The organism is Pararhizobium sp. DWP3-4 (assembly GCF_049898205.1).
Classification (GTDB): domain Bacteria; phylum Pseudomonadota; class Alphaproteobacteria; order Rhizobiales; family Rhizobiaceae; genus Pararhizobium.
The window spans coordinates 169,054-224,259 of sequence record NZ_JAFCXF010000007.1 but is presented as its reverse complement, the minus strand read 5'-3'; the positions used below and the strand labels follow the sequence as shown (position 1 = coordinate 224,259).

51 protein-coding genes, 1 tRNA gene and 2 pseudogenes (2 of these 54 cut by a window edge) are annotated in these 55,206 nt (G+C 61.2%); 22 read left to right on the top strand and 32 right to left on the bottom strand.

Annotation, left to right across the window (positions count from 1 at the left end; translation table 11 throughout):
* Positions 1-64: transfer RNA gene (locus tag ACP7E6_RS19495), tRNA-Ser, on the top strand (it extends 26 nt beyond the left edge of the window).
* 257 nt (positions 65-321) lie between these two features.
* On the opposite strand, the pseudogene ACP7E6_RS19490 reads toward ACP7E6_RS19495, so the two are convergent.
* Positions 322-1,345: pseudogene (locus tag ACP7E6_RS19490) on the bottom strand (porin).
* 392 nt (positions 1,346-1,737) lie between these two features.
* Between ACP7E6_RS19490 and osmF the strand changes: the two are divergent.
* From osmF to ACP7E6_RS19470, 4 genes are all read left to right on the top strand, one after another.
* On the top strand, positions 1,738-2,649 hold the full coding sequence (gene osmF / locus ACP7E6_RS19485) for a glycine betaine ABC transporter substrate-binding protein OsmF (protein WP_426231369.1): 912 nt from the start codon (positions 1,738-1,740) through the stop codon (positions 2,647-2,649).
* Between the two features lie 74 nt (positions 2,650-2,723).
* A complete protein-coding gene (locus tag ACP7E6_RS19480) occupies positions 2,724-3,890 on the top strand; it encodes an ABC transporter permease (protein WP_426231368.1) in 1,167 nt (388 codons plus the stop codon).
* The gene (locus tag ACP7E6_RS19475) at positions 3,887-4,825 is read left to right on the top strand and encodes an ABC transporter ATP-binding protein (protein WP_426231367.1); all 939 of its coding nucleotides are present in this window, start codon (positions 3,887-3,889) and stop codon (positions 4,823-4,825) included. The genes ACP7E6_RS19480 and ACP7E6_RS19475 overlap by 4 nt, the downstream gene beginning before the upstream one ends.
* Positions 4,822-5,574, top strand: coding sequence for an ABC transporter permease (locus ACP7E6_RS19470; protein WP_426231366.1), 753 nt, complete (start codon positions 4,822-4,824; stop codon positions 5,572-5,574). The genes ACP7E6_RS19475 and ACP7E6_RS19470 overlap by 4 nt, the downstream gene beginning before the upstream one ends.
* A gap of 19 nt (positions 5,575-5,593) precedes the next feature.
* Here ACP7E6_RS19470 and ACP7E6_RS19465 read toward each other — a convergent pair whose 3' ends face one another.
* Entirely contained in the window at positions 5,594-5,914 is a 321-nt protein-coding gene (locus tag ACP7E6_RS19465) for a mannonate dehydratase (RefSeq protein ID WP_426231365.1), read from the bottom strand.
* A gap of 3 nt (positions 5,915-5,917) precedes the next feature.
* On the opposite strand from ACP7E6_RS19465, the pseudogene ACP7E6_RS19460 reads away from it, so the two are divergent.
* Positions 5,918-6,064: pseudogene (locus ACP7E6_RS19460) on the top strand (D-lyxose/D-mannose family sugar isomerase); the annotation flags it as partial.
* 782 nt (positions 6,065-6,846) lie between these two features.
* Here ACP7E6_RS19460 and ACP7E6_RS19455 read toward each other — a convergent pair.
* The 10 genes from ACP7E6_RS19455 to ACP7E6_RS19410 all read right to left on the bottom strand — a co-directional run bounded on the left by ACP7E6_RS19455 (position 6,847) and on the right by ACP7E6_RS19410 (position 18,256).
* The gene (locus ACP7E6_RS19455) at positions 6,847-7,455 is read right to left on the bottom strand and encodes a glutathione S-transferase family protein (protein WP_426231496.1); all 609 of its coding nucleotides are present in this window, start codon (positions 7,453-7,455) and stop codon (positions 6,847-6,849) included.
* Positions 7,456-7,493: 38 nt separating this feature from the next.
* Entirely contained in the window at positions 7,494-7,934 is a 441-nt protein-coding gene (locus tag ACP7E6_RS19450) for an SRPBCC family protein (RefSeq protein WP_426231364.1), read from the bottom strand.
* Positions 7,931-8,245 carry an ArsR/SmtB family transcription factor gene (locus ACP7E6_RS19445; RefSeq protein WP_426231363.1) on the bottom strand — a complete coding sequence of 105 codons (315 nt, stop codon included), beginning with the start codon at positions 8,243-8,245 and terminating at the stop codon, positions 7,931-7,933. The genes ACP7E6_RS19450 and ACP7E6_RS19445 overlap by 4 nt, the downstream gene beginning before the upstream one ends.
* A gap of 120 nt (positions 8,246-8,365) precedes the next feature.
* Entirely contained in the window at positions 8,366-9,127 is a 762-nt protein-coding gene (locus tag ACP7E6_RS19440) for a hypothetical protein (protein ID WP_426231362.1), read from the bottom strand.
* Between the two features lie 114 nt (positions 9,128-9,241).
* Positions 9,242-10,612, bottom strand: a complete 1,371-nt coding sequence (locus tag ACP7E6_RS19435; protein ID WP_426231361.1) for an alpha-glucosidase/alpha-galactosidase — start codon at positions 10,610-10,612, stop codon at positions 9,242-9,244.
* 17 nt (positions 10,613-10,629) lie between these two features.
* Positions 10,630-12,300, bottom strand: a complete 1,671-nt coding sequence (locus ACP7E6_RS19430; protein ID WP_426231360.1) for an ABC transporter ATP-binding protein — start codon at positions 12,298-12,300, stop codon at positions 10,630-10,632.
* A gap of 10 nt (positions 12,301-12,310) precedes the next feature.
* Positions 12,311-13,432: an ABC transporter permease gene (locus ACP7E6_RS19425; RefSeq protein WP_426231359.1), complete on the bottom strand. Its 1,122-nt coding sequence runs from the start codon at positions 13,430-13,432 to the stop codon at positions 12,311-12,313.
* On the bottom strand, positions 13,429-14,442 hold the full coding sequence (locus tag ACP7E6_RS19420) for an ABC transporter permease (RefSeq protein WP_426231358.1): 1,014 nt from the start codon (positions 14,440-14,442) through the stop codon (positions 13,429-13,431). Before ACP7E6_RS19420 ends, ACP7E6_RS19425 begins: the two co-directional genes overlap by 4 nt.
* Positions 14,443-14,520: 78 nt before the next feature.
* Positions 14,521-16,608 carry an ABC transporter substrate-binding protein gene (locus tag ACP7E6_RS19415; protein ID WP_426231357.1) on the bottom strand — a complete coding sequence of 696 codons (2,088 nt, stop codon included), beginning with the start codon at positions 16,606-16,608 and terminating at the stop codon, positions 14,521-14,523.
* Between the two features lie 175 nt (positions 16,609-16,783).
* A complete protein-coding gene (locus tag ACP7E6_RS19410; protein ID WP_426231356.1) occupies positions 16,784-18,256 on the bottom strand; it encodes an alpha-glucosidase/alpha-galactosidase in 1,473 nt (490 codons plus the stop codon).
* 212 nt (positions 18,257-18,468) lie between these two features.
* On the opposite strand from ACP7E6_RS19410, the gene ACP7E6_RS19405 reads away from it, so the two are divergent.
* Positions 18,469-19,383, top strand: a complete 915-nt coding sequence (locus ACP7E6_RS19405) for a helix-turn-helix domain-containing protein (protein WP_426231355.1) — start codon at positions 18,469-18,471, stop codon at positions 19,381-19,383.
* Between the two features lie 18 nt (positions 19,384-19,401).
* On the opposite strand, the gene ACP7E6_RS19400 is transcribed toward ACP7E6_RS19405, so the two are convergent.
* Positions 19,402-19,578: a hypothetical protein gene (locus tag ACP7E6_RS19400; protein ID WP_197065601.1), complete on the bottom strand. Its 177-nt coding sequence runs from the start codon at positions 19,576-19,578 to the stop codon at positions 19,402-19,404.
* Positions 19,579-19,877: 299 nt separating this feature from the next.
* On the opposite strand from ACP7E6_RS19400, the gene ACP7E6_RS19395 reads away from it, so the two are divergent.
* Positions 19,878-20,429 (top strand): flavin reductase family protein, encoded by a 552-nt coding sequence (locus ACP7E6_RS19395; protein WP_426231495.1) that lies wholly within the window; start codon positions 19,878-19,880, stop codon positions 20,427-20,429.
* Between the two features lie 69 nt (positions 20,430-20,498).
* Here the strand turns inward: ACP7E6_RS19395 and ACP7E6_RS19390 are convergent, their stop codons facing one another.
* Together ACP7E6_RS19390 and ACP7E6_RS19385 are read right to left on the bottom strand one after the other, a co-directional pair.
* The gene (locus ACP7E6_RS19390) at positions 20,499-21,002 is read right to left on the bottom strand and encodes a pyridoxamine 5'-phosphate oxidase family protein (protein WP_426231354.1); all 504 of its coding nucleotides are present in this window, start codon (positions 21,000-21,002) and stop codon (positions 20,499-20,501) included.
* A 24-nt stretch (positions 21,003-21,026) separates the two neighbouring features.
* Positions 21,027-21,587 (bottom strand): type 1 glutamine amidotransferase domain-containing protein, encoded by a 561-nt coding sequence (locus ACP7E6_RS19385; protein WP_426231353.1) that lies wholly within the window; start codon positions 21,585-21,587, stop codon positions 21,027-21,029.
* A gap of 127 nt (positions 21,588-21,714) precedes the next feature.
* On the opposite strand from ACP7E6_RS19385, the gene ACP7E6_RS19380 reads away from it, so the two are divergent.
* A complete protein-coding gene (locus tag ACP7E6_RS19380; RefSeq protein WP_426231352.1) occupies positions 21,715-22,947 on the top strand; it encodes a putative DNA modification/repair radical SAM protein in 1,233 nt (410 codons plus the stop codon).
* The gene (locus ACP7E6_RS19375; RefSeq protein WP_426231351.1) at positions 22,947-24,446 is read left to right on the top strand and encodes a UdgX family uracil-DNA binding protein; all 1,500 of its coding nucleotides are present in this window, start codon (positions 22,947-22,949) and stop codon (positions 24,444-24,446) included. Before ACP7E6_RS19380 ends, ACP7E6_RS19375 begins: the two co-directional genes overlap by 1 nt.
* A 2-nt stretch (positions 24,447-24,448) precedes the next feature.
* Here the strand turns inward: ACP7E6_RS19375 and ACP7E6_RS19370 are convergent, their stop codons facing one another.
* The 3 genes from ACP7E6_RS19370 to ACP7E6_RS19360 all read right to left on the bottom strand — a co-directional run bounded on the left by ACP7E6_RS19370 (position 24,449) and on the right by ACP7E6_RS19360 (position 27,923).
* Entirely contained in the window at positions 24,449-25,576 is a 1,128-nt protein-coding gene (locus ACP7E6_RS19370; RefSeq protein ID WP_426231350.1) for an NAD(P)/FAD-dependent oxidoreductase, read from the bottom strand.
* 100 nt (positions 25,577-25,676) lie between these two features.
* Entirely contained in the window at positions 25,677-26,633 is a 957-nt protein-coding gene (locus ACP7E6_RS19365) for a LysR family transcriptional regulator (RefSeq protein ID WP_426231349.1), read from the bottom strand.
* A 12-nt stretch (positions 26,634-26,645) separates the two neighbouring features.
* Positions 26,646-27,923: a M24 family metallopeptidase gene (locus ACP7E6_RS19360; RefSeq protein WP_426231348.1), complete on the bottom strand. Its 1,278-nt coding sequence runs from the start codon at positions 27,921-27,923 to the stop codon at positions 26,646-26,648.
* Positions 27,924-28,026: 103 nt separating this feature from the next.
* Between ACP7E6_RS19360 and ACP7E6_RS19355 the strand changes: the two genes are divergently transcribed.
* Complete coding sequence (locus ACP7E6_RS19355) at positions 28,027-29,214, top strand: acyl-CoA dehydrogenase (RefSeq protein WP_426231347.1); 1,188 nt, start codon at positions 28,027-28,029, stop codon at positions 29,212-29,214.
* An 8-nt stretch (positions 29,215-29,222) separates the two neighbouring features.
* Positions 29,223-30,410, top strand: coding sequence for a CaiB/BaiF CoA transferase family protein (locus ACP7E6_RS19350; protein WP_426231346.1), 1,188 nt, complete (start codon positions 29,223-29,225; stop codon positions 30,408-30,410).
* A gap of 56 nt (positions 30,411-30,466) precedes the next feature.
* Here the strand turns inward: ACP7E6_RS19350 and ACP7E6_RS19345 are convergent, their stop codons facing one another.
* Complete coding sequence (locus ACP7E6_RS19345) at positions 30,467-31,924, bottom strand: NAD-dependent succinate-semialdehyde dehydrogenase (protein WP_426231345.1); 1,458 nt, start codon at positions 31,922-31,924, stop codon at positions 30,467-30,469.
* Between the two features lie 147 nt (positions 31,925-32,071).
* Positions 32,072-33,340: a 4-aminobutyrate--2-oxoglutarate transaminase gene (locus ACP7E6_RS19340; protein ID WP_426231344.1), complete on the bottom strand. Its 1,269-nt coding sequence runs from the start codon at positions 33,338-33,340 to the stop codon at positions 32,072-32,074.
* Positions 33,341-33,572: 232 nt separating this feature from the next.
* Between ACP7E6_RS19340 and ACP7E6_RS19335 the strand changes: the two genes are divergently transcribed.
* Both ACP7E6_RS19335 and ACP7E6_RS19330 read left to right on the top strand, forming a co-directional pair.
* Positions 33,573-34,400, top strand: coding sequence for a cupin domain-containing protein (locus ACP7E6_RS19335; protein WP_426231343.1), 828 nt, complete (start codon positions 33,573-33,575; stop codon positions 34,398-34,400).
* A 142-nt stretch (positions 34,401-34,542) separates the two neighbouring features.
* Entirely contained in the window at positions 34,543-35,322 is a 780-nt protein-coding gene (locus tag ACP7E6_RS19330) for an ABC transporter substrate-binding protein (protein WP_426231342.1), read from the top strand.
* A gap of 64 nt (positions 35,323-35,386) precedes the next feature.
* Here the strand turns inward: ACP7E6_RS19330 and ACP7E6_RS19325 are convergent, their stop codons facing one another.
* Together ACP7E6_RS19325 and ACP7E6_RS19320 are read right to left on the bottom strand one after the other, a co-directional pair.
* On the bottom strand, positions 35,387-35,821 hold the full coding sequence (locus ACP7E6_RS19325) for a DUF1801 domain-containing protein (RefSeq protein ID WP_426231341.1): 435 nt from the start codon (positions 35,819-35,821) through the stop codon (positions 35,387-35,389).
* Positions 35,822-35,865: 44 nt separating this feature from the next.
* Positions 35,866-36,861 (bottom strand): MDR family oxidoreductase, encoded by a 996-nt coding sequence (locus ACP7E6_RS19320; RefSeq protein WP_426231340.1) that lies wholly within the window; start codon positions 36,859-36,861, stop codon positions 35,866-35,868.
* A 28-nt stretch (positions 36,862-36,889) separates the two neighbouring features.
* On the opposite strand from ACP7E6_RS19320, the gene ACP7E6_RS19315 reads away from it, so the two are divergent.
* A complete protein-coding gene (locus tag ACP7E6_RS19315) occupies positions 36,890-37,087 on the top strand; it encodes a hypothetical protein (RefSeq protein WP_426231339.1) in 198 nt (65 codons plus the stop codon).
* A gap of 151 nt (positions 37,088-37,238) precedes the next feature.
* Positions 37,239-37,361, top strand: a complete 123-nt coding sequence (locus ACP7E6_RS19310; protein WP_274534236.1) for a hypothetical protein — start codon at positions 37,239-37,241, stop codon at positions 37,359-37,361.
* Here the strand turns inward: ACP7E6_RS19310 and ACP7E6_RS19305 are convergent.
* Positions 37,358-38,767 carry a sensor histidine kinase gene (locus tag ACP7E6_RS19305; protein WP_426231338.1) on the bottom strand — a complete coding sequence of 470 codons (1,410 nt, stop codon included), beginning with the start codon at positions 38,765-38,767 and terminating at the stop codon, positions 37,358-37,360. The genes ACP7E6_RS19310 and ACP7E6_RS19305 overlap by 4 nt on opposite strands.
* Positions 38,767-39,441, bottom strand: coding sequence for a response regulator (locus ACP7E6_RS19300; RefSeq protein WP_426231337.1), 675 nt, complete (start codon positions 39,439-39,441; stop codon positions 38,767-38,769). Before ACP7E6_RS19300 ends, ACP7E6_RS19305 begins: the two co-directional genes overlap by 1 nt.
* Before the next feature lie 78 nt (positions 39,442-39,519).
* On the opposite strand from ACP7E6_RS19300, the gene ACP7E6_RS19295 reads away from it, so the two are divergent.
* The 5 genes from ACP7E6_RS19295 (at position 39,520) to ACP7E6_RS19275 (ending at position 44,196) form a co-directional block, all read left to right on the top strand.
* Positions 39,520-40,587: an ABC transporter substrate-binding protein gene (locus tag ACP7E6_RS19295; protein WP_426231336.1), complete on the top strand. Its 1,068-nt coding sequence runs from the start codon at positions 39,520-39,522 to the stop codon at positions 40,585-40,587.
* A 261-nt stretch (positions 40,588-40,848) separates the two neighbouring features.
* Positions 40,849-41,793: a Bug family tripartite tricarboxylate transporter substrate binding protein gene (locus tag ACP7E6_RS19290; protein ID WP_426231335.1), complete on the top strand. Its 945-nt coding sequence runs from the start codon at positions 40,849-40,851 to the stop codon at positions 41,791-41,793.
* Positions 41,790-42,281 carry a tripartite tricarboxylate transporter TctB family protein gene (locus ACP7E6_RS19285; protein WP_426231334.1) on the top strand — a complete coding sequence of 164 codons (492 nt, stop codon included), beginning with the start codon at positions 41,790-41,792 and terminating at the stop codon, positions 42,279-42,281. Before ACP7E6_RS19290 ends, ACP7E6_RS19285 begins: the two co-directional genes overlap by 4 nt.
* Before the next feature lie 9 nt (positions 42,282-42,290).
* Positions 42,291-43,808 (top strand): tripartite tricarboxylate transporter permease, encoded by a 1,518-nt coding sequence (locus tag ACP7E6_RS19280; RefSeq protein WP_426231333.1) that lies wholly within the window; start codon positions 42,291-42,293, stop codon positions 43,806-43,808.
* A gap of 220 nt (positions 43,809-44,028) precedes the next feature.
* Positions 44,029-44,196 carry a hypothetical protein gene (locus ACP7E6_RS19275; RefSeq protein ID WP_318414815.1) on the top strand — a complete coding sequence of 56 codons (168 nt, stop codon included), beginning with the start codon at positions 44,029-44,031 and terminating at the stop codon, positions 44,194-44,196.
* 276 nt (positions 44,197-44,472) lie between these two features.
* On the opposite strand, the gene ACP7E6_RS19270 is transcribed toward ACP7E6_RS19275, so the two are convergent.
* The 3 genes from ACP7E6_RS19270 to ACP7E6_RS19260 form a co-directional block, all read right to left on the bottom strand.
* Positions 44,473-45,537: a DUF475 domain-containing protein gene (locus ACP7E6_RS19270; RefSeq protein ID WP_426231332.1), complete on the bottom strand. Its 1,065-nt coding sequence runs from the start codon at positions 45,535-45,537 to the stop codon at positions 44,473-44,475.
* 258 nt (positions 45,538-45,795) lie between these two features.
* On the bottom strand, positions 45,796-46,095 hold the full coding sequence (locus ACP7E6_RS19265; RefSeq protein ID WP_426231331.1) for a hypothetical protein: 300 nt from the start codon (positions 46,093-46,095) through the stop codon (positions 45,796-45,798).
* Positions 46,095-48,404 (bottom strand): FdhF/YdeP family oxidoreductase, encoded by a 2,310-nt coding sequence (locus ACP7E6_RS19260; RefSeq protein ID WP_426231330.1) that lies wholly within the window; start codon positions 48,402-48,404, stop codon positions 46,095-46,097. Before ACP7E6_RS19260 ends, ACP7E6_RS19265 begins: the two co-directional genes overlap by 1 nt.
* Before the next feature lie 270 nt (positions 48,405-48,674).
* Here ACP7E6_RS19260 and ACP7E6_RS19255 point away from each other — a divergent pair, with 270 nt between their 5' ends.
* Positions 48,675-49,589, top strand: coding sequence for a DMT family transporter (locus ACP7E6_RS19255; protein ID WP_426231329.1), 915 nt, complete (start codon positions 48,675-48,677; stop codon positions 49,587-49,589).
* 5 nt (positions 49,590-49,594) lie between these two features.
* Here the strand turns inward: ACP7E6_RS19255 and ACP7E6_RS19250 are convergent, their stop codons facing one another.
* The 5 genes from ACP7E6_RS19250 to ACP7E6_RS19230 all read right to left on the bottom strand — a co-directional run.
* A complete protein-coding gene (locus tag ACP7E6_RS19250; protein ID WP_426231328.1) occupies positions 49,595-50,506 on the bottom strand; it encodes an SMP-30/gluconolactonase/LRE family protein in 912 nt (303 codons plus the stop codon).
* 246 nt (positions 50,507-50,752) lie between these two features.
* Positions 50,753-52,354: an ABC transporter ATP-binding protein gene (locus tag ACP7E6_RS19245; RefSeq protein ID WP_426231327.1), complete on the bottom strand. Its 1,602-nt coding sequence runs from the start codon at positions 52,352-52,354 to the stop codon at positions 50,753-50,755.
* A 1-nt stretch (position 52,355) separates the two neighbouring features.
* Positions 52,356-53,483: an ABC transporter permease gene (locus tag ACP7E6_RS19240; RefSeq protein ID WP_426231326.1), complete on the bottom strand. Its 1,128-nt coding sequence runs from the start codon at positions 53,481-53,483 to the stop codon at positions 52,356-52,358.
* Positions 53,476-54,399 carry an oligopeptide ABC transporter permease OppB gene (gene oppB / locus ACP7E6_RS19235; protein ID WP_426125794.1) on the bottom strand — a complete coding sequence of 308 codons (924 nt, stop codon included), beginning with the start codon at positions 54,397-54,399 and terminating at the stop codon, positions 53,476-53,478. The genes ACP7E6_RS19240 and oppB overlap by 8 nt, the downstream gene beginning before the upstream one ends.
* Positions 54,400-54,457: 58 nt before the next feature.
* Positions 54,458-55,206, bottom strand: the end of a protein-coding gene (locus ACP7E6_RS19230; protein WP_426231325.1) for a peptide ABC transporter substrate-binding protein. 850 nt of this gene lie beyond the right edge of the window; 749 of the gene's 1,599 nt are visible here — the last part of the coding sequence; its start codon lies beyond the right edge, outside the window — the gene reads right to left on this strand; it ends in the stop codon at positions 54,458-54,460.

Here is a 55,206-nt window from a genome sequence, read left to right as displayed (position 1 = left end):
ACCGCACTCGAAATGCGGCATACCTGCAAGGGTATCGTGGGTTCAAATCCCACCCTCTCCGCCATTCTTCCCTAGGTTTAAATAGGCTTTCGCTGTTCAGTGCTGAACAGCCTTGGCGCAGCCCGGCGAGGCGTCTCGATGATCCCGCCGTGGTGATACGCGTCCTTTGGACGATCGTTGGAGCAGGATCAGCTACGGATGCCCTGCGCAAAAGAATAGGGCAACTTCCTTCGCCCCAATGCTCCGAGCGATCGGAAAACGTGGGGATGGTGGTGGGGATCAGAAAGCCCGGTCTTTGCAAAGCTCCCGGCCCTTTGGGGATCAGAAGTTGCGCTGCAGGCGAACGAAGCCCTGGACCTGTTCCTGCGCATTGTCAGGATCGATATATTGAACGCTGATCTTGGTCGCAAGATTGGTGATGATCTTGTAGTCGACAGTCAGGCCGGCGCGCCAAGTGTCTCCGCCGGTAAAATCGCCATTGGCGTCGAGATCAATGTTGCTCAGATACTGAACGCCCGGTGTCAACGAAAGCTTGTCATTGACCTTGATGACGTATTGGGCGCCAAGGCTCCATTCCGCCTCTTCGAAATAGTAGTTGGCACCGCTTGCCCAGATGCCGTAAACGCCAAGCTGGGTTGATCCGATATCCAGATAGCCGATTGCGCGAACAGCGCCCTCTTCGGTATCGGTGTCGTAGCTGCCCAACAGGTATCCGCTGATGGCACCGGCCGCTCCAAAGATTTGGCCCTCGATACCGACATTGTTTGGGCCTTCGCCAGGCTTGGTGCGGTAGCGTTCCTCGAGTTCGTCCACGGCTACGCTAGCGCTGAAAGTCTTTGTGTCGGCAAACATATAGCGGATCGAATTGTGAACGGTCTGGTTGCTGGAGACCACGTCCGTCTCGCCGCTCATGCTGCGATCATTGTCCCACCAGCTGTATTGCATGCCGGCGCGCAGGTTGGCGATATCGATATAGGCTTCCTGCAGGAAGGTCGACGAGGAATCGCTTCTCTCGATATTGCCGCGCAACGTGATGACGCCGGCCAGCGTGCCAAACTCGGTATCATTCTTGGTCGAAAACGTCATCTGGCCGCGGTTCCAGAAGGACCAGTCCGACGTGCCGGCCCGGTTACGGCCAAACCGTCCCTCGAAGCGGATATAGCCGCCGATGGACAGACAGGTCTCGGTGCCAGGAATGTAGAAAATAGCCGTTGCCATAGGCGTCGCAGACGCGGACATATTCCAGGGATTCCGGTTCGGCGGTCATAATCGCGTCGGCGGCTTGCGTATTCGCAAATGCGGTCAGTAGGATTGCCGACGACAAAACAATGGTTTTCTTCACGATAAATCCCCAGCTTTTGTAACAGTGAAGCCGCTGATCGCAATTTTTGCCAATAAACCATCGGCGCCATCAGACGATGACCGTCTTTGCATACAAAGCAGCATTAACACTTTGATGACAGCGTAGACCTGCCTTGGGTTGAAGGCTTCAATCCGTGCTCCGATCGGGGTTAGAATCGAGGGCGAAATGTTGCGCGGCGGCACGACCCGATCGCAGTACACCGCATCTCGTCATGCCGCCGTGATATCCTCACGATCCCCCCAATCCATCGACTGCGCAAATTCCCTTTCTCACGCTCTATTTTTCTCCGATCCTCGCCACATATGGCAGTTTATGCCCCGACGAATGCGGGCGGGCGTGGGAGAAATTGTGAACAGTTTCAAGGGAGAATTATCGTGCGTCTGAAAACAACATTGATCGGGACCGCCTTGGCGGTACTCGTTTCCACGGCTGCGGCCAATGCTCAGGTCGTCGTATCCTCGAAGATCGACACCGAGGGTGGCGTACTGGGCAATATCATCCTCGCCGTTCTCAAGGCCAACAATATCGAGACGACCGATCGGGTCCAACTTGGCGCGACGCCGGTCGTGCGCAAGGCGATCGCTGCGGGCGAGATCGATATCTATCCGGAATATACCGGCAATGCCGCCTTCTTCTTCGAGAAGGCCGACGATCCGCTCTGGAAGGATGCCGCCAAGGGGTATGCCGAAGCCAAGAAGCTGGACTACGATGCCAACAAGATCGTCTGGCTGACGCCGTCGCTGGCCAACAATACCTGGGCCGTGGCGGTGCGCAAGGATCTGGCCGATGCCAGCAGCATCAAGACTTTCAGCGATTTCGGCAAATATGTTGCCGGCGGCGGCACGGTGGTGCTGGCAGCCTCCTCCGAATTCGTCAATTCGGCTGCAGCTTTGCCGGCATTCCAGACGACCTACGGCTTCACGTTGAAATCGGACCAGCTGATCACGCTTTCGGGCGGCGATACCGCAGCGACGATTTCGGCTGCGGCCAACCAGACAAACGGGGCCAATGCCGCCATGGTCTACGGCACGGATGGCGGCATCGCGCCATCGGGCCTCGTCGTCCTGGAAGACGACAAGTCGGTGCAGCCCGTCTACCAGCCGGCGCCGATCATCCGCGAGGCGGTTCTGAAGGACCATCCGGAAATCGAAACCTTGCTGAAGCCGGTGTTCGAGAAGCTTGATCTGGTGACCCTGCAGGATCTCAACGGCCGCGTTCAGGTTGGCGGCGAACCGGCAAAGGCGGTCGCGGAAGACTTTTTGAAGAAGAACGGTTTCCTGAAATAAGCCGTTTGAATAGGCTGCCGTGAAACGGCCGGCTCTTGAAAAGGAGCCGGCCTGAATGGGATGGGGATGGCAGTTTGAACATTCGCTTCGACAAGCTCGGCGTGGTCATTGCGCTACTGATCGCTTATGCGGCGCTGGCCGCGCCGTTTGCGACCTTTCGTGCCAACCGCATCGTACCTGGCGATGCAAAGGGCATTCTCGATGCCTTGCCCGATGGAGCAAGTTTGCTCCTTTTGGGGCTGATGGCCGGCGCTGCGCTGATCGTTCTTTTAAAGACGCCGACACGTCTTCGGCTGTTTGCCGCGGCAGCGGGTCTCGCTGCTATTGCCGTGTTCATCGGGATGGCTGCGACGTTTCTGACGCCGCCATCCAACACCTACGCCCGGGTTTCTCCGGCTTCCGGCTTCTGGATCCTGCTATTTTCCTTCGCCCTGCTTGCTGCCGATTCGATCACACGGCTGCGGCCGCTGCCACTGGTCAGGGTCCTGCTTCTGGCGATCACGCTGGGTGGTGCAGCAGTGGTCCTGATGTCGGGGCTGTGGGACGGGCTGTCGATTCTCAAGGAATATTCGGGCCGGGCCGATGTGTTCTGGCTGGAGGCCGGGAGACATGTGACGCTGGCGCTTGGATCGCTGTTTGCCTCGGTTCTGGTCGGGCTGCCGCTCGGCATCCTCTGCCACCGGGTGGCGCCTTTGCGGGCTGGCGTGCTCAACACGCTGAATCTGATCCAGACGATACCGTCGATTGCGCTGTTCGGCATTCTCATCGCACCGCTTGGCTGGATCGCCGTCAATGTGCCGGGGGCCGCCGCCATCGGCATTCGCGGTATCGGTGCCGCCCCCGCCTTCGTCGCGCTGTTTCTCTATTCACTGCTGCCGGTGGTCGCCAATACCGTGGTTGGCCTTGCGGGCGTGCCGCGCGAGACCAACGAGGCTGCGCGCGGCATCGGCATGACGGATCGGCAGCGGCTGTTCGGGATCGAGTTTCCGCTGGCAATGCCGGTCATTCTCACCGGTATCCGCATCGTGCTGGTGCAGAATATCGGCCTTGCGACGATTGCAGCGCTGATCGGCGGCGGCGGTTTCGGCGTCTTCGTGTTCCAGGGTATCGGCCAGACGGCGATGGACCTGGTGCTGCTTGGGGCAGTGCCGACGGTCGTGCTGGCCTTCGCAGCGGCAATCGTGCTCGATGCGCTGATTGAAATGAACGCTCCTCAGCGAGAAACAAGCAGGGCCGCATGATCGAAATCAACGGGATCACCAAGCGCTATGACGACAGCACGGTCGTCAACAATGTGTCGATGATGATCGAGCCACGCACGGTGACGGTCATTGTCGGCACGTCCGGCTCAGGCAAGACGACGCTGCTGCGGATGATCAACCGGCTGGTCGAGCCGACGGCCGGAACGATCCGTCTGGATGGTGAGGATAATCGCTCGATGCCGGGTTTCGAACTGCGCCGCCGGATCGGCTACGCTATCCAGGGACACGGGCTGTTTCCGCATCGCACCGTCGCGCAGAACATCGCCACCGTGCCGGTGCTGCTCGGCTGGGACAAGGCGCGGATCGATGCCAAGGTGGCAGAACTGCTGACGCTGTTTCAGCTTGATCCTGCCGCGTTTTCGGCGCGGTTTCCGCATGAACTTTCCGGCGGCCAGCAGCAACGCGTCGGCGTCGCGCGGGCCTTGGCGGCCGAACCGAACGTGCTTTTGATGGACGAGCCCTTCGGTGCGCTCGATCCGATCATCCGGGCAAAGGCACAGGCGGACCTGCTGGCTATCCAGCGGCTGTTGGGCACGACGATCGTACTGGTCACGCATGACATGGACGAGGCGTTTCACCTCGCCCACAAGATCGCCGTGATGGATAAGGGCGCGCTTGTTCAATATGGTAAGCCCGCCGAACTGGTGAAAGATCCGGCAACCGAGTTCGTCCAGACGCTGATCGGTACCAGCGAGCGGCCGTTCCGGCTGCTGTCGATCGAAACCGCAGGCGACGCCGTCGAGCCGGGAACGGCGGATGGAAAACCATTGGTGGAAACGGTGAGCCAGCGCGATGCGCTCTCCGAACTGCTGTGGACCGGCCGGGCAGCCTTGCCGGTCGCCGCTGCCGACGGCACGATTGTCGGTAAGGTAACCTTGGAGGGGCTGACCAGGCGTGCAGCGAAACCGCAATGAAGGCCTGGATCCCGCATCTCCTGCGCGCGGCGCTGCTGGTTGTCCTGATCGCCTTTCTCCTGGCGCCCGGCTGGTTTGATCCGCTGTTGAAACCGTTGGTGCAGGAGAATGCGCCGGCGATCTACAATCAGGGCAGCCTGCTGACGCTGACGCTGCTGCATCTGCGCACCGTCGCCATTGCCACGACCGGTGCCATCATCGTCGCGGTGACGCTGGCCATTCTGGTCACGCGGTCTTTCGGGGCGGAATTCCTGCCTTTGTCGCGTAGCCTGGTCAATGTCGGGCAGACATTTCCGCCGGTCGCCGTATTGGCGCTGGCAGTACCGATCCTCGGATTCGGCGAGAAGCCGACGCTGGTGGCGCTGTTTCTCTATGGCTTGCTGCCGATCTTCGAAAACACGCTGACGGGACTGACGACCTTGCCGCCCTCGGTGATGGAGGCGGCCCGTGGCTCCGGCATGACGGATCGCCAGCGCCTCTTCAAGGTGGAATTGCCGCTGGCCATGCCGGTGATCCTGGCCGGCATCCGGCTGTCGGTGGTGATCAGTCTCGCCACGGCGACGATCGGCTCGACGGTGGCCGCCAAGACGCTGGGTGAAGTCATCATTGCCGGGCTGCAGTCCAACAACATTGCCTTCGTTCTGCAGGGCGGCCTGATCGTCGGGGCTCTTGCCGTGCTGATCTATGATGGCTTTTCGGCAATCGAGCGTTTGCTGGCGCGGCGCGCAGGCCTGTCGGCGCGAGGCTGAACTCGCGCCCCCACTCTCGCTAAATCAATTGATCGACAGCGGCGATGACGCCGCGCGGTTCGGCAAGGCCCTTGAGGCGGCCGATGCAGGAATAGCCGGGATTGACCGTCTTTTTCTGGTCGTCGATCAACAGGTGTCCGTGGTCGGGGCGCATCGGGATGACGCTATCGCTGTGGCCTTCCTTCTCGCGCCGACGCTCCTCTGCGCGCAAAACCGAGATCAGCGAGACCATGTTGACGTCGCCGGCCAGATGCTCGGATTCGATGAAGGAGCCGTCCGGTTCCTTGGTGACATTGCGCAGATGGGCGAAATGGATGCGACCGGCGAAGCGTTTTGCCATTCCGACGTCTTCGTCGCCGAGGTCTCCACCGTCAACGACAATACCGACAATATCTTCGAGGATCCGGCGGTGACGCGGTTTTCCGGCATCGAGGAGGACGACCCGCCGCTGCATCTGCTGGTGCCGGATTATGCGGAATGGTTGCGGTAGGCGGCGAGCATCTGCCGGATGTTTTTAGTCGGAGTGGCGCTCCCAGTTTCCCCGCCATCCCGGACGTGTTCCGGGATCCAGCGCGCCGCGTCTGCGGCGCAAGGGATTCTTTATCCGTGTGGCTGGTGAGTTCTTTCACCGCGCGACGCGCGGTGGCTGGATGCCCGCCACAAGGGCAAGCATGACGGAGTGCGAGGGAACCACCGGGTCAAACAATGGCCTCAATGAGGCTTCACCAAAATATCAAAGAACACGCAACAGCGGCCGCCCCCGGGAAACCGGGGCGGTTGATCGCGTCAGTCGGAGGGCGCACGCAAATGCGGAACCTCGGGGTAGTTTAATAAAATGGCTCCGCATCTGCGTGGCCTTCGGCGTTTTTCGAGGCTTCCGGCCCCTTCAAATGCGGCACTGTCTCGCTGCACAGGAGAGAATTCTCCTGCTTGCATGGCTCAACCAAACCGGACCTGGCAGCCCGGGGGAGACATCTGAGGAGGCTCATTGACGAACCACCCGGCACGCATCACCCTGACCTTGACCGCACGTTACGGCTTTGGCACAGGGCGCCGGCTCCCACCTGCCCGCGACCGTCTCGCGAAACACTCCGGCGGTGGAGACAAGGATCATCATACGCCAGGATTTCAGAGCGGGGATAAACGGGGATAATTTTTTTGAGACTGATGCTGATTGTGGGTGGTGGCGTAACAGCACAGAAACGCGCGGCAGTTGGGACGTGAAGCAAGTTTTAGATGATAGCCAAGCCATGCTACCTGCGCCGAAGGGTTTTATCGCGTTGAATCCGCCGCCGCAAAGTGCGCCATCTGGTCTGCATGTGCCTTTTTAAACGACGGGCGGGCTATGGCGCGGGCAACATAATCGCGACAGGCGGGATATTTCACCAGTCCATCGAACCGATCGACGAGGCGTAGCACATCTGCCATCAGGATGTCGGCCACGGAAAAGCTTCCGGCCAGCCATTCGCATCCCGCCAGCACCGGCTCCAGGTGCATGAGCCGGTGCTGGTGAAGGAAGCCGTCAAATAGCTTCCATACGGGCGTGTCACCGGTGTTGCCGGAAAAGATAAACAGGGACCATGGCAGACTTGCCGCCTCGACGGAATTCAGACCCGCAAACAGCCATTCCTTAGCCTTGCTGCGACCGTGCGGATCGGCAGGCATCAGCGCGTCACTCCGCTCGCCGAGATGAAGGAGGATCGCGCCGCTCTCGAAGATCGAGATGTCTCCATCGGTCAGCCACGGTACCTGACCGAACGGTTGGTAGGCGAAATGTTCGGCAGTCCGATCGTCAAATGGAACGCTTTCGACCCGATAGGCCAACCCGGCCTCTTCCAGGGCCCAGCGCACTCTTATGTCACGCATATAGCCGCGCGGCATTTCGGGAACCCAGTCGAAGGTGGTGAGGATCAACTAGCTCATTTGGCATCTCCAAGAAAAACTGGCAGTTTATCGAGGAGGCCGCTCCAACCTGCCTCATGACTTTTGCGCGCTTCTTCGTCGGGGAGCTGCTCGTGGATCAGGGTTAGCTCGGTGCCGCCGTCAAATGGCTCAAGCAGAAACGTGACCAGCGACTCGCGCTCTGGCATCCCAGGCCATTCCCAGGTGAAAACAAGCTTCCTGTCTGGAATAACATCCTGATAGACCCCGGTGGGGTTATGCTCATCGCCGTTCAGCAGCCGGAATACCACGCTAAAGCGGCCTCCCGGTCGCACGTCCGCCTCAGCGCCAATCGTTGGCCCTGCATCCGGACCCCACCACTGCAACATGAGTTCGGGCTGTGTGATCGCCGCGTAAACCTTGGCAGGCGGGGCCTTAATTCTGCGTACAATTGTTACACTTGGAAGATTTTTGGTCATTGCCCGCCTTCCTCTTCCACAAGCGCAGCAAGCCGATCGATGCTCACCGTCCACAAGCGTTCATATCGATTGAGCCATTCCATTGCCGCTTGCATCGGCTCGACGGAAAGGTTCACCGAGACCGTGCGACCGGTTTTCGCCCGTGTGATCAACCCCGCCTCAGCCAAAACATCCAGATGCTTCATCATGCCTGGAAGCTTTTGCGAAAACGGCTTGGCCAGCTCGCTTATCGAAAGCCCGGGTTCATCGTTCAGCCGCAGCAGAATGGCTCGACGGGTGGGGTCGGCGAGCGCTGAGAATGTGCGGTCCATCTGTGAGGTCTGATAGTTCACCATGTGGTGAACTATTGCTGATTGCACCGTTGGAGTCAACTGGTCTGAGGGTTTCCGCCCAGAGCCATTAGGGTTTTGGTGTCGTCAGATAAAGCCGCATCACCCCTCGCGCGTCGATGCGGCCGTGACCGTCAGGGTCGTAAATCCGCTGATGGCGATGGCGGCGCGGGCGGGGGTCGGGATGGCGCCGCAGAGGCTGCCGGTGGTGATGATACGGCCCTTGGCGACGGGTTCGGTCAGGGCGTTGGCGAACAGCAGGAAGGCGGCGACGGGGTCGTCGTTGGGGTGTTTGCCGGGGCCGGTAAAGACGGTGTCGCCGTTGATGGTGATCGTCAGTGGATAGGCCTGGCCGGGTTCGATCATTGTCGCAGGCAGTTCTTCGCCCAAGACATAGCCGGCATTGCCGAGACGGTCGGCGAGGAATAGCAGGGCAGGCGACTTGCCGCCGTCGTCCAGGCGGTGGCCGAGGAACTCGACGCCGGAAGAGATGGTGGCGACATGATCGAGCAAGGTTTCGCGGGTGTAGGGGGTACCGCCGGGGACGGCGAGATCCTTGCCGAGCACGAAGCAGATTTCCACCTCCAAGGCATCGACTGCGGGGCGCTCAAAGCCTGCGGTGCCAGATTCGCTGGCATGGGTGATATGCGCCATCGGCGCCGACACCGAGCTGCCATCCGGGCGGATCGCCACCTTGTAGCCGGCGGTCAACCAATTGTTCAGGGAGAGCGTTTCGCGCTGCACGGCAAAGGCTTCCGCTGAGGTGCGGGGTTCGGTCAGCGATGCGGAAGACAGCCGGATTCCCTGGCTATCGGCGTCCAACAACTGGCGGGCAAGCGTTTCGATGGCGGAACTGACGGGCATCTCTGTCTCCTGCTGATGTCGGCGGTGCGTCATCCTTTCGATCACACCCGGCGCAAAAGGAAAACCCCGGAATTGTTGTTCCGGGGCCTCCTTGCCGTGCAACGGGGAGAGACGTTACGCGGCCTGGACCTTCTTCGACACGCGGGCCCATTCCGGGATCCAGGTGCCGTGGGCGGCGAGCAGGTCGTCGGTGAGCGACCAGATCTGGTCGAGATCAAGTTCGGCGGCCGTATGCGGATCCATCATGGCGGCATGATAGAGATGCTCACGGTTTTCGGTCATCATGGCTGCAACCGTCAGTTCCTGCACGTTGATATTGGTGCGGATCAGCGCCGTCAGCTGCGGCGGCAGGGCGCCGATATAGGTCGGCTGGATGCCGTTTTCATCGACCAGGCAGGGCACTTCGACGGCGCAATTGTCCGGCAGCGAGGTGATGCAGCCGTTGTTGCGCTGGTTGCCGTAGATCACCGAGGGTTCGCCGGTCCACACCGAGTTCATGATCGAGGAGGCGTATTCCTTGGATTGCTTGACCTCGATCTTGTCGGCGGAGCGATAGGCGGCGGCCTGACCCTTCCATTTTTCCACCTGCTCGATGCAGCGCTTGGGATATTCATCCAGTGGGATACCGAATTTCTCGATTAGGTCGGGACGGCCTTCCTTGATGAAATACGGCGTGTATTCGGCAAAATGCTCCGAGCTTTCGGTGACGAAATAGCCAAGCCGGGTCAGCATCTCGTAGCGCACCTTGTTGGGGCAGCGCGGGTTCCAGGTCGGTTTTGGCGCCCGGCCTTCGCGGTAGCCGCGCAGCAGATCGGGATAGAGATCGCGATAGGAGCCGTCCGGCTGGCGATGCTCGAACTTCAGGAAGAAGGCCATGTGGTTGATGCCGGCCGAGCGATAGCGGATTTCCTCATATGGAATGTCGAGATCAAGCGCCAGTTCCATTGCCGTGCCCTGGACCGAATGGCACAAGCCGACCTGCCTGATCTTCGGATATTTCTCCGCGATCGCCCAGGTGTTGATCGCCATCGGGTTGACGTATTGCAACAGGATCGCCTCGGGGCAGACCTGCATCATATCCTCGCAGATCGACCAGAGATGCGGCACGGTGCGCAGGCCGCGCATGATGCCGCCGACGCCGAGCGTATCGGCAATGGTTTGCCGCAGGCCGTATTTCTTCGGCACTTCGAAATCGGTGACCGTGCAGGGCTCGTAGCCGCCGATCTGGAAGGCAACGACGACGAAATCTGCGCCTTCGAGAGCCTTCCTTTGATTGGAATGCTGCTCGATGGTGGCCTTGGCGCTGAGCGTCGAAACCAGCTTGCGGACGACGATTTCGCTTTCCTCCAGCCGCTGCGGATTGATGTCCATCAGGGCGATCCTGGCGCCCGACAGCGCCGGGCGCTGCAGCACGTCGCCGATGATGTTTTTCATGAACACGGTCGAGCCCGCGCCGATAAAGGTGATCTTGGGTTGTCTCGTCATGGATAGGCCTCTTTGCTTTAAGCGGCTACTTCGAAGGCGGCGCGGACGAGCCGTTCGGTGTAGGCGGTCTTGGGATGGGTAAGCACGTCTGCGACCGGACCCTCTTCGACGATCCTGCCATGCTGCATCACCACCACCCGGTGGCAGAGCGCGCGCACGACTTTCAGATCGTGGGAGATGAAGAGGTAGCTCAGTCCTTTGTCGTCCTGCAGCTTGCGCAGCAGCTCGATGATCTGGGCCTGCACCGAGAGATCGAGCGCCGAGGTGGGCTCGTCGAGCAGGATGAATTCCGGTTCGAGCGCGATCGCACGGGCAATGGCGATACGCTGGCGCTGGCCGCCGGAGAATTCGTGCGGGAAGCGTGACAGGATGTTGTTCGGCAGGCCGGCGCTGTTCAGCGCTTCCTTCACCCGCTCCAGACGCTCGTTGCGGGTTGCGCCGAGCCTGTTGACGATCAGGCCTTCCTCGATGATCTGGCCGACCGACATGCGCGGATTGAGCGAGGAGAACGGGTCCTGGAAAACGATCTGCATGCGCGAGCGCAAGGGACGCATTTCGTTGCGGGTCTTCTTTTCGATCGATTGGCCATCGAACAGGATTTCGCCGCCGTCTGCGGTGAGCAATTTTACCAGCGCCTGGCCGAAGGTGGTCTTTCCTGAGCCGGATTCGCCGACAATGCCGAGCGTCTCGTGGCGGTGAAGCTTGATCGACAGGCTGTCGACCGCGACCAGCTCCTTCAGCTGCGGCTTGAAGAAGCCACCGTGCTTGAGCATGAAGGAGACGCGCACATTGCGGCCTTCGAGGATGGCGGCGGAATCGACCGGCATCGGGTTGGCCATGCCCTTCGGCTCGGAATTGAGCAGGTGGCGGGTATAGGGATGCTGCGGGTTCTGGAAGAGCGCAGATGTGGTGTTGTGTTCCTTCACCTCGCCGTTCTGCATGACATAGACGTAGTCGGAGAACTGCCGCACGACGGTGAGGTCATGCGTGATCAGGATCACCGCCATGCCGAGCGTCTTCTGCAGGTCGCGGATGAGGTTGAGGATCTGCGCCTGCACGGTGACGTCGAGTGCGGTGGTCGGCTCGTCGGCGATCAGAACGTCGGGGCTGTTGGCGAGCGCCATGGCGATCATGATGCGCTGGCGCTGGCCGCCGGACAGCTGGTGCGGATACTGGTTGAGACGGGCTTCCGGATCCGGGATCTGCACCTGGCGCAACAGTTCCAGCGTGCGTTCCATCGCCTGTTTGCGGCTCATCTTCTGGTGCACGCGGATCGCTTCGATGATCTGGGCGCCGATCGTGTAGACGGGGTTGAGCGAGCTCATCGGCTCCTGGAAGATCATCGAGATGCGGTTGCCGCGCAGTGCACGGCGCTGGCGGTCGGAGAATTTCAGCACGTTCTTGCCGTCATAGGCGATGCTCGATTTGTCTGAGACCGAGGCGCGCTTGGTGAGCAGGCCCATGACGGTGCGGGCGGTTACCGATTTTCCCGAGCCGGATTCGCCGACAACCGCGATGGTCTCGCCGCGATAGAGCTGGAAGGAGACGTTCTTCACCGCATCGACCGATCCGCCCTCGACCTTGAAGGTGACGGCGACGTGGCGGGCGTCGATGATCGGTGCACCGACGGATGCGGCATGGTCGTGCCGTTGTTCGGGGGCGAGCGTGCTGATGTCCACGAGAGCCATGGTCGTCTCCTCAGTATGGGTCGACGGCGTCGCGCAGGCCGTCGCCCAGCGCATTGAACGCAAAGACGGTGATCAGCACGAAGGCCACGGGGGAAAGGATCCACGGATAGGACCCGATGACGGAATAGGTGGCGGTATCCTGCAGCATCAGCCCCCAGGACATCAGCGGCGGTTTGACCGCAAAGCCGAGGAAGCCGAGGAAGGATTCGAGCAGAACGACGCTCGGGATTGCCAGCGTCACCGAGACGATCACGTGGCTCATCACATTGGGGAAAATGTGCTGGAAGATGATGCGCCTATCGGTGGCGCCGATCGCCATGGCGGCCCGTACATATTCGATCCGGGCGAGCGCCAGCGTCTTGCCGCGCACCTCGCGCGACATCTGCGCCCAGCCGAGCGCCGACATGACGAAGATGACGAAGGCAAGGAAGACGTGGGTCGGCGCCGTCACCGGGATCAGCGAGGTCAGCGCCAGATAAAGCGGCAATTGCGGGAAGGCGAGAACCAGCTCGACGAAACGCTGCATCCAGATATCGAAGCGGCCGCCGAAATAGCCCGAGACCATGCCGACCGTGGTGCCGACGACGGTGACGATGAACACCACGGTCAGCGCGATCATCAGCGAGACGCGGGAGCCGTAGAAGATGCGCGACAGGACATCGCGGCCGAACTTGTCGGTGCCGAGGAAATTGACCGGCGTACCGTCTGTGGCGCCGAAGAAATGGCGGTCGGTCGGGATCAGGCCGAGCAGCCGGTAGCCAAAACCCTTGACGAAGAAACCGAGATTTTTCGGGTTGGCATAATCCGGACCGACGATCGGCTGGAAGGTGATCGGGTCAAGCTCGGTGCCTTCGCCGATCTGATAGGCGCGCGGCCAGACGAGGTTGCCCTCCTGATCGGTGATTGCGATCGTCTGCGGCGGGGCGAAGGCAACGCCGGTGAGTTTTGGATCGACGGGAGAAAAGAACTCGGCAAAGATCGTCATCAGCATCAAGAGGCAGACGAGGACGAGGCCTGCCATGCCGGTCCAGGAGCGTTTCAGGCGGCGCCAGACCAGCGCCGAATAGGTCTCGTTGCCATGGCTGGCCGGAGGTGCCGGGACGACGATGGTTGTTTGGACATCGGCTTTCATGCGTGCGCTCCTCCGCCCAGACGGACGCGCGGATCGAGCAGCGCCAAAAGCATGTCGGCGATGATGTTGCCGACGATCAGGGTTGCGGACAGAACCAGCATGAAGGTCGCGGTGACGTAGACGTCGCCGACCCACATGGAGCCGACAATGGCCGGGCCGACGGTCGGCAGAGCGAAGATGATCGCGGTCTCGATCTCGCCGGTCAGCATGTAAGGAAGCACGACGCCCTGATACATGACCAGCGGATGCAGCGCGTTCGGTACCGCGTGGCGCATGATGACGGCGCGTTCGGAGAGGCCCTTGGCGCGCGCGGTCTCGACATATTGGGCGTTCAGCGTATCGAGCAGATTGCCGCGCATGACGCGCATATTGTAGGCGAGGCCGCCGAATGTGGCGATGGCGATGACCGGCCAGACATGTTTCAAAAGATCGACGAATTTGTCCCATGACCAGGGCGCGCCGCCATATTTGGCGGAGTGGAAGCTGTTGATCTCGGTGACGTTGAAATGGAACACCATGATGTAGACGATGATCAGCGCCATCAGAAAGCGCGGCACCGTCATGCCGAGGAAGGATATGCCGGAGAGCAGGCTGTCGACCCAGGTATATTGCCGGGTGGCTGCAAGGATACCGAAGGTGATGCCGATGATGGAGGCGAGGATATGGCAGACCAGCGCCAAGGTCAGCGTGCGCGGCAGGCGTTCGCCGACGACCTCGGAAACGGGCTTGTTGTAGAACAGGCTATGGCCGAAATCGCCGCGGGTGACGATGCCGGTGATCCAGTTGACGTACTGGACGACCATCGGCTTATCCAGACCGTTGGCGATCTTGTAGGCCTGCGCCTGGGCGTCGGCTTCCTCGAAGGATGCGCCGCCCTGGTTGATCATCTGCGACCGGATGTAGTCGCTATAGTCGCCCGGCGGTGCCTGGATGATCGCGAAGGTGACGACGCTAAGCACGAAAAGAACGGGTATGGCTGACGCGATGCGCACAAGCAGAAATCGGAACATGGCTGTTAGGTTCTCTTGTGTGTTTCGGGATTTCTCCAGGCCGGGCTTTTGGCGCGGCCTGGGGAGCGAGTTTGCAGATCAGTTCATCGGGCCTTTTTCGCCGGGTTTGCCGGGCAGCTGCTGCGGGAACAGTTCGTAGTCTCCCTGCTTGTCGGCGGCGACGAACACTCGCTCGCGGATGATCGTGTCTTCCGCCCAGTTGAACATGAAGATCGGCGCGCCGACCGGAATGTTCGAGAAGCGCTTGTTGACGATCAGCGCGCCCGGATATTCGGTAAGCCCGACCGAGTTGACATTGGTGGTGGCGACCTTCTGGTACTGTTTCATCAGCTCCGTCCGCTCGTCATTGTCGTTTGAGGCAATGAACTTGTTGACGATATCGACAAGCTCCTGTTCGAACGGCATCAGATCAAGCTGTCCGCCTTCCGGCACCCGGTGGTTCCAGCTGGTGCGGGGGCCGGTTGCGGCCAGCTGCGGGGTGTTCTGCACCACGGATGACAGCTCGGCGCCGTTGCGCAGCACCATCCAGTCCCAGCGGCCGCCATAGTTGGCCGCATCGCGCTGCTTGCCGTCGAGCGCGTTGAGCACGACGCGGATGCCCAGCTGCTCCATCTGGCCGACGACCCCCTCGGCGAGGTTCTTGTCGGTATTGTAGTCGGAGGTGACCAAAAGCACGACCTCGACGTCCTTGCCGCCCAGCTTGTCTGCCGGATAGTTGACGAAGCCGTTGCCGTCCGTGTCTTTCAGGCCGGCCTTTTCGAGCAGCGCCTTGGCGCCTTCCAGATCGAACGGATAATAGACGGTCGACTGGCGGTCGTAGAAGCTGGTGCCGGACGACAAGCCGCCCGGATAGATCGCGGTGAACGGGCCTTTGACCAGAGATTCGCCGATCTTCTTGCGATCGACCGCCATGGTGATGGCCTTGCGGAAGTCTTCGTTGCGGTTGAGTTCGCGTACGGCCTGGCCGCGTTCGTCCGGTTCGCCCCAGCCGTTGCCGGAGAAGTTCATATAAAGATTGTAGCCGATCAGGCGGGCGCCGAAGGCGAGGCGGGCCGGTGCTGTTTCCTGCGCCGCGCGTTTCAGGCTTTCGACGAAATTCTCGGGCTGTTCGAGATTGGAGAAGTCGCCAGAGCCGGCAATCGCCTGCACGTCACGGTCGGCCCAGGTCGAGAGCTTATAGTGCAGCTCGTTGAGATAGGGCAGCTGGTTGCCGGCTTCGTCTACTTTCCAATAATAGGGATTGCGGCGCATGACGATGATGTCGTCCGGGCGGTATTCGACGGGAACCCAGGCACCCATGATCGGAATATTCAGGTATTCCGGCGGGAAGCCATTCTTGTACTGGTCGTAGGTGAAGCCCTCGGCGTATTTCGGATGCTTGGTCTTGAGGATATGGGCCGGACCCGGGCAGAACGTGCCATAGGCCATGGAATAGAGATATTGGCGGGGGAAGGCGTCCTTGAAGGTCCATTCGACGGTATTGGCATCGATGGCTTTCAGTGTCGTGCCTTCGCCGAAGGTTTCCGGCGTTGCGCCATTCAGCGGCGAGACGTTCGGGTCGACGACGTTGTCGTCCCAGTAGAACATCACGTCTTCGGAGGAAAAGGGAACGCCATCCGACCATTTAGCGCCTTCGATCAGGTGCATCGTCAGCTTGTGGCCGTCTTCCGACCATTCCCAGCTCTTCGCCAGGTTCGGAAGGGGTTCAACGTCCTTGGCCTCGACCTGATAGAGCGGTGCCGTGCGCGTCAGGCATTCGGACATTTCGATATCGATGCCGCCCCAGCCTTGCGTCTGTCCGGCGGAATAGTTCCAGCCTTCCGGACGTCCGCCGATGACATGGCGCATCGTGTCACCATAAACGCCGACTCCATCCGGCATATTGCCGGTCTTGAACACCAGCGGTTCCTTCGGCAGGCGCTCGGCAACCGGCGGCAGTTTGCCGGTCTTGACGAATTTCTCGGTAACCCAGTCGGGCTCGTGATATTCGGGCAGCGCCTTGTATTCGAGGATGGAATCGCGCGGCACATAGGTGATCTTGCCCTGCGCCGGGAAAGCCGGCTGTTCCGGCACTACGGTCGGCTCGGAAGCCATGGCCGTCACGGCGAATACCGACACGCCCAAAAGCAGCGCGCTGGTCGTTTTCAGATGGCGAAAGCTGTTCATTGTCGTTGTTTCTCCCTCATGCTTCAGGCCGGCCCGGTATGGGCGGCTCTCCTCCTAAAAGCACCCGGCGGAACAGCATCATGCCGTCTGCCGGAAGAGAGCGGGCGACGGATCGCCCACTCCCAGACCTGCCTCCTCCTCAGGAAAACGGGCCTTACGCGTTTGGCGCTGCAGCTCAGCTTGCAGCTTTAAGCTTCGTTGCTTCCTTCTCGGCGCGCAGCTCATCGATCGAGCGGACCTCGCGGCGGGCAACGCCCTTCCAGTCGCGGGTCTTGACGGTTCCCTTGGCCAGGCGCTCCTTGGCGGCCGGTACGGCGTGGGCGTATTGCGGCAGCCACTCGGCCTGGGCGATAACCATTTCATCGACCATCTGCCAGACCTCTTCCGGCGTGCAGATGGCGCCGACCAGCGGATCGTGCAGCACGGCCAGCTTCAAGAGATCGATGTCACCGGAGATGGCGGCGTGAACGGACATGCGCTGGACATTGATCGAGGACATGCAGGTGGCGGCGCAGGCTTCCGGCAGCGTGATGCCGGCGACCATGTTGATGCCGAAGCGATCGACGAAGCCAGGGCTCTCGATGATCGCGTCGGACGGCAGGTTGGTGATGACGCCATTGTTCTTGACGTTGAAATGGCCGCGGTAGACACGCCCGGTTTCCAACGCTTCGAGAATATGGCTGGCATGCTCGTTGGAACGGCGGGCCGGATCGATCGGTTTGCCTGCGTCTTCCAGGAACTGCGGATATTCTGTCTCGAACCAGTTGCGGGTTTCGGTCGAATGGCGCAGATAACCGCCGGTTTCGCCGTGGATCCAGTCGGACATATCGATCCAGCGGGTAATTTCCTCCGGCCGCTTGCGGTACCAGGGCAGGTATTCCGACAGATGGCCGTTGCTCTCGGTGGAATAGACGCCGAAACGCTTCAAGACGTCGATACGCAGCTTTTCCTGCTGCGAGAAGACCGGGTGCGCCTCAAAGGCTGCAACCAGCTCATCCTTGCCGATCCTGCGGCCCTTGACGCGGACATCGGTAAACCAAGTCTGGTGGTTGATGCCGGAGCAGACGTAATCCAGTTCGCCATCCTTGGCGCCGAGGATTTCGGCGATCTGTTCGGCGCCGTGCTGGACGCCGTGGCAGAGGCCGATCGTATCGACCTTGCCATATTCGATCGCCGCCCAAGTGTTCATCGCCATCGGGTTTGCATAGTTGAGGAATTTCGCGCCGGGCTCGGCCAGCTCGCGGATGTCCTTGCAGAAATCGAGGATGACCGGGATGTTGCGCTGGCCATAGAGAATGCCGCCGGCACAGATCGTGTCGCCGACGCATTGGTCGACGCCGTATTTCAAAGGAATGCGGATATCGTCGGCATAGGCAGCCAGTCCGCCGACACGCACGCAACTGATGATGTAGCGCGCACCGGCGATTGCCTCGCGGCGGTCGGTCGAGGCTGTCACCTTGGCCGGCAGGTTGTTGGATGACACGATCTTGTCGAGGATCGACTTGATCATGCCGAGATTGTGCTCGCTGATATCAGTGAGCGCGAACTCGACATCGCGGAATTCCGGCACGCAGAGAATGTCGGTGAAAAGTTTCTTGGTGAAGCCGACGCTGCCGGCGCCGATTATGGCTATCTTGAAGCTGCTCATGCTGTCCTCGTCGCTGGTCAATTGGTCCGGAAAAACGGAGTGGGTAAAATCCATGCGCGGAAAACAAGGCGCCTCTGGCGCATGTTGCCTGCCAAGTCTCCCTGCCGATACCACTCTAACGGGTTCATTTCGCCTTGTTGAAGGGCATCTTGCTTTGTTGAGGGGCATTATGCGTATAATGAAAGGTGCCGCCAGAGAGGTATTGTGCTTTCATGGGTAATTCTATGCTGAAACGACTGATCGAGAATGGACCGGTGATGCGGACGGTTTCGTTGCCGCGTGGACGCCACAGCCTGCACGCGATGCCGACCAGCACGGGTTACGAAATTCGCACTGATTCAACCTATGACTGGGATGGGCGCAAGCGCGGCCAGACACCGTTTACCGTGCTGCAGCATACGATTGGCGGAGCCGGAAACCTGCGATATGAGAACCGTACCTACCGCGTGCGCGAAGGCGAGACCCTGCTGGTGCTGGTGCCGCACAATCACCGCTACTGGCTGGAGCAGGACGGCCGCTGGGAGTTCTTCTGGATTTCCATGAATGGCGAGGAGGCGCTCCGCGTCAACAAGGCCATTCTGGCGACGACCGGGCCGATCCTCAACCTGAAACCGGAGACGATCGAGCGCCTTGCCGATTGCAGCTTGCGTTTGATTTCTGGCGGTGCCGATGCACCGGGCAGTGCCTCGGCCATCGCCTACGAATCGGCGATGGTGCTGTACGACGATGTTTTCGGCTCGCATCCGGTTTTCAGCCAGGAATACCGGACGATGCAGCATGTCATCGACCATATCATGGCCAATTTGCAGCATCCGCTGCCAGTCGAGAAACTGGCCGATGTCTCCGGTCTCAGCCGGGCGCATTTTTCGCGGGTGTTTGCAGCCAGCGAAGGCATGCCGCCGGCGGAATTCGTACTGCGCAAGCGGCTGCAACGCGCCACCAAGCTTTTGACCAAGGCCGCGCATCTGTCGGTTAAGGAAGTGGCTGTGATGTCGGGTTTCGAGGATTCGAACTATTTTGCAAAGGTGTTCCGCCGCTATTTTGGCGCCAGCCCGACGGAATTCCGCACCACGGGCATGTATTCCAGCATTGCCACCCATGGCCGGAGTGCGGCTGCGGCGGAATAGATCAGCTGGACCGACCGATCAGTAGAACAGGTGCCAAGGTGTCAGAAACGCGCGACTCAATTCCTGATCGCGCTCCTGCTCGAATTCGGTCTGCTCTTCACGGCTCTGGCGAACCGGCATTTCGACACGGATGGCTTTTTCCTTTTTCGCCGGAGGCGTCAGGTAGCCGAGGGTCATTCCGCCGTGATAAAACATTCCGTTCTCCGCTGTTTCCCTGGATCCGTTAACGGTCGTCAACACAATCCTGACACAATTGCACGCCCTGTCAATAGTCCATAAAATTACTGTCTTATTGTTCATTGCTGCGCTTCGGCATCATCCTACCGTCGCAGAAAACCCTGGTTTTCGTAAAATAATATAATCTATAAATTTTATGATGATTGAAAAACCGATCCAGCTTCACCGGCGGTGGCGGGCATTCTTTGCTTGAGACAGGGTCGTCTTTCGTGCGTAAATCCATGACCATGAATGAGACGGCAAAAGAGTGGACCCGCATGAATGTCGCTTTGAGAAATTCGCTGGAGCGGATCGCCCCGCGCCAGGAGCAGGCCTTTTCCCATGTGGCGGATGAGGATGCCTTGAAATCGGCCATGCGGCGGATGTCGGGCGGTGTCTCCGTGATCACCGCCGGCGTCGGCGACGAGCGCACCGGCGCGACCGTGACCTCGGCCACTGCGCTGTCCGTCGATCCGCCGACAATGATCGTCAATATCAACCGCAGTTCATCGAGCTGGCCGATCATCCGCCGCTATGGGCATTTCTGCGTCAATATCCTCAGCGCCGAGCAGCAGGACATCGCCGACCGCTTTGCCGGCAAGGGCGGTTTAAAGGGGATCGAGCGCTATGACGGGGCCGAATGGTTTACGCTGGCGAGCGGGGCTTCGGTTCTGCGCGGCGCGTTGGCCGGGATCGATTGCGAAGTCGATGAGATCATCGAACGCCACAGCCATGCGATCATTCTGGGCCGTGTCGTTTCCATCGTCGCGGGTGACGGACACTCGCTGGTCTACAGCAATGGCCGTTATGGCCGGGTATCCCTAGACTAAAATGCCCCGCCCGAGGGGACCCGGGCGAGGCGCTTCATCCGCACGATTGAGGGTCAGTGCGGGCGAAGGTCAGTGCGGCAGAGAGATCTGCGTGTGATAGCCGAGTTCCGGCTCCTTGCCGGTCAGGTTGGCCTTGGCAATTTCCCAGCCGAATTTCAGCGTGCTGTTGGTCGAAGCCCAGATAGCAACATCGTCAAGCTTCAGCTGCAGCATGGTCAGCGACGGATCGTCCTTGCCGCCTTCGAACCAGGCGGCCACCGGCGCCGACCAATATTTGTCGATATGGTTGCGGGATTTGACCTCGTCGATCGCACCGGCAAGGCACGCATGGTAATCATGATCCTTGCTGATGACGCAGAAATGCGCCCGGTCTCCGGTCCGCGCAGCCTGGATCAGATCGCTGTCGGTGCGGGTGAAAAACCAGATCGAATTGCTTTCCTTCTCGACGAACGGCGCCATCGGTTGCATATGCTGACCGGATCCTTCGACGCCCAGCATGCCGGCATGGACATCGTCAAGCACATCCCACAGCTGCTGTAGCGGATCGGTTTTCGTCTTCGATATATCAGCCATTGTCTTTCCTTTATCGATTGGGGATCAGGCGGCGCGGCGCTCGTGGCGGCCTTCTTCAATTTCCTCGACGATCTTTTTGACAAACGCGTCGAGGTCGTCCGGATTGCGGGAGGTGACAATGCCCTGGTCAGTGACGACGGGCTCGTTCGACCAGATGGCACCGGCATTTGTCATGTCGGTCTTGATCGAGATGTAGGAAGTCATCTTGCGGCCGCGCACGGCGTCGGCCTCGATCAGCAACCAGGGGGCATGGCAGATGGCGGCAACGATCTTGCCGGATGCGACGAACTCCTTGACGACGCGCATGGCAGCCTCGTCATGGCGCAGAATGTCCGGGTTCATCTGGCCACCGGGCAGGATCAGGGCGTCGAAATCTTCAATCTTCACGTCCTTGGCGAGGAGATCGACATTGACCGTGTCGCCCCAGTCCTTCTCGTTCCAGCTCTTGATCGGATCCGTGCCGATCGAAGCGATCTGGACGTCGGCGCCGCGCTTTTTCAGCTCGTCGAGCGGCACGCGCAGTTCCGAACGTTCGTAGCCATGGGTGGCGAGAATGAGGATTTTCGATTTGTCGATGAACGGCATTGCGCCATCTCCTTGTGCAAGCTTGGGGAGGGTTCGCGCTTACAACGGACGCCTTCGGCAATCGTTCCGATCTTTCGGTTTTTTCTCGCATTGACCAAGGGCGCATAAGAACGTATCATGAACAACCATGAAAAAATCGCTGAACGAACGGTTGGCCATCCTGTCCGATGCCGCCAAATACGATGCTTCCTGCGCCTCAAGCGGAACAGTGAAGCGGGACTCGTCGAAGTCCGGCGGGCTGGGATCGACGGAAGGGTCCGGCATTTGCCACGCCTATGCGCCGGACGGACGCTGCATTTCGCTGCTCAAGATCCTGATGACGAATTTCTGCATCTACGACTGCGCCTATTGCATCAACCGCTCGTCCAGCAATGTCGAGCGGGCGCGGTTCAGCGTCGAAGAAGTCGTCTGGCTGACGCTGGAATTCTACCGGCGCAATTATATCGAAGGCCTGTTCCTTTCGTCCGGGATCATCCGCTCGTCGGATTACACGATGGAGGAAATGGTCCGCATCGCCCGGGAATTGCGCGTCACCCATAATTTCGGCGGTTATATCCATCTGAAATCCATTCCAGAGGCTTCGCCGCTGCTGATCGAACAGGCGGGGCTCTATGCCGATCGCCTGTCGATCAATATCGAGCTGCCGACCGATACGGGCCTGACCCGGCTTGCGCCGGAAAAGCGGCCGGCCAATATCCGCAAGTCGATGGGCGAACTGAGGCTGAAGATCGAGGCTGCCAATGATCCGACGCTGCAGACCAAGCGGCGCAAGCGCTTCGTACCCGCCGGCCAGAGCACGCAGATGATCGTCGGAGCCGATCAGGCCAATGACAAGGTCATCCTCGGCACCAGCGCGCGACTCTATGGCAGCTATGGCCTGCGCCGGGTATATTACTCCGCGTTCAGCCCGATTCCCGATGCGTCGAAAAACCTGCCCTTGATCAAGCCTCCTTTGATGCGCGAGCACCGGCTGTACCAAGCCGACTGGCTCTACCGGTTCTATGGGTTCGGCATCGAGGAAATCACCGAAAATCAGCCGGACGGCATGCTGGACCTGAAGCTCGATCCGAAACTCGCCTGGGCGCTGGTCAACCGGCATCGCTTTCCGGTGAATATCAACTCGGCCGAACGCGAGATGCTGCTGCGGGTGCCGGGCCTGGGAACGAAGGCCGTCAACGGCATCCTCTCTGCCCGGCGTCACCGCCGTTTACGGCTGGAGGACCTGGCACGTCTGCATGTCTCGATCAAGAAGGTGCAGTCCTTCGTGGTGACCGAGGGCTGGACGCCGCACCGGCTGATCGATCGCTCCGATCTGCGGGCGATGTTCGAGCCCAAACCCGAACAGCTGGCGCTTTTGTGATGGCAACGGTCCTCCTGGAGGGGCGGGGAGATCTGACCGAGTGGCGGGAGGCTGCGCGGTCGCTGCTTCTTGCCCGCACGCAGCCGCGCACGATCGATTGGCGGTGCAGGAGCGATGCGGCAGGCGACCTGTTTGGACCTGCTGCCGGGGTGCCGGAGGCGCCTGTTGCCACTGCAGCGACCGTACCGGCCGTGACTGTCCCAAAAGCTTTCCTGTCATTGGCGCAGGCCGTGATCTGCCACAGCGATCCCTTGCGCTTCCAGCTTCTCTACCGGGTTCTCTTCCGGCTGCAGGAAGAGCGCACGCTTTTGGAAGTGCTCTCGGATGCGGATGTGGCGCAGTTGTGTGCGATGGAAAAATCCGTGCGGCGCGATTGCCACAAGATGACGGCTTTCGTCCGGTTCAAGGAGTTCGATATCGAGCAGGGTCATGCGCGACGGCGCTTTCTGGCCTGGTTCGAGCCCGATCATCACATCGTCGCCCGGGTGGCGCCGTTCTTCCAGCGCCGGTTTACCGACATGGACTGGATCATCGCCACGCCCAAGGGAACGGCGGCCTGGGATGGCGAAGTCCTGTCGGTTTCAACCGAACCGGCGGAAAATCCGATGCTGTCAGACAGCACCGATTTGCTGTGGCGCACCTATTTTTCGCACATCTTCAATCCGGCCCGTCTGAAGGTGAAGATGATGATGACGGAGATGCCGAAGAAATACTGGAAAAACCTGCCGGAGGCGGAGCTCATACCGGGCCTGATTGCCGGTGCCGAGGCGAGCGTCATCGCCATGGCCGAGCGGGCTGCCAGCGAGGCGCCGTTGTTTCACCAGCGGCTGCAGGCCATTGCCCAGGCCGAGCCGGAGATTGTCCAGCCGCCGGCAGGAACGCTCGAGGAGCTTCGCGAGGAGGCACGGCATTGCACCCGTTGCGCCCTGCATTGCAGTGCGACGCAGACTGTCTTTGGCGAGGGGCCGCAGGATGCCAGGATCATGATCGTCGGCGAGCAGCCGGGCGATCAGGAAGATCTGGCCGGCAGGCCTTTCGTCGGCCCGGCGGGCGCGGTGTTTAACACAGTTGCTCAGCAAGCAGGGCTGGATCGCAAGGACACCTATGTCACCAATGCAGTCAAGCATTTCAAATATGAACCGCGCGGCAAGCGCCGTATCCATAAGAAGCCGAATGCCGGCGAGGTGCAGCACTGCAAATGGTGGCTGACGCGGGAACTGGCCCTGGTCAAGCCGAAGCTGGTAGTGGCGATGGGATCAACCGCGCTGATGGCGCTGACCGACAGCCGGCAACGGCTTTCGGATCTGCGCGGCGAGATGCTGCAACTCGGCGCGGGGCAGTCGCTGCTTGTCACCGTGCATCCCGCCTATCTCCTGCGTATTCCGGATGAGGGGCGCAAGCATGAGGAAATGGCGCGTTTCCGCTCGGACATAGCTCGTGCTGCCGCATTCGGGCGACGGACAATGGCTGATGTCCGGCCGGAACAGCGCAACGGGTGATATCAGGCCGTCAATCTGAGCGGGCTGAATCGGGTTGGATCAAGCGCCTGTACGCCAAACCCTTCCGGATGGGGCTGGCGGGTCAACAGGCTTGCCGCCAAGGCGCCGAGGGCCGGTGAGGTGAGGATGCCGTAACCACCCTGGCCCGCCAGCCAGAAGAAATCCGGTTGATCGGGTGCGAAGCCGATGACGGGTAGTTTGTCCGGCGAGAAGCTGCGCATTCCGGCCCAGCTCTTGGCGACGCGGCGGACCGGGATGGTGGTTGCCTCCTCCACATAGTGTGCCGCCCAGGCGACATCGAGCTCCTCCGGCTGCACGTCACCGGGTTCGCAGGGTGTGGCATCGGCGGGGCTTGCGAACAGCCGGCCGGCGTCGGGCTTGATGTAGAAATCCTCGTCGATTTCGTTGATTTCCGGCATATCGGCGATATCGATTCCCTCCGGAACGTCAACCGTAATGGCCGTGCGGCGATGCGGGACGATGCCGAGCGGCTTGACGCCGAAGATTTCCGCAATTGGATCAGCCCATCCACCGGCGGCATTGACCACGGTCCTGGCACGGACGGGACCGGTTGATGTCTCGATGGTCCAGCCGTGGCCATCATGGCTGGCGGACAGAACGGCGTGGTGTTCGCGGATGTCTGCGCCGTTGCGGCGGGAGCCCTTCACATAACCCTGCATCAGGCTTTCGACTTCAATATCCCAGAAGTTGGGATCGTAGAACGCGGCTGCGGCGTAGCCCGGCTTCAGGATGGGCACGCGCGCCAGCATTTCCTCCTCGTCCAGCGGTTCAAGCTCTGGTGTGAAGGCAAGTTCGGCGCGGAAAACCTCTTCCAGCCGCGCTGCTTTTTCGGCGCTGGCGATCATCACGCCGCCGCGCTGCTTTAGAAGCGGAATAGCTGAAAATCCGTCCGGCGGGCTATCGAAGAAATCCTTGGCGATCGCGGCAAGCGCGCAGACCTCTGGCGCATTATACCGCAGGACGAATTCGGCGGCGGAGCGGCCGGTGCTGTGATAGCCGAGCGCTGTTTCCCGTTCGAGCACGACGACGGAGCGATGGGGGCTGAGGAAATAGGCAAGCGAAAGGGCGGCGATGCCGCCGCCGATGATTGCCACGTCGAATGTCTGCATATTACTCACCGCCCCTTACAGTATCTGCGATCTCCCTCGCGCCGCCGGACCGTAACGGTGGCAGGCTCGATGTTCAAATTTATAGTGGCGAAGCTGACTATCAGGCAGATTGATGCCCCACGCTGTGATCAAGCGGCTCGGTCTCCGCGACATGGCGCAGGAAGGCGGCTTCGGCGGGGTTGAGGATCGCATTGGGATTGGTGATGCGAAACACATCCGTGGTTGGCAGCAGATCATAGGGCGGCAATTGCCAGAGGTCGCCGGCGGCAAGGCCCGGTGCGGCCAGATGATCCGGCACCATGCCGATGCCGATATTGGCTGATATCAGGCGCAGCACCTCCTCGACATTGCAGGAGACGGCCCGGACCTGCTGGCCGAAGGAGCCCATGGCACGCACGGCAGTGATGGCATTCATGTGCTGGCCGCCGAGAACATCGGCGATGAAGGCGATGTAGGGATCGCCGCGCAGGTCGTTCAAGGCCGCCGTCTTTGCGCCGAACAGCCGGTGGCCCCGGCCGCAATAGAGCCCGTATTGCTCGCGGATATGGAAGGCCTTGCTCAATGCTTCGGGGATATTGCCGTCGCACAGGCCGATGGTGGCGATGTTGCGCTCGACCGCGCTGATGACGCTGACGGTGGTTTCAACCGTGATGCTGAGCGTTACCTTCGGATAGAGCTGAAAGAAGCTTTCGAGCTTGCGATCCCAGGCCGGATTATGCGCGTGACTGACCGAATGAATGCTGACATGGCCGGTCACGTCGTCGCCTGCGGTTTCCAGCGCATTCGGTAGGCGCACGACCGCTGCGAAGATATCGCGGCATTGGCGGTGCAGCTTCTCGCCGGCTTCCGTCAGGTCGAAACGGCCCGGGCGGCGGTCGATCAGCTTCTGGCCGACGGTCTGTTCCAGCCGTTTCAGCGCCATGCTGACCGCCGGTTGCTGCAACAGAAGACGGTTGGCCGCCGCCGTGATGCTGCCCTGCTCGACCACCACCACGAAGGTTCGCAGCAGGTTCCAGTCGAGATTATGGGCAAAGCGTTCGAGGCGATTGTCAGGCATGGCGAGCCGCGATCAGAGGGAGACGAGGACGGAGGGTAGCCGGTTCATGATCTCGTGGCCATCCGCAGTGACGAGCAACTGGTTTTCGATGATCATGCCGCCGGCGCCATCGACATACCAGGGCGTCTCGAAGGCCAGCACCATGCCGGGCTCGATGATCACATCCGATTGCCGCGACAGGAACGGCCATTCCTCGCTGCCAAGGCCAGCGCCTAGCCCATGGCCGAAATGACCGCGCGTGTAGCCGGGGAAACCCGCCTTGCCCATCGCCTCGGTCGTCACCCGGTGCACCTCGCTCATGGCGATGCCCGGCTGCAGCAGTGGCAGGCCCGCGTCATACGCCGTTTGCAGGGCATCGAACAACCGGGCCTGAAGCGCAGACGGCGCGCCGCAGACGAAGGTGCGGCCGGTATCGGATGTATAGCCGGCAATCAAGCAGCCGACATCGACCTTGATCAGGTCGCCACGTTCGACTACGCCACCCTTGGTCCACGGGTTCTGGCCGACGGAGACATATTCCCAGAGTCCGGTGAGATTCTGGACGCCGCGCCGCGCGGCTTCGGCCCGAGCGCCCTTTTCCCAGGCGCTTGCCAACTCATCGCGGCTGATGCCGATATCGATGGTTTCGCGCAGAGCGACGATCCCGGCCTCGGCCAGTTCGACGGCCATGCGCAGATGGCCGATCTCTGTTGGCGATTTTATCATTTTCAGTCGCCGGACCAGATCGGAGGCATCGACAAGTTCGGCCTGCGGCAATGCGGCGGACAGCAGCCGGAAATCCGCGACGGAAAGGCCATCGAACTCGATGCCGATACGGCCTTCGTCAAGGCCCTTCTCCGCAAGAAGCGCTGCCGCCAGCTGGAAACCCATGTTGGCGTCAAAAGTCTCGGGGCGCTGAAACCCTGCGGGACGGCGCTGTCTTTCCCAGGCTGCGTTGATCAACTCTTCCGGCGGCCGTGCGTCCATGCCCCGGATATCGCCGGTCTCGACCCAGATCGGGTTGATGCGGATATCGGTGATCGCGCTCGATGCGCGGAAGGCTGCCTCGAACAGGTCTGTAACAACGGCTGCTTGTGGAAGGGCGGGGTCGGCAGGGACGATGGCCGCCACGGCACCGGCACGCCGCCACATGGTGGCAACCCCGGCGGGCGCACCCGTCGCGTAGGTAAAACTCTCCGGCGAAAGCAGCAGCAGCGCGTCGAGACCGGCGGTTTCCATCAACTGCGATGCGCGTGTCCTGTCGAGGTGAGCCATGCCGTTTCCTTGTCCTGTGGCTGCAATGTGTTTCATGCCGCCATTCCCGCAGCGCATGAGGCAGTGCCGCATTTTCGTTTGTATCGCCCTGCCCGGCTTGCCATAACGGATACAAGAAGGAAAGTGACGGGAGGACGCCATGGCTTCAAGACAGGAATTCCAGTGGGACGACGCATTTCTGCTGGAGGATCAGCTTTCTGAAGACGAGCGGATGATCCGCGACACGGCCCGCGCCTATGCGCAGGACAAGCTGCAGCCGCGTGTCATCGATGCCTACCGCAACGAGACGACGGATCCCTCGATCTTCCGCGAAATGGGTGAACTCGGTCTGCTCGGCGTAACCGTGCCGGATACCTATGGTGGCGTCGGCGCGTCCTATGTGGCCTATGGCCTGGTTGCCCGCGAGGTCGAGCGTGTTGACTCGGGTTACCGCTCGATGATGAGCGTGCAGTCTTCCCTCGTCATCTACCCGATCCACGCCTATGGCTCGGAAGAACAGCGCCAGAAATACCTGCCGAAGCTGATCAGTGGCGAATGGATCGGCTGCTTCGGCCTGACCGAGCCGGATGCCGGCTCCGATCCGGGCGGCATGAAGACGCGGGCGGTGAAGACCGATGGCGGCTACCGGTTGACGGGCTCGAAGATGTGGATTTCCAACGCACCGATTGCCGATGTCTTCGTCGTTTGGGCGAAATCCGAGGCGCATGGCAATGCCATTCGCGGCTTCGTGCTGGAAAAGGGCATGAAGGGTCTCTCTGCCCCGAAGATCGGCGGCAAGCTGTCGCTGCGCGCCTCGATCACCGGTGAAATCGTCATGGACAATGTCGAAGTCGGCGAAGATGCATTGCTGCCGAATGTCGAGGGCCTGAAAGGTCCGTTCGGCTGCCTCAACCGCGCCCGCTACGGCATTTCCTGGGGCGTGCTCGGTTCGGCGGAGTTCTGCTGGCATGCGGCCCGCCAATACGGGCTCGACCGCAAGCAGTTCGGCCGTCCGCTGGCGCAGACGCAGCTGTTCCAGAAGAAACTTGCCGACATGCAGACGGAAATCACTCTTGGTCTGCAGGCATCACTGCGCGTCGGTCAGCTGATGGATGCAGGCCGGATGGCGCCGGAGATGATCTCGATCGTCAAGCGCAACAATTGCGGCAAGGCGCTGGATATCGCCCGCGCCGCCCGCGACATGCATGGCGGCAACGGCATTTCCGAGGATTATCAGGTGATGCGGCATATGGTGAACCTGGAAACGGTGAACACCTATGAGGGCACCCATGACGTGCACGCCCTGATCCTCGGCCGCGCCCAGACCGGGCTGCAGGCCTTCTTCTGAGCGCCGGCATGGAAACGCCGCTGAAGGGCCTGAAGGTTCTCGAGCTTGCCCGCATCCTGGCGGGACCATGGATCGGCCAGACGCTGGCCGATCTCGGCGCCGATGTCATCAAGGTGGAAAGCCCGGCGGGAGACGATACCCGCACCTGGGGGCCTCCCTTTATCGAGAGCGAGACCGGCGGTCATCTGGATGCCGCCTATTTTCACGCCTGCAACCGGGGAAAGCGCTCGGTTATTCTCGATTTCACGACGGAAGAGGGGCAGGAGGCCGTGCGGCGGCTGGCGGCGCAGTCAGACGTGCTGTTGGAAAACTTCAAAGTTGGCGGGCTGGCGAAATACGGGCTGGATTATGAAAGCCTGAAAAAGGTCAATCCGCGGCTGATCTATTGCTCGGTCACCGGCTTTGGCCAGGATGGGCCCTACGCCCATCGCGCCGGTTACGACTATATCATCCAGGGCATGAGCGGCATCATGGACTTGACGGGCGAACCGGAAGGCGAGCCGCAGAAGATCGGCGTCGCCTTTGCCGATATCTTTACTGGGCTCTACGGCGTCATCGCCATCCAGGCGGCACTCCACATGCGCGAGCGGACAGGCGCCGGCCAGCAGGTCGACATGGCTTTGTTCGACAGCATGACCGGGGTGCTTGCCAATCAGGCGCTGAACTTCCTCGTTTCCGGTCAATCGCCGCGCCGTCTCGGCAATGCGCATCCCAATATTGCGCCCTACCAGGTGTTTCCGGTCTCCGACGGCCATCTGATCGTCGCCGTCGGCAATGACCGGCAGTTCGTCAAGTTCTGCACGCTGCTGGGGCTCGATAGCCTGGCGACAGATCCGCGTTACCTGACCAATGCGGGCCGGGTTAAACATCGCGACACGCTGACGCCGGAACTGGCGGCGCGGACGGTGATCTATAGCCGGGATATGTTGCTTGCCATGCTGGAGGCAGCTGGCGTGCCCGGTGGACCGATCAACACGGTGGCAGATGTGTTCTCCGACCCGCAGATCATTCACCGCGAAATGCGGGTCGATACGCCCCATACTGGATCGGCATCGGGGACGGCGCCGGGCGTGCGGACGCCCATTCAGTTTTCAGATGCCGAACTTGCCCTTGAGCGCGGTGCGCCGAGGCTTGGGGAGCATACGCATGAGGTGCTGGCCGAGATCGGGATGAAGCCCGAAGCATTCAAACAGTGATCGTTTAGTGGTAAACGGCGCCCGTGGGATGATAACGATTCCGAATAGCCGCCGCCTCAAATATTCCCCATGCAGAGATATTTCATCTCCAGATAATCCTCGGCGCCGTGGCGGGAGCCTTCGCGGCCGATGCCGGACTGTTTGAGGCCGCCGAAGGGGGCGGCTTCGGACGACATACGGCCGGTATTGATGCCGATCATGCCGTATTCCAGTGCTTCGGCGACCCGCCAGACTTTTTTCAGTTCGGTCGCGTAGAAATAGGCGGCAAGGCCATAGATCGTGTCGTTGGCCTGCAGGATGACGTCTTCCATCGTTTCGAAGCGGATGATCGGGGCAACGGGGCCGAAGGTTTCGTCGCAGGCGACCAGCATGCCCTTGCCGACATTGGATAGCAGGGTTGGTTCGAAAAAGGCGCCGGAGACGCGCTTGCCGCCGCAGAGAAGCTTTGCGCCCTTGCCGATCGCGTCGTTGACATGGGCTTCGACCTTCTCGATTGCCCGGCTATCGATCAGCGGACCGATGGTGACGCCCTTGGAAAAGCCGTCGCCCACCTTCAATTTGGCGACTTCGGCAGCCAGCTTGGTGGTGAATTCGTCATGGACCCGGCTCTGCACATAAATGCGGTTGGCCGAGGTGCAGGTCTGGCCGGCATTGCGGAATTTGGCCTGGATGGCGCCATCGACGGCCGCGTCGATATCGGCATCGTCAAAGACGATGAACGGTGCGCTGCCGCCGAGTTCGAGGCTGATTTTCTTGATCTGGTCGGAACATTGGCGCATCAGGATGCGGCCGACTTCGGTGGAGCCGGTGAAGCTGATTTTTCGCACCCTCGAATTGGTGCAGAGCTCGCGGCCGATCGCATCGCCTTCTGAGGCCAGCACGAGGTTGAAGACGCCCTTGGGAAAGCCCGCGCGGATAGCCAGCGCGTGCATGGCCAAAGCCACCAGCGGCGTCTGTTCGGCAGGCTTGAGAATGATCGTGCAGCCGACCGCCAGCGCCGGTGCGATCTTGCGCGCGACCATCGATGCCGGGAAATTCCAGGGGGTGATCGTGCCGACCACGCCGACCGGCTGCTTGATCACCATCATGCGGCGGTCGGTCGAAGGCGCAGGAATGGTTTCGCCGTAGACGCGCTTGGCCTCCTCCGCATACCATTCGATATAGGCGGCAGCGTGCTGGACTTCGGAGCGGGCTTCGTTGAGCGGCTTGCCCATCTCGGCAGTCAGGATCGCGGCGAGATCGTCTATATGGGCACTGACCAGATCGTGCCAGCGGCGCAGGATGGTGCTGCGATCGCCGGCGGGGCGCTCGGCCCACGGAAATTGCGCCGCATAGGCATCATCGATCGCCGTGCGGGTTTCCACGACACCCATATCCGGCAGGGTGGCGAGCAGGGCGCCGTTCGACGGATTGTGGACATCGAAGGTCTTTGCCGCAGGCGCCCACGGCGCGTTCACCAGGCCGAGCAGATGCGGATCCCTGACATGGGCGATCAAGGTCTCGGTAAAGATCATCGGAGGATCCTTTCTGGCAGTCTGCGCAGCGACGCAGGGCGGCATGTTTCGTCGCGGGAACAATGCCGGTAGCCGATAACGGCAGCCGGGTCCATCGGGCAGCGTGGCGCCGCTGCCCGATAGACTATGTTATGCCAACGCCTGAAATCAGGTGCGGGCTTCCAGGATCGAGGCTTCCAGAATGTCCATCGCTTCGGCGAAGATATTGTCCTGAATGGTGATCGGCGCGAGGAAGCGGATGACGTTGCCGTGCACGCCGCAGGTCAGCAGGATCAGGCCCTTTTCGAGTGCGATCAGGCGGACGCGGTTGGCGAAATCGGCGCTTGGCAGATTGGTCTTCACGTCGTTGAACTCGACCGCATTCATGAAGCCCGGACCACGAATATCGACGATTTCCGGGACCTGCTCGGCAATGGCAGCGAGGCGCTGTTTCAGGCGGCCGCCGAGTTGCTCGGCGCGCTCGCACAGCTTCTCGTCTTCGATGATGTCGAGAACGGCATGGGCAGCGGCAACGCCTATCGGGTTACCGGCATAGGTGCCGCCGAGGCCGCCAGGGCCCGGAGCGTCCATGACCTCGGCGCGGCCGGTCACGGCGGCAATCGGGAAACCGCCGCCAAGACCCTTGGCCATCGTCACGAGGTCGGCCGCAACGCCGTGATGTTCCATGGCAAACAGCTTGCCGGTGCGGGCAAAGCCGGTCTGCACTTCGTCGGCGATCAGGAGGATGCCGTGCTGGTCGCAGATGTCGCGGATCGCCTTGATGAAGGAGGTCGGCACCGGATAGAAGCCGCCTTCGCCTTGCACAGGCTCGATGATGATGGCGGCGACCCGGTTCGGATCGACGTCGGCGGCAAAAAGGCGCTTCAGGGCAGCCAGCGACTGGTCGGCGGATACGCCTTGCAGTTCGACCGGGAAGGGCACATGGAAGACGTCGGCCGGCATGGCGCCGAAGCCGACCTTGTAGGGCACGACCTTGCCGGTCAGCGCCATGCCCATGAAAGTGCGGCCGTGAAAGCCGCCGCCGAAAGCGACGACAGCCTGACGGCCGGTTGCGGCGCGGGCGATCTTTACGGCGTTCTCGACTGCTTCCGCACCCGTGGTGACAAAAATCGTCTTCTTGGCGAAATCACCCGGCAGGATGGCATTCAACCGCTCGGCCAGCTCGACATAGTTTTCGTAAGGCACGACCTGGTGGCAGGTGTGGGTGAAGCGGTCGAGCTGCTTCTTGACGGCTTCGATGACGCGCGGATGGCGGTGGCCGGTGTTGACGACGGCGATACCGGCGGCGAAATCGATGTAACGATTGCCTTCCTTGTCCCAGATTTCGGAATTCTCGGCACGATCCGCATAGATCTGCGTGGTCATGCCGACACCGCGGGAAATGGCTGCGTTCTTGCGATCGGTCAAACTGGTCACGGGTATCATCCTGATGTTGCGTGGAGCGTTTTCGGTTGCAGATTTCTTGGAAATCCTATATTTTTTCTGTAGGTTTGCAAATCAAATTTTGTGATTTGAGAAGCAGCGCCGGGAATGGGTTTCCAGCCGGCAGAGGTGTTATCCAAGCTGATTCTCGCGTACGCACTGGTGCCTGGTGTGCCAGGGCAGAAACAGCGCGCATGGGCGGCTTGAAGATGTCACAGGACGGCTTATGAGTGATGCCATGAAGATACGCTACAAGGTCGCGGAAGCCGCACGGCTTGCCGGTGTCTCAGCATCGACCTTACGCCTTTGGGAGACGCAAGGACTGGTTGTGCCGGACCGGTCCGTTACCGGGCACCGGCAATATAGCGAGGGCGATGTTGCCCAGCTGAAGCGGATTTCGTGGTTTCGCGCCGAACGCGGTCTCAACCCTGCTGCGATCCGCGAGGCGCTGGAATTGGAGGCGAGTGAGCTCGACGATGCTGGCCAGCCCGCCACCGGCGATGCAGCCCCGCAATCACAGGTCGGCCGCAAGCTCAGGAGCCTGCGCCACGCCGCCGGCAAGACGCTGGAGCAGGTGGCTGGCGATGTCGGGATCGCAGCCTCGGTTCTTTCGACGCTGGAGCGGACCTCGCAGGGGGTTTCTGTCGCTGTCCTGCATAATCTTGCCGAATATTTTTCGACGACAGTTTCGAGCCTGTCCGGCGAAGACGAGCCGGACGTGCGGGCGCTGGTGCGCGCCGGTGAATGGCGGACATGGCCGCGCACGACGCCGGGTCTGACGGTGCAACTGCTGGCCGAGGGCCGCAACCAGATGGATTGCCATCGTTTCGTTCTCGAGCCGGGCGCTTCCAGCGAGGGTGCCTACAAGCACGAGGGCGAGGAATTCGTCTATGTGCTTTCCGGCCGGGTGGAATTCGTGCTGGATTCCGATCAGTTTCACGATCTGAACCCCGGCGATTCCCTCTATTTCAACAGCCGCCGTCACCACGCCTGGTCGAACCGCCATGACGGCGAGACGGTGCTTCTGTGGATCAACACGCCACCGACGTTCTAGCGCTTTTCCATCACGGTTTCCAATTTGCCGATCAAGCGGATTTATACCGGCTATTGTCTCTATCTATTTCGTTTATGTACATTTCAGGCATAGAGTTTCCATCAAGCACCGGCAAACGGTGCGCAAAAAGGGAACTGAACACATGAAAAAACATCTGATCGCACTGGCTTTGGCCTGTGCCGCTGCCTTTTCCATGACGCCTGCCAATGCTGCCGAGAAGCTCAGAATCGGCACGGAGGGCGCTTATCCTCCCTTCAATTTCGTCGATACCGCCGGCAAGATCGGTGGCTTTGATGTCGATATCGGTCTGGCGCTGTGCGCCAAGATGCAGGTCGAATGCGAAGTGGTGGCGCAGGACTGGGATGGCATCATTCCCGGGCTGATCGCCAAGAAATACGACATGATCATCGCCTCGATGTTCATCACCGAAGAGCGCAAGAAGCAGGTCTCCTTCAGCGATCCCTATTACATGGCGGCCATGACGCATGTTGCGGCAAAGGGTGCCGGTATCACCGCATTTACCAATGAGGCGCTGAAGGGCAAGGTCATCGGCGCGCAGTCCGGCACCACACAGGCCGAATATATTGCGTCCGTCTATCCCGATGCGGAGATCAAGCTCTACCCGACGCAGGACGAAGCCAATCTCGACATGGCCAATGGCCGCCTCGACATGGAAGTCGGCGACATGCTGCCGATGCTGGACTGGGTCAGCAAGAACAATGACGGCAAATGCTGCGAGTTGATCGGCGAACCGATCACCGACCCGAAATTCGTCGGCGACGGCGTCGGGATAGCCCTTCGCCAGGACGACAACGATCTTCGCGAAAAGCTGAACAAGGCACTTGCCGACATTCGTGCCGACGGCACCTACAAGACGATCAACGACAAATACTTCACCATCGACGTCTACACGATGCGGTAAGGTCCGAACCCGGCATTCCGCGAAACCATCGCTCGATCGCCTGCCACGCAAGTGGCGGGCGTGGTCAGGCCGGCCGGATTTTCCGTTTCGCCTTCTGCCGATGATACGTCAGCGCTGCGCGCAGGCAGAGCGCCAGCGGTTCCCGGGGCAAAGGGCCTGTTGCCGGAACGAGGAGCGCGCGCTGGCCCTCGAAGGCAAAGTCATCGGCAAAATGCGCACGAAAAGTGGCGATCAGAGTGGTCTGGCAGCTGACGAACACAGCGCAGTAATCGGACGCCGACTTGGACACGCCCAGACGGAGGGTCGTGCCGCTTCTGCTGGCTTCGGTCAGATAGGCCGGTTCGCCCCATTTCAGCGTTTCGGTCAGCGGGCCGACACCTTGGGTTTCGGCTGCCACGGCAAGGATGAGGTCACGGATCTGCAGCAGCCGTAGTCTGATCGGCTCGGGATACCGCCCGAGCGCTTCGGCGACGGCTTCGGGTACGGGCTGGCTGGTCATGACACGCTCCCCGGCTGCGGTGGACTTATCCCCTGAGCGCTGGCCTATTTCGTGACGTCGATGACGACGCGGCCACGGATTTTTCCAGCGACGATGTCTTCTGCAAGCTGCGGCAGGCGCGACAGCGGCTCGACCGTCGTCATCGCCGCAAGCTGCCGGCGGTCGAGGCTTTCCGCCAGAATGGCCCAGGCCCTGTCGCGCTCGGTGTGTGGTGCCGTCACCGAATTGATCCCGAGCAATGCGACGCCGCGCAGGATGTGCGGCATGACGGTTGCAGGCAGATCGGCGCCGCCGGCGAGGCCACAGGCAGCAACAGCGCCGCTCTGGACGGTCTGCGCCAGAACGTTGGCCAGCGTCGTGGATCCGACGGAGTCGATGGCGCCTGCCCAGCGCTCCTTCTGAAGTGCTGCGCCCTTTGCGGCAAGTTCGGCCCGGTCGATGAAACCAGTCGCGCCGAGGGCCGACAGATAATCGCAGGTTTCCGGCCGGCCGGTGGATGCGGTGACCCTATAACCGCGCTTTGCCAGCAGCGTGATAGCGACAGAGCCGACGCCACCCGCGGCACCGGTGACCAGAATTTCGCGCGCATCCGCTTTGATCTTGCCCCAGGCTTCCAGCGCTTCGATCGCAAGGGCGGCCGTATAACCTGCGGTGCCGATCGCCATGCTCTCTTCAAGCGTGAACGCCTCCGGCAGGCGCGTCAGCCATTCGGGTTTCAAGCGCTGGAACCGGGTGTAGCCACCCCATTCCGTTTCCGACATGCCCCAGCCATTGACGACAACCTTGTCGCCGGTCTTCCAGTCCGGATTACTGGATTCGACGACGATGCCGGAAAGATCGACCCCGGCCACCATCGGCAGCCGGCGGGCGATGCGGCCCTTGCCGGAAATGGCGAGGCCATCCTTGTAATTCAGCGTCGAAAACAAGACCTCGACCAGCACGTCGTGATCGGGCAGATCCGCAAGTGCCAAGTCCCGAAAGCCGGCCACCGGTTTGCCATCTTGGTCGTCGATCACCAGTGCCCTGAAGTGGTCCGTCATGATTTTCTCCCATCAATTTTGACGCAGCATGGCATGGGAAAAAGCCAAAAGCCATTTCGACGACAGACGCGAAAGCGACGCCGCTATTCCACTGGAGACGCGCGAAACCGGTTCTTTCGAACCCTCAAAAGGCGCGAAGAAACCTGCCGACGGCGCTGTTTTGGGGTTCGTAAGCAAACCATTGATTCATCAGGCAATTATCGGCGAAAGAGCAATTATATATTGAGTGGATTTACTTGAAGCATCATGTATTTCGCATGAATTAATTTCGAGATATCTGCCATGCTTGCCGCGCAGGGCAGATTTGCTTTCCGCCCTCTGGCGAAATACATGTCGGAGTGCTATCTCACCCTCGCAACAAACCAATGGAGCATACCATGTTTTCGCAGCGCAAGCTGTCGAGCCCGTCTGATCGCGGTTTTGTCCAGATGATCTGGAACGCGATCCTTCTCGTTCAGACCCGTGAAACGACCTCTCTCATGACAGGTCGCAACCGCTAGGCAGATGTAGCGGCCGGGCCAGCTATCGCGGCCGGAAATGTTACCGAGGCTTTCAGCCCCTTGCCCTCCGGCCCTTCTCCTAGCGCAAGATGTCCGCCGAACAGTCCGGCGATTTCTTCGACGATCGGAAGTCCCAACCCCATCCCCGGTGCTTGCCCACGTCCGCCGCGGGCAAAACGCTGGCGCACGACCTGCCGGTTCTCCGGCGGGATGCCGGGGCCGTTGTCTTCGACGTCGAGCCGGACGCCGTCTTTTTCCGTTTCGACCCGGACCGTGACCTCCGCCCCCTTGCCGGCATAGGCGATGGCGTTTTCAATCAGGTTGCGCAGCAGTTCGCCGATCAGCAGCGGTTCCGCCCGGATCAGCGCCTTGCCCTCGCCCTCGAAACCGAGATCAATGCCGGCCTCACCCGCGCCGGGCACGCGGTCGCCGGTAATCTCCTGCGCCAGCGCCATCAGGTCGATGATCTCAAGCGGCTGCGGCTCCTTCGAGCCGGCAGCGTCGATCTTTGCCATCAGCAGCAATTGCGCCAGGATGCGTTCGGCATGGGCGACGGCCTCGTCGCCCTTGCGGGCGGCGGCCTGTGCCTCCTCCAGCGTCGTGGCGCGGGCGGAAAGCGCCAGCTGGGTGCGGATGATCGCCAGCGGCGTGCGCAGCTGGTGGCTGGCATTGCCGGAAAAATGGCGCAGCGCATCGAGCGCCGATTGCAGCCGCACCATGAAGGAATTGACCGTTTCGACCAGTCCCTCCACTTCGCTCGGCACCGATTGATCGATCGGATGCAGATCGTCGGGGCTGCGCTCGGCAATGGCATCGCCCAGCCGGTACAGCGGCCGCAGCGAAAAAGTCACCGCGATCCAGACGATGATCGCGGCGCCAAGGATCATCATCATCAGCCGGAATGCCGAGCGCAGAAGAATCGCCTGCGTCAGCTGCCGCCGGGCGATGGTCGTTTCCGCGACGGTGACGACGAAGGGTACGGAGTGGATGCCGGTTGACGCCGATCTCTCCAGGGCTGCCACCCGGATCGGTTCGCCGCGAAACTGCGCGTCGGTATAGACGGCGGACTGGCCGTTGAGATCGGCGACCGAGGGCAGGTTCTGGTAGCCGGTGATGAACTGGCCCGGCGGCCCATCGACCCGGTAGAAGACGCGGTCCTGTGCTGCCGAGGTCAGCATTTCCAGCGCCACATAGGGGATATCGACTTCGAGGGACCCGTCTTCGGCGACCACGACCCTTTCGGCAATCGCCAGTGCCGAACCGGCAAGAACCCGGTCGGAGACGATGTTCGCCGTCTTCACCGCCTCGCGATAGGTGTCGATCAGGGCGATGGTGCCGATGACGACGGTGGAGATCAGCAGCCAGGCCAAAAGCCCCCGGCGCAGGGAATAGGCACGGCGTGCCATCAGGCGTCCGCCATCTTGTCGAGATAGTAGCCGATGCCGCGCGCGGTGCGTACCGTCAGCCCGTGCGGCGCCAGGCGCTTGCGCAACCGGCTGACATATTGCTCGATGGCATTGGCACTGAGATCGTCGTCAAACGCCGTCAACGACTGGATGATCGATTCCTTGGCGACCACCTTGCCGGCGCGCATGAACAGGATTTCCAGAAGACCCAGTTCCCTCGCTGGGATATCGACGGTGATGCCGTCGGCCGAAAAGGTACGCGAATTGAGGTCAAGCGAGATCTTGCCATAGCTGACAAGCGACGAGCGCAGGCCGGCCTGCCGGCGCAGCAGAACGCGCACGCGGGCCTCGAATTCGCTGATGTCGAACGGCTTGATCATGTAGTCGTCGGCGCCGAGATCGAGCCCCTTGATCTTTTCTTCCTGCGTGCCGCGCGCCGTCAGGATCAGCACCGCCGCCTTGTTTTGCCGTGCGCGCATCGAGCGCAGCACGTCCAGCCCGTCCATTTCCGGCAGGTTCAAATCGAGGATGACGAGATCAAAGGTTTCCGTGGCTGTGACGGCATTGGCCGAGGCGCCGTCGTGAACGACGTCCACGGCATAGCCGCTGCCGCGCAGGATCGCGACAAGTCCTTCCGAAAGCGCCGTATTGTCCTCGACCAGTAGTATTCGCAAATCCGCTGTCTCCCTGACGTCACTCTATCGGGCGTGCTGGCGCTTGTGAACGGGCCGACGCTGCGGCAATATCGTTTTATGCGTTTCCTTCCCCTTCTCTGTCTTCTCTGTGGATTTTCAACGACGGCCGCCGCCCAGCTGACGCTGTTTCCGGCGCGCTCAGGCAATGCGGCGGCACCGACCGTCGTCGTTTATTCCTCGCTCGACGAACCCTTGGCGCGGCCGATGATCATCGGTTTCCAGGCGGCCAATCCAGATGTGGCCGTGCGCTACGAGGATATGCTGACCGGCGAGATCTACGACCGGATCGTCAAGGAGACCGATGCCGGCGAAAAGACCGCGGATTTCGCCTTTTCGTCGGCGATGGACCTGCAGGTGAAACTCAGCAATGACGGCTATGCCCAGCGCAGCGACATGCCGATGAGCGGCCGCTGGCCGGCCTGGGCCAATTGGCGCAACACGGCCTATGCGCTGACGTTCGAACCGGCGGTCTTCGTCTATCACAAGCCGAGTTTTACCAAGGAGAAACCGCCTTCGACCCGGGCGGAGTTCGTCGATTATCTGAAACGTCAGGGCAGCGCGGTGTTCGGCAAGATCGGCACCTACGATATCGAGAGATCCGGCGTCGGTTTCCTGTTCATGGCGCGCGATCAGGAACAGTTCGGCGATATCTGGTCGGTGATCCAGGCGATGGGGGCCGCCGGGGTCAAACTCTATTCCACCAGTTCGGCCATCCTGGAGCGCGTCTCCGATGGCCGCTTCGTGCTCGGCTACAATATTCTCGGCTCCTATGCCGCCGATTGGGCCTCGCGCCATCCGGATGTCGGCATCGTGCTGCCGCGCGATTACACCGTCGTGATGTCGCGCATCGGGCTGGTGCCGCAGGCGGCCGCAACCCCGGATCTCGGCCGCCGCTATCTGGAATTCTTCATGTCGAAGGAAGGCCAGACGATCATGGCGCGCGAATTGCAGATCCCTGCGGTCAGCCCGGATGTGGCAGGCGCCAACACCGCCAACACGATGCGCGAGATGCTGGGCGGTCAATTGAAGCCGGTTCCGGTCAGCCCCGGACTGATGGTTTATCTCGATCAGGTGAAGCGGGCGCGGCTGATTGCCCGCTGGAACGAAGTTTTGCGGCTGCAGTAGACGAAAACCAAAAATTAAGGGACATTAATGCGGCAAGGTCCCACCCGATGTCAGGTAAATGTCAGCTTCATATGGTGCCTTGCAGTTCTTCATTATCCGTGGAGGCGGATGATCGAGGCGTATGGGAGGAGTTTCACCAGACCCGGCGTAACGGCGAGCCACAAAGGCTGCCGCAGCTGATTCGACCGTGAGCCATCCCCGTCCGCAAAGATGAACACTATGCGCGCCGCCTAACGAGCGCGCCTGACGGAGGACTACCCTTTGAAACAGTTTTTTCTGGCATCCATTCTCGCCGGCGCTCTCGCCCTGCCGGCCGTTGCAGCTGACTACACCATCATCGCACCGGCCAATCCGGGCGGCGGCTGGGACCAGACGGCCCGCTCGATCCAGTCGGTCATGCAAGCCGAAGGCATTTCCGGCAACGTTCAGGTTCAGAACGTACCTGGCGCCGGCGGCACGATCGGCCTCGCACAGTTCGCCAGCCAGTCGGCCGGCAACGCCAATGCCCTGATCGTCGGCGGTTACGTCATGGTCGGCGCCATCCTGACCAACAAGTCGCCGGTATCGCTCAACGACGTAACCCCGATTGCGCGCCTGACCGGCGAATATGAGGCCATCGTTGTTCCGGCCGATTCGCCACTGAAGTCGATGGGTGACCTCGTCGAAGCGCTGAAGAAGGATCCGGGCGCTGTTTCCTGGGGTGGCGGCTCGGCCGGCGGCACGGACCATATTGCGGTCGGCCTGATTGCCAAGGCGGCCGGTGTTGACCCGACCAAGATCAACTACATCGCGTTTTCCGGCGGCGGCGAAGCCCTTGCGGCCATTCTCGGCAGCCAGGTCACGGCCGGCATTTCCGGTTACGGCGAGTTCGAATCGCAGATCAAGGCCGGCACGCTTCGCCTGCTTGCCATGTCGAGCCCAGAGCGCCTGCCCGGCATCGACGCCCCGACCATCAAGGAAGGCGGCCTCGACGTCGTGGTTGAAAACTGGCGCATGGTTGCCGCAGCTCCCGGCCTGACCGACGAGCAGAAGGCTGCTGTTTCGGCCGATATCGAAAAGCTCGCCAAGTCGGCCGGCTGGCAGGAAACCCTGAAGACCAAGGGCTGGACGGATACCTATCTGGCCGGTGACGCGTTCAAGGCGCAGCTCGCCAAGGACGTTTCCGCAACCCAAGCCGTCCTTAAGGACATTGGTCTGGTTCAATGAGCAAGGGTAGCACCCCTTCGACGCAGACACGCCGCCCTGACAGGGCGGCGCTTGTCATTGCCGTCTTCCTCGCCGGTCTCGCCGGCCTGATCTTCTGGGATACGTCGCGGCTTGCCAAGATCACCAGCTATTCCGGTATCGGCCCGGCGACCATTCCCTTCGTGATCGCCAGTGTGCTTTTATTGTTGGCTGCGTGGACCGTATTCGAGGCCCTGCGCGGCGATTTTCCGGCGCGCGAGCGTCAGGAGTTCGGCCCGGTAATCTGGATCGTCGGCGGTCTGGCCGCGCAGATGCTGACGCTGAAGCCGCTGGGTTTCTCAATCGCCACCGGGCTTTTGTTCGCTGCAACTGCAGCCGCGTTCGGAAAGCGGAAGCTCTGGTTCACGATCCCGATCGGCGTCGTGCTCTGTCTTGGCGTCTGGCTGGTCTTTGCCGGGTTGCTGCAGCTTTCGTTGCCCGCCGGTCCGCTTGAACACCTGTTTTGGTAAGGCGCTGACATGACTACTTTCGATTTCCTGTTGCACGGCATGGTCGTCGCCGCCCAGCCGATGAATCTGTTCTACGCCTTGATCGGCGTGACGCTTGGAACCGCCGTCGGCGTCTTGCCGGGCATCGGCCCTGCGCTGACCGTGGCGCTGCTTTTGCCGGTGACCTACCGACTGGATCCGGGCGGTTCGCTGATCATGTTCGCCGGCATCTATTACGGCGGCATGTATGGCGGCTCGACCACATCCATTCTTCTCAACACGCCCGGCGAAAGTGCCTCGATCGTCACGGCGCTCGAGGGCAACAAGATGGCCCGCAAGGGGCGTGGCGGACCGGCGCTGGCAACGGCCGCCATCGGCTCGTTCGTCGCCGGCCTGATCGCAACGCTCGGGCTTGCCTTCATCGCGCCGTTCGTCGTCAAGCTGGCGCTTGTCTTCGGTCCGCGCGAGTATTTCGCTCTGATGGTTCTCGCCTTCGTCACCGTGTCGTCCGCCTTTGGCGATTCGACGCTGCGCGGTCTGACCTCGCTGTTCATCGGCTTCGCGCTGGCCATTATCGGCATCGACCAGCTGACCGGCCAGGCCCGCATGAGCTTCGGCGTTCCCGACCTTCTGGACGGGATCGAAGTGACGACCTTGGCGGTCGCGATGTTTGCCATCGGTGAATCGCTTTACATCGCCGCACAGGGCGATCAGGGGCCGGACAAGATCGAGGCGGTCAAGGGATCCGTCTGGATGACCGGCCAGGACTGGGCGCGCTCCTGGAAGGCCTGGCTGCGCGGAACGGCAATCGGGTTCCCGATCGGCGCAATGCCGGCAGGCGGTGCCGAAATCGGCACGTTCCTCTCCTATGCCACAGAAAAACGGCTGTCGAAGCATCCGGAAGAGTTCGGCCATGGTGCCATCGAAGGCGTCGCCGGTCCGGAAGCGGCCAACAATGCCTCGGCTGCCGGTACGCTCGTGCCCCTGCTGACACTCGGCCTGCCGACCACCGCGACCGCAGCGATCATGCTGGCCGGCTTCCAGCAATATGGTCTGCAGCCCGGTCCGCTGTTGTTTGCGACCAATCCGGAGCTGGTCTGGGGTTTGATCGCGTCGCTGCTGATCGCCAACTTCATGCTTTTGGTGCTCAACCTGCCGCTGGTCGGCCTCTGGGTGAAGCTTCTGACGATCCCGAAGCCGTGGCTTTATGCCGGCATCCTGTTGTTTGCGACACTCGGCACCATCGGCGCCAATCCTTCGGTGTTCGAACTCGGCATGCTTCTGGCGTTCGGTGTTCTCGGTTACGGCATGCGCATCTTCGGCTATCCGATCGCCCCCGTCGTCGTCGGCCTGATCCTTGGACCGCTGGCCGAGCAGCAACTGCGCCGGGCGCTGGCGATCAGCCAGGGCGATGTCACGGTGCTGTTCACTTCCCCGGTTGCAGCCGTGCTGCTTGCCGTGGCCGCCGCCGCCTTGATCGTGCCGCTGATCCTGCGGGCTCGCGGCCGGGGCCAGGTGCTCTCGCAGCTGGCCGCAAACGAAGACTGACGGTTCCTCCCAAGATCGTCGCACGCGAGGGCCCGGTTGGCTCAAGTGAACTGCTCTCCAAAAGTTGGACGCCAACGATTGGAGAGCAGTTCACGGGTTAACCGGGCCCTTGCTATTTGCATGGCTGGGATGAATTCCTGTGCCTTGTAAACAAGGGTTGCAGACCGCATATTCATCTCGTCGAACAAGACACAACAACTTAGGAAAGTGAGTTAAAGAGATGAGTGCCCGTAAATCTGCCCGAGGCTTTTTCGGTAATGCCATTGCCATCTTTGGCGCGGCCACGGCCGCTGCCGCAGCAGTAGAGGGCAACCGCCGTCCGCTGGACCGCGACCTCTATACGCTCGGTATCAACCCGGCGAACTTCCATTCCGTCAAGCGCGGCTGAACCCAGCCATCGCCATGAACTCCGGAAAGCCCACCACTCGCTGGTGGGCTTTTTGCGTTTCGGGGGCACGATTGTCCCTCGCGGATAGGGTCCGGAGGTTGGTGGCCCCAGCACCCTCTCGGGCAATGCAACGGCCATGTGTAAGTGGATTTCGAGCCCTCACGACGGACGGCGTCAAGCGAAGGATATTTCCGTGTTTAAGATTCCGGCCATCCAGACATAAAAAATGCCGCCCGCTTTTGACGGACGGCATCTCTGTTTGTATGTGCTGTTTGGTTAGTGCGCGCCGCTCAGTTGTTCGCGGCGGTTGTGTTTGATCGACGACCAGAGCGAGATGCCGATCAGCGCTGCACCGCCAAGGCCGGTGATGACTTCCGGGATATGGAAGAGCGTCTGGACATACATGATCACGGACAGGATCAGGATCGCGTAGAACGCGCCGTGCTCCAGGTAGCGGTATTCGGCAAGCGTACCCTTTTCCACCAGCATGATCGTCATCGAGCGCACATACATGGCGCCGATGCCAAGGCCGATGGCGATGACGAAGAGGTTCTGCGTCAGGGCGAAGGCGCCAATGACGCCATCGAAGGAGAAGCTGGCGTCCAGCACTTCGAGATAGATGAAGGCGCCAAGACCACCCTTTGCCGCTGCATTCATCGTTTGCTGCGACGCGTCGAGCAGGCCGCCGACGACTTCCACTGCAAGGAAGGTCAGAAGACCGTAGATGGCGCAATAGACGAACGTGGTGGATTCTTCGCCTTCAAGCAGCGACGAGAAGATCAGGATCACAGCCAGAACGAAGGCGATTTCAACGCCCTTGATCGAGGCGAACCGGGACATGTTGCGTTCAAGCACCTGGATCCAGTGCACGTCCTTCTCATGGTCGAAGAAAAATTTCAGGCCGACCATCATCAGGAAGGTACCGCCGAACGCGGCGATCGGCAGATGCGCCTCGTTCATGATGCGGGCATATTCTTCCGGGCGTGCTGCGGCCAGAACCAGCGCTTCGATCGGTCCGATCTGGGCGGCGATGACGACGATGAGCAGCGGGAAGACGATCCGCATGCCGAAAACGGCAATGAGGATGCCCCAGGTCAGAAACCGCTGTTGCCAGACCGGCGTCATTTCCTTGAGCTTGTTGGCGTTGACGATGGCGTTGTCGAAGGACAGCGAGATTTCCAGCACGGCAAGCACCGTACAAATGAAGAAGACCGTGGCCATGCCGCCGATCGTTCCCGTGGTCGTCCAGCCGAGCCAAGCGCCGAGCGCAAGACCCACTGCGGTGACGATGAAGGACCATTTGAAATAGCTGAGGGTGGATGGCTGGGGAGCGGTTGTCATGGCCGCACCTCCGCCCCGTTGAGGCTGAGCGCCGAATAGCTGGAGACATCCCACATGCCCTGAACGGCATGCGAGGAACGCATGATATGGAGTGTCATTTGCTTACAATCCGCCGGCTTATTTGCGGGGTAATACCGACATCACGAGAGCGCCGTAAATTCTCGCCAGAGGGGCCCGGTATCAGGTTTGCTCAGCAGGCGTGTTGAAAATGCCCTGCACTGCGGAGTCGTTCCTTACTTAGCAAGCCTTTGGCCAAGGTCAAGGGATGCGGCGGCAAAGTGCCTCACCTTTTACCGTAAGTTTGAGATGCGTTCGCTGCGTGCGGGCATCCCGGCGGGTGATTTCGACTGGCGCGTCCGGGCCGGACAGCTGGTTGATCTCGCGTAGAACGAGGGCGTGTTCGATGCCGAACAGCTTTGCGAAAGTGCGGCTGTCCGTGGCGATCCCCACGAACACAGCACCCATGATCCCCGCCGTCAGCGGCGAAAGCACCGGGTCCTGCGCCCGCATCGCATCGACGCGGGCCAGGAATTCTGCCTCTGTAACGTGTTCCGGCATCAGGCGGCGTCCGCGGCCGTAGCCTGGGTGCGGAACGACACGAGGACCGACTTCGATGTCGGCGTATCGCTCTCATCACCGGCGCTTGACAGGGGCACCAGCACGTTGAGTTCCGGATAATAACCGGCAACACAGCCGCGCGGGATATCGTAGGGCACCAGCCGGAAATCGCTGGCGATGCGGGAAACGCCGTCATCATACTTGCCGATCACATCGACGCGGTCACCGGCTTCAGCACCCAGTTCGGCAAGGTCGGCCGGGTTGATGAAGATGACGCTGCGTTCGCCATAGACCCCGCGATAACGGTCGTTCATGCCGTAGATCGTCGTGTTGTACTGGTCGTGCGAGCGAAAAGTCTGGAGCACAAAGACCGCATCCTGGCTACGGGCGACCTGATGCTCGACGGCGGTGGGTAGCGGGCCGGTCCAGAAGGCGGCGCGGCCTGCTGGTGTCTCCCATTCGCGATGGGAAGCGGCATTCCGCAGGTGAAAACCGCGCGGCTTGCGGACGCGCGCGTTGTAATCTTCGAAGCCGGGAATGACATTGGCGATATGATCGCGGATCAGATCGTAATCATCGGCAAGGGCTTCCCAATCGACCTTGGTCGACCCGACGGTCGCAGCCGCGATGCCGGCGATGATGGCGACTTCGGAGCGCAGTTCCGGCGAGGCCGGTTTGTTGATACCACCTGAGCCGTGCACCATGCTCATCGAATCCTCGACGGTGACGATCTGGCTGACGCCCTTCGAGTTGCGGTCGATCTCGGTGCGGCCAAGGCACGGCAGGATGAAGCTGACCTCGCCCGGCATCAGGTGCGAATGATTGAGCTTGGTGGCGATATTCACCGTCAGCTTCTGCGTGGAGAGTGCCTTGCCGATGATCGGGCTATCCGGGGTGGCGCGGGCGAAATTGCCGCCAAGGCCGATGAAGGCCCGGGCCGAGCCATCCAGCATCGCGCCGATGGCGGCAAGCACATTATGGCCCTCCTTGCGCGGCGCCTTGAAATCGAATTCTTGTTCCAGCGCATCGAGAAAGGCTGCCGGCGCTTTTTCGTTGATTCCGACGGTGCGGTCGCCCTGCACATTGGAATGGCCGCGCACCGGGCAAAGACCGGCGCCGGGGTTGCCGATATTGCCGCGCAGCATCATGAAATTGGCGATCTCGCGGATGGTGATGACCGAATGCCGGTGCTGCGTCACGCCCATCGCCCAGGTGCAGATCACCCGCCCGGCGCCGAGATAGGTTTCGGCCGCACGTTCTAACTCCAGGCGCGTCAGGCCGGACTGGTCCTCGATCTCGGCCCAGCCGGTCGTTTCGACGGCAATACGATAGGCTTCGAAATCGGTTGTGTGCTGCGCCAGAAATTCATGATCCAGAACCGAGGGATCGCCCGCTGCAAGAGCTGCATCGTCAGCCGCAAAAACGGCCTTGGCCATGCCGCGCACCGCCGCCATGTCGCCGCCCAGCCGCGGCTGGAAGTAGTCGCTGGCAATCTCGGTCGAGCCGCCGCGCAGCATTTCCAGCTTGTCCTGCGGATCGGCGAAACGTTCCAGCCCGCGTTCGCGCACGGGATTGAACACCACAATTTTTGCGCCGCGTTGAGCGGCCCGGCGCAGGTCGCCCAGCATGCGCGGATGGTTGGTGCCGGGGTTCTGGCCGATGACGAAGATGGCGTCGGCTTTTTCGAAGTCCTCCAAAAGCACCGTACCCTTGCCGACCCCGATCGCCTGCTTCATGGCGATGCCGCTGGCCTCGTGGCACATGTTGGAGCAATCGGGAAAATTGTTGGTGCCGTAGAGCCGCACGAACAGCTGGTAAAGGAAGGCCGCTTCGTTGGAGGCGCGGCCGGACGTGTAGAATTCTGCCCGGTCCGGCGTGTCGAAGCTGTTGAGGATTTCGCCGATCTCGGCAAAGGCAGCGTCCCAGCTGACGCGCACATAGGTGTCGGTTGCGCGATCATAGCGCATCGGATGGGTGAGCCGGCCCTGCTGTTCCAGTTCGTAGTCGCTCCAGGACTGGAGCGCCGCGACGCTATGGGCAGCGAAGAAATCAGGCGGCGTGCGTTTGTCGGTGGCTTCCCAGGCCACCGCCTTGACGCCGTTTTCGCAGAATTCGAACGAGGAGCCGTGCGCGGGGTCACCCCAGGCGCAGCCGGGGCAGTCGAAACCGTCCGGCTGATTGGCCTTCAACAGGGCACGCGCACCCGAAATCGGCGAGCCGCTTTCCAAAAGCCGCTTGCCGCAACTCTTCAACGCGCCCCAGCCGCCGGCGGCACTGGAGGCTTTGCCGATGAAAACAGTCTTGCCCATGAACGCAGCGATCCCTGGCGCGCAGCCGATAGAAGAAACCTGATCAAAAATACGGTGTATGGAGGCTTCTGAGCGAATTCTGCTTTTGGTTCAAGCCGGCGTGTCGCATCTAGCGATAGAGAATTTCTATTGAACTGACTTGCCCGCAGGTACTCCAGAATGTCGCACCTGACCCCGGCATTCCAATTGTTGATGGACCTATGCCTTTTCGCGACTGGATCGTTCGGCCGGAATGTGCGACTGCGACGCATGTCTGCCGGAACCGATGTCATGACCGCCGAAACCACATCTATCGCCCACTCATCGAACGCCGCGCGCAACGGCGTGCTGATCATGCTGCTTGGCATGCTGATGTTTTCGCTCAACGACGTCATGGGCAAATGGCTGGTCTCGACCTATTCCGTTCCCCAGCTGATGACGATCCGCAGCATCGCGGCGCTGGTCGTGCTGACGCCGTTTTTCATCAAGCGCGGCTGGCGCAGCCTGATTAAGGTCGATCGGCCATGGCTGCATGCGCTGCGCTCGCTGCTGTTCGCCGTCGATGCGTCCGCGTTCTATTATGCCGTCGCTTATATGCCGCTTGCCGATGCGATGACCTATTGGCTGGCAGCGCCGATCTATGTGGCTGCGGCCTCGCCGTTTCTATTGGGCGAAAAAGTCGGCTGGCGGCGGTGGACGGCGATCCTGATCGGCTTTGCCGGCGTGATCGTTGCGCTGGAGCCCTCGGCCAAGAGCTTTTCCCTGCCGGCGCTGATCGCGCTGGTCGGCAGCGCTGCCTTTGCCTTCGCCCTGCTTCTCGGGCGGACATTGCGCTCGACGCCGGATACGACGCTGATCTTCTGGCAGCTGAGCGGCGCGCTGATCTTTTCGCTGGTCGGCGTCGGTGCCAATACCGCCGGCTGGGCACCGATGGATATGCAGGCGCTGTTTGCGCTGTGCCTGCTCGGCATCGTCGCGATGATGGCCCATCTGCTGGTCAGCCGTTCGCTGAAGCTCGCGGATGCGGCAACCGTCGTGCCGCTGCAATATACGCTGCTGTTCTGGGCGGTGGTGTTCGGCTGGATGTTCTTCGGCGATACGCCGCGCTGGACCGTGGTCGTCGGCGCAGGGCTGATCATCGCCTCCGGCCTGTTCATCTTCTTCCGCGAGCAGCAGCTGAAGCACCGGGGCGAGCTCAAGGAATAACGGCCTTACGGCCGTTGAGCGCCGGTCGCCGTCACGTAGATCGAATAGACCGACTCCGTCGCGGTGATGAACAGCCGGTTGCGGCGCGGACCGCCGAACGTGAGGTTGGAGACGCCCTGCGGGATGCGGATCTTGCCGAGGAGCGTGCCGTCCGGGGCAAAACAATGCACCGCATGGCCGCCGCTGGTCCAGAGATTGCCGTTGGTATCAAGGCGAAATCCATCCGGTCGGCCTTCATCGAGATGGCAGAAGATGCCGGAATTGGTCAGACGCGTGCCTTCCACATCATAGACCCGGATATGGGCCGGTGCCGTATCGTCCGGATTGGTGCCGCTGTCGGCGACATAGAGCTTGGTTTCGCCCGGCGAGAACGCAAGGCCGTTTGGCTGGAGGAAATCGCTGGCTGCCGCCGTCAGTGCGCCTGTCACCGGATCGAGCCGGTAGATGCTGCGCTTGTCCTGTTCCGGCGCCGACTTGTAGCCCTCGTAGTCCGACAGGATGCCGTAGGTCGGATCGCTGAACCAGATGCTGCCATCGGAGCGCACCACGACGTCATTGGGCGAATTCAGCCGCTTGCCTTCAAAACTGTCGGCCAGCACGGTGATCGAGCCATCCGCCTCGGTGCGGGTGACACGGCGGGTGCCGTGTTCGCAGGAGATCAGCCGCCCCTGCCGGTCGCGCGTGTGGCCATTGGCAAAATTCGAGGGATAACGATAGACCGAGACACCGCCGTCCGGCACCCAGCGCAGCATGCGCTGGTTGGGAATATCGCTCCACAATAGCTGCTGCGCGTCATCGAACCAGACCGGACCCTCGGCCCAGCGGCAGCCGGAATACAGTTCTTCGAGAACGGCGCTGCCGACGATCAGCGAACGGAAACGCGGGTCGTGGATTTCGTAAAGCGATGGGCTGGTCACGATCGTACTCCGGATATGCCGTTGCCCGGCGCTTGCGCGTCCGGCTTTGGGGGGAGACTATCGTATAAATTTCGGAACCGAAATTGGTTGGTGGAGAAAATCGATGTAAGGCGGGTAAGCTTGATGCGTGTGGTTTCCACCCCCCTCTGTCGGCGATGCCGACATCTCCCCCTCAAGGGGGGAGATTATTCTTTTCCCCCGCTGGCGGCAGATATCCCGGAGGGACAGAGGGTATTCCAGAAACCGTCACGCCGTGAACGCGGCGCTCATCAGGGTCTGGGTGTAGTTTTCGCGCGGCGCCTCGAAGATCGCGTCGGTATCGCCTTCCTCGACGATCTTGCCGTTTTTCATCACCACCACATAATCCGACATCGCCTTGATCACCGAGAGATCGTGGCTGATGAAGATGTAGGACAGCCCATGCGCCTTCTGCAGATCGCGCAGAAGGTCGATGACCTGGCCCTGGACGGAGCGATCGAGCGCCGAGGTCGGTTCGTCGAGAATGACGACCTTGGGTTTCAGGATGATGGCACGCGCGATGGCGATGCGCTGGCGTTGGCCGCCGGAGAATTCGTGCGGATAGCGGTTGCGGGCCGCCGGATCCAGACGAACTTCCTTGAGCGCCTCGATCGCCCGCTTGTCGCGCTCGGCGCGGCTGAGTTGCGGCTCGTGGACATAGAGGCCCTCGGTGATGATTTCCCCGACCGTCTGGCGCGGCGACAGGGAGCCGTAGGGGTCCTGGAAGACCAGTTGCAATTGCCGGCGCAGCGGCCGCATGGCGGAACGGCCGAAGTCGGAAATATTGGTCGATCCGAACTGATAGCGGCCGGTACTCGGCACCAGGCGCAGCAAGGCGCGGCCGAGCGTCGATTTTCCGGAGCCGGATTCGCCGACAATGCCGATGGTCTGGCCTTCCCTCAACCGGATGCTGACGCCATCGACGGCGCGGAAAACGCCTGCCGAGCTGCCGAACAGGCCGCCGCCGGTGGCATAATCGACCGCGACATTCGTGCCTTCGAGGATGATCGGTGCCTTGTCGCCGGGAGAAAGCTTGCGGCCATGCGGCTCGGCGGCCAGCAGCATCTTGGTGTACTCGGCCTGCGGACGCTCGAAGATATCCGCCGTCGTTCCGGTCTCGACCACTTCGCCCCGGCGCATTACCGCGACCCGGCTGGCGAAATGCTTGACGATGCCGAGATCGTGGGTGATCAGCACCACCGCCATGCCGAACTTAGCCTGCAGCGAATTCAGCAGATCGAGGATCTGCGCCTGGATGGTAACGTCGAGCGCCGTCGTCGGTTCGTCGGCGATCAGGATGTCGGGATCGTTGGCGAGCGCCATGGCGATCATCACGCGCTGCCGCTGGCCGCCGGACATTTCGTGCGGATAGCTGTCGATGCGGCGCTTGGCATCGGGAATGCCGACCAATTCCAGTAGTTCCAGCACGCGGGCGCGGGCCTGTTTGAAGTTGCCGCCCCGGTGATGGACGATCGGTTCGGCGATCTGCCGGCCGATCGTATAGAGAGGATCAAGCGAGGTCATCGGTTCCTGGAAGATCATGGTGATCTTGGCGCCGCGCACCTTGTTGAGCGCTTTGAGCGGCAGCCCGACCAGTTCTTCGCCGCGATACTTTGCCGATCCGGTGACCTGGCCGTTGCCGGCCAGCAGGCCCATGATGCCCATCATCGTCTGGCTCTTGCCGGAGCCGCTCTCGCCCACCACGGCTAGCGTTTCGCCGGCCTTGATGTCGAGATCTATGCCTTTGACCGCCTGCACGTCGCCATCCGGGGTCGTGAAGGTGACCTTGAGGTCGCGGACGGCGAGAATTGTTTCCTGTTTATCGTTCATGTCAGCGGTCCTTCGGGTCGAGCGCATCGCGCAGGCCGTCGCCGGCAAAATTGAGCGAGAACAGGGTGAGGACGAAGAAGATCGCCGGGAAGATCAGGAGCCAGGGTGCCGACTGGATATTGTTGGCACCTTCGGCAATCAGCGCGCCCCAGCTCGTCAGCGGCGCCTGGACGCCAAGGCCGAGGAAGGACAGGAAGCTTTCGAGCAGGATGACCTTCGGCACCACGACAGTAACGAAGACCACCACAGGGCCGATGGTGTTCGGAATGATGTGGCGGCGGATGATCTGCCAGTCGGTCAGCCCGAGAGCCTGCGCGGCGCCGATGAATTCACGCCGTTTCAGGGCCAATGTCTGGCCGCGCACGATGCGGGCCATGTCCAGCCATTCCACCGCGCCGATGACGAGGAAGATCAGGATGAACGAGCGTCCGAAGAAGACGACGAGGACGACGACAAGGAACACGAAAGGCAGCGAATAGAGGATTTCGACAAACCGCATCATGACATTGTCGACGCGGCCACCGATATAGCCCGAAGTCGCCCCGTAGAGAACGCCGATGCTCAGCGAAACGAGGCTGGCGAGCAGGCCGACGGCGATCGAGATCTGGCCGCCGAGCATGACGCGGGCCATGAGGTCGCGGCCGTTCGAATCCGTGCCGAACAGGAAATACTCCCGCGACACGCTACCCGTGAGCTTCAGCGTCTTGCCATCGTTTTCGGTGGCGACGACTTGCGTGCTGTCGAATTCGTTGGCCCGGTCGAAATAACGTGTGGTGCGCGGATCGATCGGCGCGTCGGAGGTCACGGTGGCGGTGAAGGTCTGGCCTTCGACAGCAAATTCCTTCAGATCGACGCGTGCCCGCCCGGCAACACCCTCCATCACGGCCTGCAGGCTGGACGCATCCGGCCGTGGCTCGAAGCTTGGCGGGATCGAGACATAGGACGGAAATACCTGGTCATAGGTATGGCTGATGAAATAGGGGCCGAGGAACGAAAACAGGGTGATCAGCAACAGCGTCACACAGCCAGCCATGGCGGCGCGGTTGCGGCGAAAACGCATGGTGGCGAGCTGGAACAGGCTTCTGCTGGCGGTTTCCGGCGGCAGTTCCGTGGTGACGATATCAGTCATGGCGAACCCTCGGATCGAGAAGGCCGTAGAGAATATCGACCAGGAGATTGAAAACGATGACGAAGATGGCGATCAGCACCACGGTGCCCATGACCAGCGTGTAATCGCGGTTGATTGCGCCGAGCACGAAATAGCGGCCGACGCCAGGAATGGTGAAGATCGTCTCGACGACGGCCGAGCCGGTGAGCAGGGCTGCAGCCGCCGGCGCCAGATAGGATACCACCGGCAGCATGGCGGCGCGCATTGCGTGCGTAATGACCACCGTGCGCGATGGCAGGCCGTAGGCGCGGGCCGTGCGGATATGATCGGTGTGCAGCGCCTCGATCATCGAGCCGCGCGTCAGCCGCGCAAAGACCGCCAGCTGCGGCAGCGCAAGGGCAATCATCGGCAGGATCAGGAAGCGCAGCGAGCCATCGCCCCAACTGCCGGCAGGAAGCCAGGCGAGCGTGATGGCGAAGATGAGCGTGAGGACGGGGCCGACGACGAAGTTCGGCACGGTGACGCCGACGGTCGAGACCGACATGATCAGGAAATCGAGGAAACTGTTTTGCCGCAGCGCCGCGATCGTGCCGGCAAGCACGCCGCCGACCAGGGCCAGAAGCAGCGCGTAGAACCCGAGTTCCATCGAATAGGGAAGACCCTTGCCGATCAGTTCGGCGACGGTGTTGTCCTTGTAGATGTAGCTGGGGCCGAAATCGCCGGTGACGGCATTGCCGATGTAGGTGAGGTACTGGTTCCAGAGCGGTTGGTCGAGATGATACGTCGCCATCAGGTTCGCCATCGTCTGTGGCGGCAGCGGACGTTCGAGATTAAAGGGACCGCCAGGAGCGAACCGCATCAGGAAGAAGGAAATCGTGACGACGATAAACAGCGTCGGCACGGCGCTCGCAAGGCGGCGCAGGACAAAGGAGATCATGGCTATACTCTCTGACCGTGACGCGCGGCGACAACGGGCCGCCGCGCGTCAGAATCCGTTACTCGGAAACGCTCAGGAAGCGGCTCAGGTGCGCGTTGACCGCGTTATCCTGCCAACCCTTCACCCTGTCGGACACCAGCCAGAGATCGGCCTGGGTCAGGAACGGTGCGATCGGCTGTTCCTTCATCAGCAATGCTTCGGCTTCATGAAGCGACTTGGAGCGGACAGTCGGATCGATCTCTTCGTAGGATTTCTTCATCAGAGCGTCGAACTCGGGGTTCTCGAAATGCCCGTAGTTGAACGTCTTGTTCGAGGACAGGCTGAGCGCCAGGAAGTTTTCGGCGTCGGCATAGTCTGCCACCCAGCCAGCGCGGGCGACGTTGAACTTGCCGCCTTCCTGCAGGTAGGCGTAGTGCGAGGATACGTCGAGATTGACCAGCGACACCTTGGCGCCGAACGTGTTCTTCCACATATCGGCAACGGCAGTTGCCACGCGTTCATGGTTCGGGTTGGTGTTGTAGCGGATCTCGATATCGAGCGGCTTGCCGCCCTCGCCGTAGCCGGCCTCCTTCATCAGCTTGAGCGCTTCGTCTTCGCGGTCGAGCTGTGATTTGTCGGCAAAATCCGCCTTTGAAGGATCGCCGTAGCTTGCCATGCCCGGAGGCACCATCGAATAGGACGGCAACTGCGAGCCCGAGTAGATCTCCTTGGCGAGGAAGTCGCGATCGACGGCCATGGAGAGCGCACGGCGAACGCGCACGTCGCTATAGGGCTCCTGGCGGGTGTCGAAAGCGTAGTAGTAGGTCG

What these genes read in the sequence shown, in the direction of transcription:
- ACP7E6_RS19345 (WP_426231345.1), bottom strand. Translation starts at nt 31,924, where the DNA reads ATGATCTTTACCGAGACCTTGATCGCCCATGTCAGGGATCCGCATCTG.
- ACP7E6_RS19335 (WP_426231343.1), top strand. Translation starts at nt 33,573, where the DNA reads ATGAGTGATGCCATGAAGATACGCTACAAGGTCGCGGAAGCCGCACGG.
- ACP7E6_RS19295 (WP_426231336.1), top strand. Translation starts at nt 39,520, where the DNA reads ATGCGTTTCCTTCCCCTTCTCTGTCTTCTCTGTGGATTTTCAACGACG.
- ACP7E6_RS19365 (WP_426231349.1), bottom strand. Translation starts at nt 26,633, where the DNA reads ATGCCTGACAATCGCCTCGAACGCTTTGCCCATAATCTCGACTGGAAC.
- ACP7E6_RS19385 (WP_426231353.1), bottom strand. Translation starts at nt 21,587, where the DNA reads ATGCCGTTCATCGACAAATCGAAAATCCTCATTCTCGCCACCCATGGC.
- ACP7E6_RS19395 (WP_426231495.1), top strand. Translation starts at nt 19,878, where the DNA reads ATGAATGTCGCTTTGAGAAATTCGCTGGAGCGGATCGCCCCGCGCCAG.
- ACP7E6_RS19400 (WP_197065601.1), bottom strand. Translation starts at nt 19,578, where the DNA reads ATGTTTTATCACGGCGGAATGACCCTCGGCTACCTGACGCCTCCGGCG.
- oppB (WP_426125794.1), bottom strand. Translation starts at nt 54,399, where the DNA reads ATGATCTCCTTTGTCCTGCGCCGCCTTGCGAGCGCCGTGCCGACGCTG.
- ACP7E6_RS19260 (WP_426231330.1), bottom strand. Translation starts at nt 48,404, where the DNA reads ATGGGCAAGACTGTTTTCATCGGCAAAGCCTCCAGTGCCGCCGGCGGC.
- ACP7E6_RS19315 (WP_426231339.1), top strand. Translation starts at nt 36,890, where the DNA reads ATGGCATGGGAAAAAGCCAAAAGCCATTTCGACGACAGACGCGAAAGC.
- ACP7E6_RS19475 (WP_426231367.1), top strand. Translation starts at nt 3,887, where the DNA reads ATGATCGAAATCAACGGGATCACCAAGCGCTATGACGACAGCACGGTC.
- ACP7E6_RS19440 (WP_426231362.1), bottom strand. Translation starts at nt 9,127, where the DNA reads ATGCCCGTCAGTTCCGCCATCGAAACGCTTGCCCGCCAGTTGTTGGAC.
- ACP7E6_RS19450 (WP_426231364.1), bottom strand. Translation starts at nt 7,934, where the DNA reads ATGACCAAAAATCTTCCAAGTGTAACAATTGTACGCAGAATTAAGGCC.
- ACP7E6_RS19405 (WP_426231355.1), top strand. Translation starts at nt 18,469, where the DNA reads ATGGGTAATTCTATGCTGAAACGACTGATCGAGAATGGACCGGTGATG.
- ACP7E6_RS19435 (WP_426231361.1), bottom strand. Translation starts at nt 10,612, where the DNA reads ATGACGAGACAACCCAAGATCACCTTTATCGGCGCGGGCTCGACCGTG.
- ACP7E6_RS19305 (WP_426231338.1), bottom strand. Translation starts at nt 38,767, where the DNA reads ATGGCACGCCGTGCCTATTCCCTGCGCCGGGGGCTTTTGGCCTGGCTG.
- ACP7E6_RS19465 (WP_426231365.1), bottom strand. Translation starts at nt 5,914, where the DNA reads ATGGCAAAACGCTTCGCCGGTCGCATCCATTTCGCCCATCTGCGCAAT.
- ACP7E6_RS19415 (WP_426231357.1), bottom strand. Translation starts at nt 16,608, where the DNA reads ATGAACAGCTTTCGCCATCTGAAAACGACCAGCGCGCTGCTTTTGGGC.
- ACP7E6_RS19470 (WP_426231366.1), top strand. Translation starts at nt 4,822, where the DNA reads ATGAAGGCCTGGATCCCGCATCTCCTGCGCGCGGCGCTGCTGGTTGTC.
- ACP7E6_RS19410 (WP_426231356.1), bottom strand. Translation starts at nt 18,256, where the DNA reads ATGAGCAGCTTCAAGATAGCCATAATCGGCGCCGGCAGCGTCGGCTTC.
- ACP7E6_RS19280 (WP_426231333.1), top strand. Translation starts at nt 42,291, where the DNA reads ATGACTACTTTCGATTTCCTGTTGCACGGCATGGTCGTCGCCGCCCAG.
- ACP7E6_RS19360 (WP_426231348.1), bottom strand. Translation starts at nt 27,923, where the DNA reads ATGAAACACATTGCAGCCACAGGACAAGGAAACGGCATGGCTCACCTC.
- ACP7E6_RS19425 (WP_426231359.1), bottom strand. Translation starts at nt 13,432, where the DNA reads ATGAAAGCCGATGTCCAAACAACCATCGTCGTCCCGGCACCTCCGGCC.
- ACP7E6_RS19240 (WP_426231326.1), bottom strand. Translation starts at nt 53,483, where the DNA reads ATGACTGATATCGTCACCACGGAACTGCCGCCGGAAACCGCCAGCAGA.
- ACP7E6_RS19285 (WP_426231334.1), top strand. Translation starts at nt 41,790, where the DNA reads ATGAGCAAGGGTAGCACCCCTTCGACGCAGACACGCCGCCCTGACAGG.
- ACP7E6_RS19355 (WP_426231347.1), top strand. Translation starts at nt 28,027, where the DNA reads ATGGCTTCAAGACAGGAATTCCAGTGGGACGACGCATTTCTGCTGGAG.
- ACP7E6_RS19255 (WP_426231329.1), top strand. Translation starts at nt 48,675, where the DNA reads ATGACCGCCGAAACCACATCTATCGCCCACTCATCGAACGCCGCGCGC.
- ACP7E6_RS19325 (WP_426231341.1), bottom strand. Translation starts at nt 35,821, where the DNA reads ATGACCAGCCAGCCCGTACCCGAAGCCGTCGCCGAAGCGCTCGGGCGG.
- ACP7E6_RS19330 (WP_426231342.1), top strand. Translation starts at nt 34,543, where the DNA reads ATGAAAAAACATCTGATCGCACTGGCTTTGGCCTGTGCCGCTGCCTTT.
- ACP7E6_RS19275 (WP_318414815.1), top strand. Translation starts at nt 44,029, where the DNA reads ATGAGTGCCCGTAAATCTGCCCGAGGCTTTTTCGGTAATGCCATTGCC.
- ACP7E6_RS19320 (WP_426231340.1), bottom strand. Translation starts at nt 36,861, where the DNA reads ATGACGGACCACTTCAGGGCACTGGTGATCGACGACCAAGATGGCAAA.
- ACP7E6_RS19390 (WP_426231354.1), bottom strand. Translation starts at nt 21,002, where the DNA reads ATGGCTGATATATCGAAGACGAAAACCGATCCGCTACAGCAGCTGTGG.
- ACP7E6_RS19375 (WP_426231351.1), top strand. Translation starts at nt 22,947, where the DNA reads ATGGCAACGGTCCTCCTGGAGGGGCGGGGAGATCTGACCGAGTGGCGG.
- ACP7E6_RS19310 (WP_274534236.1), top strand. Translation starts at nt 37,239, where the DNA reads ATGTTTTCGCAGCGCAAGCTGTCGAGCCCGTCTGATCGCGGTTTTGTC.
- ACP7E6_RS19245 (WP_426231327.1), bottom strand. Translation starts at nt 52,354, where the DNA reads ATGAACGATAAACAGGAAACAATTCTCGCCGTCCGCGACCTCAAGGTC.
- ACP7E6_RS19350 (WP_426231346.1), top strand. Translation starts at nt 29,223, where the DNA reads ATGGAAACGCCGCTGAAGGGCCTGAAGGTTCTCGAGCTTGCCCGCATC.
- ACP7E6_RS19445 (WP_426231363.1), bottom strand. Translation starts at nt 8,245, where the DNA reads ATGGACCGCACATTCTCAGCGCTCGCCGACCCCACCCGTCGAGCCATT.
- ACP7E6_RS19420 (WP_426231358.1), bottom strand. Translation starts at nt 14,442, where the DNA reads ATGTTCCGATTTCTGCTTGTGCGCATCGCGTCAGCCATACCCGTTCTT.
- ACP7E6_RS19265 (WP_426231331.1), bottom strand. Translation starts at nt 46,095, where the DNA reads ATGCCGGAACACGTTACAGAGGCAGAATTCCTGGCCCGCGTCGATGCG.
- ACP7E6_RS19270 (WP_426231332.1), bottom strand. Translation starts at nt 45,537, where the DNA reads ATGACAACCGCTCCCCAGCCATCCACCCTCAGCTATTTCAAATGGTCC.
- ACP7E6_RS19455 (WP_426231496.1), bottom strand. Translation starts at nt 7,455, where the DNA reads ATGCCGCGCGGCTATATGCGTGACATAAGAGTGCGCTGGGCCCTGGAA.
- ACP7E6_RS19370 (WP_426231350.1), bottom strand. Translation starts at nt 25,576, where the DNA reads ATGCAGACATTCGACGTGGCAATCATCGGCGGCGGCATCGCCGCCCTT.
- ACP7E6_RS19380 (WP_426231352.1), top strand. Translation starts at nt 21,715, where the DNA reads ATGAAAAAATCGCTGAACGAACGGTTGGCCATCCTGTCCGATGCCGCC.
- ACP7E6_RS19430 (WP_426231360.1), bottom strand. Translation starts at nt 12,300, where the DNA reads ATGGCTCTCGTGGACATCAGCACGCTCGCCCCCGAACAACGGCACGAC.